This window comes from Rhodococcus sp. NPDC055024 (assembly GCF_053608585.1).
In genome coordinates this window covers 100,434-158,104 of sequence record NZ_JBSGVT010000009.1, presented here as the reverse complement: position 1 = coordinate 158,104, position 57,671 = coordinate 100,434, and the positions used below count along the sequence as shown (strand labels likewise).

At 62.1% G+C, this 57,671-nt stretch carries 58 protein-coding genes and 1 pseudogene (1 of these 59 only partly in view); 18 read left to right on the top strand and 41 right to left on the bottom strand.

The features are described 5' to 3' along the window. The 3 genes in view from lysS to ACWF6P_RS19885 are tightly spaced (at most 11 nt apart) and all read right to left on the bottom strand, a layout consistent with a single transcriptional unit that may run on beyond the window. On the bottom strand, positions 1-865 hold the 5' portion of the coding sequence (gene lysS / locus ACWF6P_RS19895; protein ID WP_452622191.1) for a lysine--tRNA ligase. 647 nt of this gene lie to the left of the window's left edge; 865 of the gene's 1,512 nt are visible here — the first part of the coding sequence; the start codon lies at positions 863-865; its stop codon lies off the left edge, out of view. 11 nt (positions 866-876) lie between these two features. Further along, positions 877-1,380, bottom strand: a complete 504-nt coding sequence (locus ACWF6P_RS19890; RefSeq protein WP_378639056.1) for an anthrone oxygenase family protein — start codon at positions 1,378-1,380, stop codon at positions 877-879. Next, complete coding sequence (locus tag ACWF6P_RS19885) at positions 1,377-2,210, bottom strand: NmrA family transcriptional regulator (RefSeq protein ID WP_452622190.1); 834 nt, start codon at positions 2,208-2,210, stop codon at positions 1,377-1,379. Before ACWF6P_RS19885 ends, ACWF6P_RS19890 begins: the two co-directional genes overlap by 4 nt. A gap of 80 nt (positions 2,211-2,290) precedes the next feature. Here ACWF6P_RS19885 and ACWF6P_RS19880 point away from each other — a divergent pair, with 80 nt between their 5' ends. Next, on the top strand, positions 2,291-3,250 hold the full coding sequence (locus tag ACWF6P_RS19880) for an AraC family transcriptional regulator (protein ID WP_378534894.1): 960 nt from the start codon (positions 2,291-2,293) through the stop codon (positions 3,248-3,250). A gap of 21 nt (positions 3,251-3,271) precedes the next feature. On the opposite strand, the gene ACWF6P_RS19875 is transcribed toward ACWF6P_RS19880, so the two are convergent. From ACWF6P_RS19875 to ACWF6P_RS19810, 14 genes are all read right to left on the bottom strand, one after another. Further along, positions 3,272-3,694 (bottom strand): rhodanese-like domain-containing protein, encoded by a 423-nt coding sequence (locus tag ACWF6P_RS19875; RefSeq protein ID WP_452622189.1) that lies wholly within the window; start codon positions 3,692-3,694, stop codon positions 3,272-3,274. Next, the gene (locus tag ACWF6P_RS19870) at positions 3,691-4,251 is read right to left on the bottom strand and encodes a cysteine dioxygenase (RefSeq protein WP_378639591.1); all 561 of its coding nucleotides are present in this window, start codon (positions 4,249-4,251) and stop codon (positions 3,691-3,693) included. The genes ACWF6P_RS19875 and ACWF6P_RS19870 overlap by 4 nt, the downstream gene beginning before the upstream one ends. Before the next feature lie 219 nt (positions 4,252-4,470). Then, on the bottom strand, positions 4,471-5,286 hold the full coding sequence (locus tag ACWF6P_RS19865; RefSeq protein ID WP_230816726.1) for a type III pantothenate kinase: 816 nt from the start codon (positions 5,284-5,286) through the stop codon (positions 4,471-4,473). A 3-nt stretch (positions 5,287-5,289) separates the two neighbouring features. Then, positions 5,290-5,736 (bottom strand): aspartate 1-decarboxylase, encoded by a 447-nt coding sequence (panD, locus tag ACWF6P_RS19860; RefSeq protein WP_003945761.1) that lies wholly within the window; start codon positions 5,734-5,736, stop codon positions 5,290-5,292. Positions 5,737-5,763: 27 nt separating this feature from the next. Next, positions 5,764-6,696: a pantoate--beta-alanine ligase gene (panC, locus tag ACWF6P_RS19855; RefSeq protein ID WP_378546243.1), complete on the bottom strand. Its 933-nt coding sequence runs from the start codon at positions 6,694-6,696 to the stop codon at positions 5,764-5,766. After that, positions 6,689-7,630 carry a Rossmann-like and DUF2520 domain-containing protein gene (locus ACWF6P_RS19850; RefSeq protein WP_452622188.1) on the bottom strand — a complete coding sequence of 314 codons (942 nt, stop codon included), beginning with the start codon at positions 7,628-7,630 and terminating at the stop codon, positions 6,689-6,691. The genes panC and ACWF6P_RS19850 overlap by 8 nt, the downstream gene beginning before the upstream one ends. 110 nt (positions 7,631-7,740) lie before the next feature. Continuing rightward, entirely contained in the window at positions 7,741-8,829 is a 1,089-nt protein-coding gene (locus ACWF6P_RS19845; protein WP_452622187.1) for a DUF6779 domain-containing protein, read from the bottom strand. Positions 8,830-8,897: 68 nt separating this feature from the next. Further along, positions 8,898-9,365, bottom strand: coding sequence for a DUF3180 domain-containing protein (locus ACWF6P_RS19840; RefSeq protein ID WP_230816814.1), 468 nt, complete (start codon positions 9,363-9,365; stop codon positions 8,898-8,900). Positions 9,366-9,382: 17 nt separating this feature from the next. Then, the gene (gene folK / locus ACWF6P_RS19835) at positions 9,383-9,886 is read right to left on the bottom strand and encodes a 2-amino-4-hydroxy-6-hydroxymethyldihydropteridine diphosphokinase (protein ID WP_452622186.1); all 504 of its coding nucleotides are present in this window, start codon (positions 9,884-9,886) and stop codon (positions 9,383-9,385) included. Then, entirely contained in the window at positions 9,883-10,248 is a 366-nt protein-coding gene (gene folB / locus ACWF6P_RS19830) for a dihydroneopterin aldolase (protein ID WP_003945780.1), read from the bottom strand. Before folB ends, folK begins: the two co-directional genes overlap by 4 nt. A gap of 1 nt (position 10,249) precedes the next feature. Then, complete coding sequence (folP, locus tag ACWF6P_RS19825; RefSeq protein WP_378448270.1) at positions 10,250-11,110, bottom strand: dihydropteroate synthase; 861 nt, start codon at positions 11,108-11,110, stop codon at positions 10,250-10,252. Positions 11,111-11,115: 5 nt separating this feature from the next. Then, positions 11,116-11,733: a GTP cyclohydrolase I FolE gene (gene folE, locus ACWF6P_RS19820; protein WP_019746783.1), complete on the bottom strand. Its 618-nt coding sequence runs from the start codon at positions 11,731-11,733 to the stop codon at positions 11,116-11,118. Positions 11,734-11,792: 59 nt separating this feature from the next. Then, a complete protein-coding gene (ftsH, locus tag ACWF6P_RS19815; RefSeq protein WP_452622185.1) occupies positions 11,793-14,342 on the bottom strand; it encodes an ATP-dependent zinc metalloprotease FtsH in 2,550 nt (849 codons plus the stop codon). A 278-nt stretch (positions 14,343-14,620) separates the two neighbouring features. Then, positions 14,621-15,268: a FadR/GntR family transcriptional regulator gene (locus tag ACWF6P_RS19810; RefSeq protein ID WP_452622184.1), complete on the bottom strand. Its 648-nt coding sequence runs from the start codon at positions 15,266-15,268 to the stop codon at positions 14,621-14,623. A 99-nt stretch (positions 15,269-15,367) separates the two neighbouring features. Here ACWF6P_RS19810 and ACWF6P_RS19805 point away from each other — a divergent pair, with 99 nt between their 5' ends. Next, positions 15,368-16,708: an SLC13 family permease gene (locus ACWF6P_RS19805; protein WP_452622183.1), complete on the top strand. Its 1,341-nt coding sequence runs from the start codon at positions 15,368-15,370 to the stop codon at positions 16,706-16,708. Between the two features lie 28 nt (positions 16,709-16,736). Beyond that, a complete protein-coding gene (locus ACWF6P_RS19800) occupies positions 16,737-18,146 on the top strand; it encodes an acyl-CoA synthetase (RefSeq protein ID WP_452622182.1) in 1,410 nt (469 codons plus the stop codon). A 32-nt stretch (positions 18,147-18,178) separates the two neighbouring features. On the opposite strand, the gene ACWF6P_RS19795 is transcribed toward ACWF6P_RS19800, so the two are convergent. The 7 genes from ACWF6P_RS19795 to dacB all read right to left on the bottom strand — a co-directional run bounded on the left by ACWF6P_RS19795 (position 18,179) and on the right by dacB (position 28,018). After that, a complete protein-coding gene (locus ACWF6P_RS19795) occupies positions 18,179-20,812 on the bottom strand; it encodes an RDD family protein (RefSeq protein WP_452622181.1) in 2,634 nt (877 codons plus the stop codon). A 46-nt stretch (positions 20,813-20,858) separates the two neighbouring features. Next, entirely contained in the window at positions 20,859-23,180 is a 2,322-nt protein-coding gene (locus tag ACWF6P_RS19790; protein ID WP_452622180.1) for an outer membrane protein assembly factor BamB family protein, read from the bottom strand. Positions 23,181-23,202: 22 nt separating this feature from the next. After that, positions 23,203-23,877 (bottom strand): DUF4190 domain-containing protein, encoded by a 675-nt coding sequence (locus ACWF6P_RS19785; protein ID WP_452622179.1) that lies wholly within the window; start codon positions 23,875-23,877, stop codon positions 23,203-23,205. 122 nt (positions 23,878-23,999) lie between these two features. Beyond that, the gene (gene hpt, locus ACWF6P_RS19780; protein ID WP_019746778.1) at positions 24,000-24,554 is read right to left on the bottom strand and encodes a hypoxanthine phosphoribosyltransferase; all 555 of its coding nucleotides are present in this window, start codon (positions 24,552-24,554) and stop codon (positions 24,000-24,002) included. Between the two features lie 3 nt (positions 24,555-24,557). Beyond that, a complete protein-coding gene (tilS, locus tag ACWF6P_RS19775) occupies positions 24,558-25,535 on the bottom strand; it encodes a tRNA lysidine(34) synthetase TilS (protein WP_452622178.1) in 978 nt (325 codons plus the stop codon). Beyond that, positions 25,536-26,609: a zinc-dependent metalloprotease gene (locus ACWF6P_RS19770; RefSeq protein ID WP_019746776.1), complete on the bottom strand. Its 1,074-nt coding sequence runs from the start codon at positions 26,607-26,609 to the stop codon at positions 25,536-25,538. Continuing rightward, positions 26,609-28,018: a D-alanyl-D-alanine carboxypeptidase/D-alanyl-D-alanine endopeptidase gene (dacB, locus tag ACWF6P_RS19765; RefSeq protein ID WP_452622177.1), complete on the bottom strand. Its 1,410-nt coding sequence runs from the start codon at positions 28,016-28,018 to the stop codon at positions 26,609-26,611. Before dacB ends, ACWF6P_RS19770 begins: the two co-directional genes overlap by 1 nt. A gap of 103 nt (positions 28,019-28,121) precedes the next feature. On the opposite strand from dacB, the gene ACWF6P_RS19760 reads away from it, so the two are divergent. After that, positions 28,122-28,613 (top strand): inorganic diphosphatase, encoded by a 492-nt coding sequence (locus ACWF6P_RS19760; RefSeq protein WP_003941181.1) that lies wholly within the window; start codon positions 28,122-28,124, stop codon positions 28,611-28,613. Between the two features lie 126 nt (positions 28,614-28,739). On the opposite strand, the gene ACWF6P_RS19755 is transcribed toward ACWF6P_RS19760, so the two are convergent. From ACWF6P_RS19755 to ACWF6P_RS19745, 3 genes are all read right to left on the bottom strand, one after another. Beyond that, positions 28,740-29,570: a crotonase/enoyl-CoA hydratase family protein gene (locus ACWF6P_RS19755; protein ID WP_007727023.1), complete on the bottom strand. Its 831-nt coding sequence runs from the start codon at positions 29,568-29,570 to the stop codon at positions 28,740-28,742. A 62-nt stretch (positions 29,571-29,632) separates the two neighbouring features. Continuing rightward, positions 29,633-29,839, bottom strand: coding sequence for a hypothetical protein (locus ACWF6P_RS19750; RefSeq protein WP_378448154.1), 207 nt, complete (start codon positions 29,837-29,839; stop codon positions 29,633-29,635). Positions 29,840-29,972: 133 nt separating this feature from the next. Further along, positions 29,973-31,502, bottom strand: coding sequence for an LCP family protein (locus tag ACWF6P_RS19745; protein WP_452622176.1), 1,530 nt, complete (start codon positions 31,500-31,502; stop codon positions 29,973-29,975). Positions 31,503-31,690: 188 nt separating this feature from the next. On the opposite strand from ACWF6P_RS19745, the gene ACWF6P_RS19740 reads away from it, so the two are divergent. Together ACWF6P_RS19740 and ACWF6P_RS19735 are read left to right on the top strand one after the other, a co-directional pair. Then, entirely contained in the window at positions 31,691-32,443 is a 753-nt protein-coding gene (locus ACWF6P_RS19740) for a polysaccharide deacetylase family protein (protein WP_452622267.1), read from the top strand. 4 nt (positions 32,444-32,447) lie between these two features. Next, positions 32,448-34,427 (top strand): amino acid permease, encoded by a 1,980-nt coding sequence (locus ACWF6P_RS19735; protein ID WP_452622175.1) that lies wholly within the window; start codon positions 32,448-32,450, stop codon positions 34,425-34,427. A 486-nt stretch (positions 34,428-34,913) separates the two neighbouring features. On the opposite strand, the gene ACWF6P_RS19730 is transcribed toward ACWF6P_RS19735, so the two are convergent. Further along, positions 34,914-35,795, bottom strand: a complete 882-nt coding sequence (locus tag ACWF6P_RS19730) for an SDR family oxidoreductase (protein WP_452622174.1) — start codon at positions 35,793-35,795, stop codon at positions 34,914-34,916. A 154-nt stretch (positions 35,796-35,949) separates the two neighbouring features. On the opposite strand from ACWF6P_RS19730, the gene ACWF6P_RS19725 reads away from it, so the two are divergent. Both ACWF6P_RS19725 and ACWF6P_RS19720 read left to right on the top strand, forming a co-directional pair. After that, positions 35,950-36,543, top strand: a complete 594-nt coding sequence (locus ACWF6P_RS19725; RefSeq protein ID WP_452622173.1) for a TetR/AcrR family transcriptional regulator — start codon at positions 35,950-35,952, stop codon at positions 36,541-36,543. 97 nt (positions 36,544-36,640) lie between these two features. Beyond that, a pseudogene (locus ACWF6P_RS19720) lies at positions 36,641-37,134 on the top strand (transposase); the annotation flags it as partial. Positions 37,135-37,742: 608 nt separating this feature from the next. On the opposite strand, the gene ACWF6P_RS19715 reads toward ACWF6P_RS19720, so the two are convergent. From ACWF6P_RS19715 to ACWF6P_RS19695, 5 genes are all read right to left on the bottom strand, one after another. Then, the gene (locus ACWF6P_RS19715) at positions 37,743-38,093 is read right to left on the bottom strand and encodes a hypothetical protein (protein WP_452622172.1); all 351 of its coding nucleotides are present in this window, start codon (positions 38,091-38,093) and stop codon (positions 37,743-37,745) included. 218 nt (positions 38,094-38,311) lie between these two features. Then, entirely contained in the window at positions 38,312-38,908 is a 597-nt protein-coding gene (locus ACWF6P_RS19710; protein WP_452622171.1) for a hypothetical protein, read from the bottom strand. Continuing rightward, a complete protein-coding gene (locus ACWF6P_RS19705) occupies positions 38,868-39,263 on the bottom strand; it encodes a hypothetical protein (protein WP_452622170.1) in 396 nt (131 codons plus the stop codon). Before ACWF6P_RS19705 ends, ACWF6P_RS19710 begins: the two co-directional genes overlap by 41 nt. A gap of 21 nt (positions 39,264-39,284) precedes the next feature. Further along, on the bottom strand, positions 39,285-40,310 hold the full coding sequence (locus tag ACWF6P_RS19700; protein ID WP_452622169.1) for a hypothetical protein: 1,026 nt from the start codon (positions 40,308-40,310) through the stop codon (positions 39,285-39,287). 109 nt (positions 40,311-40,419) lie between these two features. Next, positions 40,420-41,748 (bottom strand): hypothetical protein, encoded by a 1,329-nt coding sequence (locus ACWF6P_RS19695; RefSeq protein WP_452622168.1) that lies wholly within the window; start codon positions 41,746-41,748, stop codon positions 40,420-40,422. 799 nt (positions 41,749-42,547) lie between these two features. Here ACWF6P_RS19695 and ACWF6P_RS19690 point away from each other — a divergent pair. The 8 genes from ACWF6P_RS19690 to ACWF6P_RS19655 are packed head-to-tail and all read left to right on the top strand — an operon-like array spanning position 42,548 to position 49,894. Beyond that, entirely contained in the window at positions 42,548-43,531 is a 984-nt protein-coding gene (locus tag ACWF6P_RS19690; RefSeq protein ID WP_452622167.1) for an NAD(P)H-dependent flavin oxidoreductase, read from the top strand. A 51-nt stretch (positions 43,532-43,582) separates the two neighbouring features. Continuing rightward, entirely contained in the window at positions 43,583-44,167 is a 585-nt protein-coding gene (locus ACWF6P_RS19685) for an antibiotic biosynthesis monooxygenase (protein WP_452622166.1), read from the top strand. 25 nt (positions 44,168-44,192) lie between these two features. After that, entirely contained in the window at positions 44,193-45,587 is a 1,395-nt protein-coding gene (locus tag ACWF6P_RS19680; RefSeq protein WP_452622165.1) for an FAD-binding protein, read from the top strand. A gap of 52 nt (positions 45,588-45,639) precedes the next feature. Beyond that, entirely contained in the window at positions 45,640-46,578 is a 939-nt protein-coding gene (locus ACWF6P_RS19675) for a hypothetical protein (RefSeq protein ID WP_452622164.1), read from the top strand. Continuing rightward, the gene (locus ACWF6P_RS19670) at positions 46,575-47,315 is read left to right on the top strand and encodes a hypothetical protein (RefSeq protein WP_452622163.1); all 741 of its coding nucleotides are present in this window, start codon (positions 46,575-46,577) and stop codon (positions 47,313-47,315) included. The genes ACWF6P_RS19675 and ACWF6P_RS19670 overlap by 4 nt, the downstream gene beginning before the upstream one ends. Continuing rightward, complete coding sequence (locus ACWF6P_RS19665; protein ID WP_452622162.1) at positions 47,290-48,381, top strand: isocitrate/isopropylmalate dehydrogenase family protein; 1,092 nt, start codon at positions 47,290-47,292, stop codon at positions 48,379-48,381. Before ACWF6P_RS19670 ends, ACWF6P_RS19665 begins: the two co-directional genes overlap by 26 nt. Continuing rightward, entirely contained in the window at positions 48,378-49,067 is a 690-nt protein-coding gene (locus ACWF6P_RS19660) for an RraA family protein (RefSeq protein WP_452622161.1), read from the top strand. The genes ACWF6P_RS19665 and ACWF6P_RS19660 overlap by 4 nt, the downstream gene beginning before the upstream one ends. Next, complete coding sequence (locus ACWF6P_RS19655) at positions 49,064-49,894, top strand: DUF6282 family protein (protein ID WP_452622160.1); 831 nt, start codon at positions 49,064-49,066, stop codon at positions 49,892-49,894. The genes ACWF6P_RS19660 and ACWF6P_RS19655 overlap by 4 nt, the downstream gene beginning before the upstream one ends. Here the strand turns inward: ACWF6P_RS19655 and ACWF6P_RS19650 are convergent. Together ACWF6P_RS19650 and ACWF6P_RS19645 are read right to left on the bottom strand one after the other, a co-directional pair. After that, positions 49,866-50,849 (bottom strand): LysR family transcriptional regulator, encoded by a 984-nt coding sequence (locus ACWF6P_RS19650; RefSeq protein WP_452622266.1) that lies wholly within the window; start codon positions 50,847-50,849, stop codon positions 49,866-49,868. The genes ACWF6P_RS19655 and ACWF6P_RS19650 overlap by 29 nt on opposite strands. A 52-nt stretch (positions 50,850-50,901) precedes the next feature. After that, positions 50,902-51,249 (bottom strand): ArsR/SmtB family transcription factor, encoded by a 348-nt coding sequence (locus ACWF6P_RS19645; protein WP_452622159.1) that lies wholly within the window; start codon positions 51,247-51,249, stop codon positions 50,902-50,904. 54 nt (positions 51,250-51,303) lie between these two features. Between ACWF6P_RS19645 and ACWF6P_RS19640 the strand changes: the two genes are divergently transcribed. Both ACWF6P_RS19640 and ACWF6P_RS19635 read left to right on the top strand, forming a co-directional pair. Next, a complete protein-coding gene (locus tag ACWF6P_RS19640; RefSeq protein WP_452622158.1) occupies positions 51,304-52,617 on the top strand; it encodes an MFS transporter in 1,314 nt (437 codons plus the stop codon). Positions 52,618-52,645: 28 nt separating this feature from the next. Further along, positions 52,646-53,041 carry a PPOX class F420-dependent oxidoreductase gene (locus ACWF6P_RS19635; RefSeq protein WP_452622157.1) on the top strand — a complete coding sequence of 132 codons (396 nt, stop codon included), beginning with the start codon at positions 52,646-52,648 and terminating at the stop codon, positions 53,039-53,041. Between the two features lie 668 nt (positions 53,042-53,709). Here ACWF6P_RS19635 and ACWF6P_RS19630 read toward each other — a convergent pair. The 6 genes from ACWF6P_RS19630 to ACWF6P_RS19605 form a co-directional block, all read right to left on the bottom strand. Continuing rightward, a complete protein-coding gene (locus ACWF6P_RS19630; protein ID WP_452622156.1) occupies positions 53,710-54,555 on the bottom strand; it encodes a hypothetical protein in 846 nt (281 codons plus the stop codon). Continuing rightward, complete coding sequence (locus ACWF6P_RS19625) at positions 54,552-54,941, bottom strand: hypothetical protein (protein ID WP_452622155.1); 390 nt, start codon at positions 54,939-54,941, stop codon at positions 54,552-54,554. Before ACWF6P_RS19625 ends, ACWF6P_RS19630 begins: the two co-directional genes overlap by 4 nt. Positions 54,942-54,984: 43 nt before the next feature. Beyond that, positions 54,985-55,134, bottom strand: coding sequence for a hypothetical protein (locus ACWF6P_RS19620; RefSeq protein ID WP_378505456.1), 150 nt, complete (start codon positions 55,132-55,134; stop codon positions 54,985-54,987). 62 nt (positions 55,135-55,196) lie between these two features. Beyond that, positions 55,197-56,003: a tetratricopeptide repeat protein gene (locus tag ACWF6P_RS19615; RefSeq protein ID WP_452622154.1), complete on the bottom strand. Its 807-nt coding sequence runs from the start codon at positions 56,001-56,003 to the stop codon at positions 55,197-55,199. A 13-nt stretch (positions 56,004-56,016) separates the two neighbouring features. Next, on the bottom strand, positions 56,017-56,634 hold the full coding sequence (locus ACWF6P_RS19610; RefSeq protein WP_452622153.1) for a hypothetical protein: 618 nt from the start codon (positions 56,632-56,634) through the stop codon (positions 56,017-56,019). A gap of 349 nt (positions 56,635-56,983) precedes the next feature. Continuing rightward, the coding region (locus tag ACWF6P_RS19605; protein WP_452622152.1) for a hypothetical protein at positions 56,984-57,671 on the bottom strand (688 nt) is incomplete at its 5' end.

The window sequence follows — 57,671 nt, the reverse complement described above, 5'->3', positions numbered from 1 at the left end:
TCTTCGCGGAATCGTCGTACGTGCCGTAGGCCTCGTACGTCTCGAGCATTGCGAACTCGGGCGAGTGGGTGGAGTCGACGCCCTCGTTGCGGAAGTTGCGATTGATCTCGAAGACCTTCTCGATACCGCCGACGACGCAACGCTTGAGGAACAGTTCCGGCGCGATACGCAGGTAAAGGTCGATGTCGAGAGCGTTCGAATGCGTGACGAACGGACGGGCCGCCGCCCCGCCGTGCAGCGTCTGCAGCATCGGCGTCTCGACCTCGAGGAAGCCGCGACTCTCGAGCGCATTGCGCAGCGCACGGACAACAGCGACGCGCTTGCGGGCGTTGTCACGAGCCTCGGAGCGAACGATCAGATCCGCGTAGCGCTGACGCACCCGGGACTCTTCGCTCATCTCCTTGTGCGCAACCGGCAGGGGGCGAAGCGACTTGGATGCGATCTGCCAGGCGTCGGCCATCACGCTGAGCTCGCCGCGACGGGAGCTGATGACCTCACCGTGGATGAAGACGAAGTCGCCGAGGTCGACGTCGGACTTCCAGGCGGCCAGTGCCTCTTCGCCGACGCCGGCGAGGCTGATCATGGCCTGCAGCTGGGTGCCGTCGCCTTCCTGCAGAGTCGCGAAGCACAGCTTGCCGGTGTTGCGCATGAAGATGACGCGGCCGACGACGCCGACCAGCACACCAGTCGCCGTGTCCGGCTCGAGTTCGGGGTACTCCGCGCGGATCTGCGCGAGCGTGTGGGTGCGATCGACCGAAACCGGGTACGCCTCCTGCCCCTGCGCCAGGATCCGTTCACGCTTCTCGCGCCGGATACGGAGCTGCTCGGGGGTGTCGTCGACTGGCTGGGCTTCTACATCACTCACGGGGTACAAGACTACTGGGCCGTGTCCACCGCGTTTGTTGCTGGTAGCACCGCGGCCACCGCGAGCACGATTCCCGACAGCAAGTACAGCCCGACCCGAACGTGATTCCACATAGTCCAACCAGCTTCGTACGACGCCCATGCGGCTGTATCGGTAGCGCTGACCGAGGCAAACGCGTCGTTGCGGGGGACGTGGTAGATCGCGGTCACCGCGAAGGACGCGAGCACCCCGACACAACCGACAACAGCAAGGACCCAGCCGTCCGGCCTGGAGATCGATGCCCAGATTCCAGCGGCGATAGCGGTGAGCGCCGATCCGACCAGCGGCAGCATCAACGCACTGCGCGGCGCTTCGATGTTGATCGCCTGCATCGACGTGATCGCGGCTTGAGTATTCAACGACCGCAGGGCGGGCATCACAAAGGAAGAGAAGGCAAACAACGCACCACCGGCGACGAGCGCGCCGAGTGCAGTCACGCCGACCAGTAGCTCCAGAATGATCTCGGACTTCTTCATGACCACACCCCTGTTCGAGCGGCCTCGGCGGCAAAAGTAGAGAAATCGCGTGCTGGTCGTCCCAGGACCTCTTCGACGACGCCGGTCACACTTTGATTCCGTCCGTCGAGAACCTCGGCAAACAGGTACGTGAGCAACTCCACGACGTCACTCGGGACCCCGACTTCCGCCATATCGTCGGAAAACTGTTGGAGTCCAATTCTTTCGAATGTCACGCGGCGACCCGACGCCGTCGAGATCGCATCCACCGCTGCCGCGAAAGTGAGCAACTCCGGACCTGTCACCTCGAGGACTCGGCCGAGGAGATCGGTTCGAGTCAATGCGGCCACCGCCACGTCGGCGAGATCGTCGATGTCGATGAAGGGCTCCCCCACCTCACCGACCGGAAGTGCCAGGTGGCCTTCCCTGATCGGATCGAGCAGATACCCCTCACTGAAGTTCTGGGCAAACCAACTGGCCCGCACCACAGCCCATTCCAGACCGCTGTCGGCGAGAACGTGTTCGGCTTTCTGCGCCGCCGGTTCACCGCGCCCGGACAGGAGCACCATGCGGCGAACCCCTTCGCGATCCGCGAGATTCGCAAACTCCTCGATGTGTGTGCTCGATCCCGGAACAGCCAGATCTGGCGCATACGTCACGTATGCCACTTCGGCGCCGGACACCGCGGGCCGCCACGTCGTCTGATCGTTCCAGTCGAAACGCGACCCGGATGTTCTCGACGCGATTCGGGTACGGATTCCCACCGCCGTCAGCCTCTGCGCAACGCGCGCACCGGTCTTGCCGGTACCACCGATCACCACTGCCGATTGAATTTCACTTGTTGAAGTCATGAACTCATTCGACCGCGCGACGGCAATACGATCCATAGCCGAAGGTCGCAAAAACATACGCCAGCGTCTACCGTCGAATTATGGATGCATTGTCGATGATGCTGGCCGGGTCGCGGGCGGAAGGTGCATTTCTATTGCGCTCGTTACTCGATCCGCCGTGGTCGTTACGTATCGAGGACCACGCACCCGTCACCGTGCTGATTCTGGTTCGCGGCACCGCAGTCGTCCTCTCCGACACCGGACAGACCGAGAATCTCGGGGCCGGCGACGTGGCACTGTTGCGGGGTCCTGATCCTTATACAGTCGCCGATCAACCCGGCACCCCGGTCCACGTACTCATCGACGAGGCGCAGAACTGCGCCGCGGTCGACGGCACACCACTCGAGGACATGTCAGTGCTCGGGGTTCGCACTTGGGGCAACTCGACGAGCGGCGAGACCGTCATGCTCACGGGCACATACCGTTTGGACTCCTACGTCAGCCGCCAGATCCTCGACAGCCTGACACCCGTCGCGGTCGTGCGACGCAGTATCGAAACCGAGCCGATGACAACGCTTCTGGAGCAACAGATCGCCTCCGACGGCCCCGGGCAGGAGGTGTTGTTGGACAGGCTCCTGGACCTGGTCCTGATCTCGGCGGTCCGAACGTGGTTCGCCGAGAACCCGGATCGATCACCGCGATGGATCAAGGCCTACGAAGATCCAGTCGTCGGACATGCCTTGCGGCTCATGCACAATCGGCCGGAATACTCCTGGACAGTCGCGAGCCTGGCTCAGGAAGCCGGCAGTTCGCGAGCAGCCTTTGCTCGCCGGTTCACCAATCTCATGGGAATCGGGCCGGTTGGATACCTGACCGAGTGGCGACTGTCCGTGGCCGCGGACCTGCTGGCAGATCCCGGGCGAACAGTGTCGTCGATCGCGCGAGAAGTCGGCTACTCGAGCCCCTTTGCGCTCACGACCGCGTTCACCCGCCATCACGGATTGAGCCCGAAGATGTACCGCCAAACCCGCTGTGCGCCTTTATTAACCGCCCGCGGTTAATAAAGGCGCACAGCAAATGCCTCAATGAGCGGAAACAGACGCCAACTCGCGGGAGCAATGACGAACTCCGCTGAGCGCACCGAGCAGTCCGGCGGCCTTGATCGCCTGGTACCCGCCCACCAGATCGGTGGCCTTGTGCAGGCCGAGCTGCTGCAACGACGCTGCGGCGAGGCTCGAGGTGTAACCCTCCGAGCACACGATCACCCACTCGACGTCGTGGTCGGTGGCCAGCGCAAGGTGCGCGCTACTGGTGGGGTCGAGGCGCCATTCGAGCACGTTCCGCTCGATCGCGAGTGCGCCGGGAAGAGTTCCCTCGATGGCGCGCTGCGCCTGCGGGCGAATGTCGACGAAGATCGCGCCGCGGTGGAAGGCCTCGGTGAGCTGGAAGACGTACATACGATCGATCTGTGCGCGAGCGTCGTCGAGCATTTGGTCGATGGTCATTTGGTGCCCCCCTCGGGCAGGTCGGTCAGCTCGGTACGGGTGCGACGAAGAGTCCGGTGATCCGTCACTTCGTAGAAGGACATTGCCGTCAGCGGCGGCGAGTAGGCGTGAACACTCAGAGTCGGTGCATCAGAGCTGATTTCGACCGGAACACCGGGAGCATCCGTCGAACGTACGACATCGTGAACCCATCCGAGCGGGAACGAAGCCTGATCGCCGGCGTCGAGCTGGCGTTCCACCAGGGTGTCACCGGCCCAACGGAATTCGGTGAGAGAACCACTGAGAACGGTCAATGCGCCGAACGAGCCTGCGTGGTCGTGCAATTCGGTATTGCGTTCGGGTACCCAGCTGATGAGCCACACATCGACGTCGTCGTCCGCGTGCAGGCGGGTGGACCAACGGTCGAGCGTCGGGAAGGCGTCGGGGATGAGGTGATCGAAACGGCCGTCGAGCACGCCGTTTGCTCCCTCGTCGGTCAGTCGCAGCAAATCGGCCGGGCGAAGGCGGGTGGGCAACGAGGCACCGCTCGGGCGACGTCCGGAGGGCCCACGATTGATGCCACGACCTGCGGAAACAGTGCGATCAGCAGTAAGAGTCGGGGCCAAAACAGAGAGATCTGCAGAATATGTGGATAGCACGAGCTAGCTCCAAGGAGTGTGAATTGGTCAAGGCAGCGGTCAGCCTCGACAACACTCCTGAGCACCCATGCAGCGATTCACGAGCACCATTGTGGCACAACTTTCGCGATCGCGAAACTGCTGGAACAAAACCATCGATCAGGCGACCGGTCGTCGACCGGATCCGCGACGCGCCTGATTGCGCTCGAAGACCAACCTCAGACCTTCGAGGGTGAGGTCACGTTCGAAGTGATCGATGGTGTCGGATTCGGGGATGATCAGCGGTGCACTGTCCCCGGTTGCGATCACGGAGACGTCGTCACCACCGAATTCGGGCAGTTCGTCGCGTACGCGGTTGACCAGTCCGTCCACGAGGCCCGCAAAGCCGAATACCGCGCCGGACTGCATGCATTCGACGGTGTTCTTCCCGACCACCGAACGCGGACGCACCAATTCGACCTTGCGCAACGCAGCAGACTGCGACGCCAAGGCGTCGGTCGAGATCTCGAGCCCAGGCGCGATGCAGCCACCCAGGAACTCACCCTTGGCGGAAACGACGTCGACGCAGGTCGACGTGCCGAAGTCCACGACGATGCACGGTCCCTCGTAAAGATGGTGCGCGGCAAGGCTGTTGACGATCCGGTCGGCTCCGACTTCTTTGGGGTTGTCCACCAGCAGCGGCACACCGGTGCGCACGCCCGGCTCGACCACGACATGGGGAACATGACCCCAGTACCGCTCGAGCATGACGCGGATCTCACGCAAGACGGATGGCACCGTCGACAGCGCGGCGACACCGGCGATCTGATCGACATGAGTACCCAACAGCCCACGGAAGGTCAACGCCAACTCGTCGGCAGTCATCCGAGGGTCGGTTCGCATTCGCCAGTCCTGCAACAGCTTCGAATGCTCACCAGTTCCGGAAAACAGACCGAGAACGATGTTGGTGTTCCGCACGTCGACCGTGAGCAGCATGGATTACACCAGACTGGATTCGCGCGAGGCCTCGAGTGTCGACAGCATGCGCGGGGTGATCAGACCCGAACCCTCGGGCGCGTGAGCCGGGTCGGAACCGAGCTCGATCTGCTTGTTGTCGGCATCGACGAACACGACGCGCGGGGAGTACTCCTTGACTTCCTGCTCGTTCATCACGCCGTAGGCGATGAGAATGACCAGGTCGCCGGGCTTGACCAGATGCGCTGCTGCACCGTTGATTCCGATGACACCCGTTCCGCGCTCACCCGCGATGACGTACGTCTCGAGACGCGCGCCGTTGTCGATGTCGACGATGCACACCTGTTCGCCTTCGAGGAGGTCGGCGGCGTCCATCAGATCCTGGTCGACGGTGACAGAGCCGACGTAGTGCAGGTCGGCGTGAGTCACGGTGGCGCGGTGGATCTTCGACTTCATCATTGTGCGAAACATATCCAGGTCCTTACTCGTGAAAAGTGCTCAGTGAGACAGCAGGTCGTCGATGGCGTCGGCGGATGGGTCGGTGTCACGCTCGAGGAAGCCGGTTCCCACGGCAACACCGACATTGTCGATCAGACGGGTCGTTCCGAGCTTGGCGGCCACCAACAGTCGGCCGTCACCCCGCTCGGGAGCGGGGCCCAGATCGACGCCCCGAACCTCGAGGTAGTCGACCTCGATTTCCGGAACAGCTGCCAGGACAGCGCGTGCGGTTTCCAGAATTGCTTCCGCTCCCCCGGCCGCCGCGTGTGCGCCGGCGATCAGAGCTGCGGATAGCGCGACAGCTGCGGCGCGCTGGCTCTCGTCGAGGTAGCGATTGCGAGAGGACAACGCGAGGCCGTCGAACTCGCGGACTGTCGGAACTCCGATGATCTGTACGTCGAAGTTGAGATCCCACACCATCTGACGGATGAGCGTCAGCTGCTGATAGTCCTTCTCACCGAAGTACGCGTGATTGGGCGCCGCGATCTGCAGCAGCTTCGCCACGACCGTCAGCATTCCCGCGAAGTGAGTGGGGCGTGCGCCGCCTTCGAGTTCGCCACCCAACGGTCCGGGCACGATGGTGGTGCGCTGACCACGCGGGTACATCGTCTTGGCGCTGGGCGCGAACACCAATTCGACGCCCTCGGCGCGAAGCAGGTCGAGATCGGCATCGAGAGTGCGCGGGTATGCGTCCAGGTCTTCGCCGGCACCGAACTGCAGCGGGTTCACGAAGATGGAAACGATCACGACGGCGCCGGTGACCTTGGCCTGACGAACCAGTTCGATGTGGCCCGCGTGCAGCGCACCCATCGTCGGAACGAGCGCCACCTGGCGCCCGACTCCACGCAGTGCCCGCGAGACGCGCCGAAGCTTGTCCGGATCGTGGTGCACCGTCAGTTCGCCGCGCTTGTATCCGCCCTGCAAATCACTCACGACGGTCACCTCCCGTTTCAGTCAAGATGTCGAACAATTCGGTGGGGGCGCCCACCCGCTGGGCCGATCGCAAGGACATCGCTCGATAGCCGGCAGCGAGCTCCGGATCCAGTTCTGTCAGTACGCGCAAATGTTTGTCGACGGCAGCGGCATCGCCGCGTGCCACCGGGCCGGTCAACGCCGAGGGACCGCGTCGTAGTGCGTTGTCCAGGGCGGCCGACAACAGCGGTTGCAGGACACGCTCGGCCACTCCACCCGGATCGCCGTCTATCAACTGCTGACCGAGCAACTCGTCACCTTGCAACGACGCTCGCAGCGCCTCGACAGCGTCGACAACGAGGGTGACCAGGTGATTACTGCCGTGAGCCAGGGCAGCGTGGTAGAGCGCGCGGTTCTCCTCGCGCACTCGGACCGGCTCGCCGCCGATCTCGAGGACGAGAGACTGCGCGATCGCGTATCCGATGTCGTCGCCGGCCGTGATTCCGAAGCACGCCGACGACAGCCGCGCAGTGTCTTCGTCGTGACCGGTGAACGTCATCGCCGGATGGATAGCCAAGGGCAGTGCGCCCAGTTCGGTCAGCGGAGCGAGGATCGCAATGCCGTTGGCGCCCGACGTGTGGGCGACGAGCGTGCCCGGCTTGACGGCTTTCGTGGCCGCGAGCCCTCGGACAAGATCAGCAAGCTGGTCGTCCGGAACAGCGAGAATCAGCAGTTCGGAGCGAGCTGCGACGTCGGCGGCCGGAAGAATTTCGGTATCGGGAAGCCGCTTCACAGCGCGGGCGACCGAGGCACTGGAGACTGCGGAGCAAGCGCTGACAACATGACCGGCTCGCTCCAACGCGGCACCGACAGCTGTTCCGACCCGGCCTGCGGAGACAATTCCTACCGTCAATCGCGCAGGTGCAGGTCCATTAGTGATCCCGAAGGAAGTCACCGGATTCCTCTCGTTCGTTCCAGTCCCGCTCGGCGGGTACCAGACGTTCTGCGTCCGAGGATATCCTTCGCCCGAACCGTCATGCCATGGCCGGGCGAGTGATCTGCGACTCAGTCCTCTCGGCGACGGCGTCGACCGGAGCCTTCGGACGGGTTGGCCGAACTCAGATTTGCCATTATTTCGGCGACGGTCAATCCGTTGGAATGAGCACCACTCGCGGCATCTTCCGGGGCAGCGCGACGACGACGGCGCGGCTCGGCGTCGGGCTCAGGTTCTGTTTCCGCGACAACCTCGGGAACAACCTCGGGCACCTCTTCGACGACGGCGTCTTCGATGACGGCGTCTTCGATGTTCGGGGCCTGGGCGGGAGCCTTGATTTCTGGCTCGACCGGCTCCGGATCCTTCTCCACCGGAACATCTTTCGCCGTTCGTGTCGGCGAGGAACTCACAGAACTCACCGGAGAATTCTTCGGGGCCTGGTTCCGGGTCTGATCCTGGGGCTTCTGCGTCTCCTGCGGCTTCTGCGTCGGTATGACGCGTGGCGCAACGAAGCTGCTGTCGCGCCACGACGTCTCCGCGAACACGACGGTTGTCTCAGCAGTCACCGGATCGTCGTTGGGCGAAGCCAACCCGCCGACGTTCGGTGCCGGTTGGCTGGGCCCGCTCTGGCCGGCGCCGGGAACGTACAACCCCGACGGTGCCGGCTGGTACGCGCCGTACGAACTACCGCCAAGTTCCGGCACTCGCGTCGAATCGGTCTTGAGCGCGGTCTGTTCGGGCAGCAGCCCACCTTCGAACAGTGCTTCGAGGTTTCGGCGCAGCGCCACCAATTCGGCGCGCAGCCCGGCCAGTTCCTCCGCGTCCGCGGTCACCTCACGTCGCACGCGACCTTCGACGCTCAATTCGTACTCGCGTCGAGCGGAAATTTCACGCTCGAGCTGCAGTTCGTACACGGTCTGTAGATCGGCAACCTTGGCTTTGTCCAGTGCCGACTCACGCCGATACTTGGTCATGGCGATAGCGCCGAGGGTGGCTGCCCACAGAGCGACGACCAGACCAACCCGAAGAAGCTGAACGCTGTTGCTGAAAATCAGAAACAGCGAAGCAATGACAGCAAGTGCCAGAAGAGCAGCAATGATCATCTGGCTCGCGCTGCGCTTGCTTCGGCGCGCAGACTTCGATCGACCAGAATTTGTCATGGTTGCCAGGGTACTTGCCGAGACCGGGGTCGCCACGTACCTCGGTGGGTGATTTGCCGACCAGGCTGTCAGTGCGCCGGCTCGTCAGGTGTATCTTCCGGCGTCTTGCAACAATGTTCGAGCCACAGAGCTGCCGCTACCAGCGCAATTGCGGCGCCCAACCCCACCCACGCGCCCGGCGTGTCGGAGGCCGCGGCCTGCAGAACCGAGCGCTGTGGGATGAGATACACCAGCACTCCAACCCAGACACCCACGGTAGCTGAACCGACCAAAGCGGATGCTTTTGCCAATGCCAGCGCGCGGGCGGCAGTGATCGGATGGAGTTGTCTGAGACCGTCGCCGACCTGACGATTCTTGACGCGCGCCCGAATGACGAAAGCGAAGACGGCTTCGGCAACGGCCACGAAGTACAGCGACGCTCCCGCATAAACAGGGATGGGCGGCATCGAACCGTAGAACACGCGAATCAGAATCCAGGTGGCCACGGCCGCAACCGCGGCCAGAACCGCGAGTTCACTGATCCGGGTCGGCTTCAAACCCTTGTCTTGTTCGGTCACCGCGCAAGCACCACATCGGTAGTGCGCACACCTTCACGTTCGCTGCGATCGAGGCCGCCGAGAATTTCTGCCACCGACAACTTCCGACCGTCGACGATCAGCGTCGCATCAGGCTCGACGTCCAGCCAGGGAACGAGCACGAATGCCCGAAGATGCGCCCGCGGATGCGGAAGTGTGAGCACGGGATCGGAACTGACGACGCCGTCGCAGTCGACTACGTCCACGTCCAGGCTCCGTGGCCCCCACCGCTGTTCGCGCACCCGATCTGCGGCTTCCTCGAGAGCTTGCGAGCGGCGAAGCCATTCAGCGGCATCGGCGTCGGGATCGTCGACCACCACCACCGCATTGTAGAAATCCTGCTGCTCGACGCCACCCCACGGCGCCGTCGAGTAGACCGGTGAGACAGCAACGACGGAGCTGCCCAACCCGTCGACAACGGACTGCAGGTGAGCCACGCTGTCGCCGATGTTGGAACCGATCGACAGAACAGCGCGTGTCATGCCGACCTGGTCCGATGTGCGACGACGGCGACGTCCGCGAAGACCAGCGGAATCGGCGCCGACGGCTTGTGGACCACGACCTCGACGCTCTCGACTCGCGAATCCTTCATGACGTCGTCAGCGATCTCGGCAGCGACGGTCTCGATGAGATCGCGCGAAGGGCCGGCGACGATTGCTGCGGCGGCTTCCGCCAACTCGCCGTAGTGCAGGGTCTGGGTCAGATCGTCCGACGCCGCGGCGGGCGCCAGGTCCATCCACACCGTGATGTCGATGAAGAAGTCCTGACCGTCACGCTTCTCGTGGTCGAACACTCCGTGATTGCCGCGAACCTTCAGCCCGCGCAATTCGATTCGGTCCCCCATGTCAGGCCCTTTCTCGTCCACGGTTCCAGGCGTCGACCACGGCAATGGCGTCGAGCGAGGCTTGTGCGTCGTGCACCCGAACTCCCCAAGCACCTTCGCGCGCTGCAAGGGCGGAGACCACGGCCGTCGCAGTCTCACGGCCGGCCGGCGGGCGCGGATTGCCTTCGGGATCGCTGAGCAGAGACCCGAGGAACCGCTTACGGGAAGCGCCGACCAGGACCGGGAATCCGAGTGCGTTGAACTCGGGCAAGGCCCGCAACAGAGCCCAGTTGTGGTCGGCGTTCTTCGCGAACCCGAGGCCGGGATCGAGGATGATCGACGACGAATCAACGCCCGCCTTCAACGCCAGGTCGACCTGCGAAAGCAGTTCGTCACGGACGTCTCGGACCACGTCGTCGTAGTGATCGGCACTGCCACGATGGACGTAGTCGCGGGCCGAGCGCCAATGCATGAGGATCCAGGGCACTCCGGCGTCGGCAACCACGGACGCCATGTCGGGGTCCGCGCGACCGCCCGAGACGTCGTTGACGATCCCCGCACCCGCTTCGATCGCGGCTGCGGCGACAGAAGCACGCATCGTGTCGACGCTGACGCGGATTCCCGCAGCAACCAGTTCTTCGATCACCGGGGCAATACGATCGGCCTCGAGTTTCGGGTCCACTCGGGTGGCACCGGGACGCGTCGACTCACCGCCGATGTCGACGATGTCGACGCCAATGCGTTGCAGCTCTAGCCCACGAGAGATCGCCGCGTCACGATCGAGGAATTGGCCACCGTCGGAAAACGAATCGGCGGTGACGTTCAAAATCCCCATCACGACCATCCGGGCCGGATCGCTGTCTGCAACGGAAGCCGCGGACATCTCGCTCACTTACGAAGGATGAGGTCCAGCGCTTCGGACCGTGAGGCCGCGCTGGATTGCAGGAGCCCACGAACCGCAGACGTGGTCGTGCTGGCTCCGGGCTTGCGGATACCGCGCATCGCCATGCACAGATGCTCGGCTTCGATGACGACGATGGCGCCGCGCGGGTCGAGCTTGCGCATCAAAGCATCTGCGATCTGACTGGTCAGGCGTTCTTGAACCTGCGGACGCTTGGCGTACAGGTCGACAACACGCGCCAGCTTCGACAAACCGGTGACCTTGCCGGACTTTCCCGGGATGTAGCCAACGTGGGCGACGCCGTGGAAGGACACCAGGTGGTGCTCGCACGTCGAGAACATCGGAATGTCTCGCACGAGCACCAATTCCTGGTGACCCTCGTCGAAAGTCGTGTTCAACGCGTCGTCGGGCTCGGAGTACAGACCCGCGAAGATCTCCTTGTACGAGCGCGCCACCCGGGCCGGCGTATCGAGCAGGCCTGGGCGCTCCGGATCTTCGCCGACCGCGATCAACAATTCTCGTACGGCAGCCTCTGCCCGCGCCTGATCGAACGGGCGGCCCGTTCCGAGCGACACCAGTTCACTGGCCACATCATTCACCGACAACCGAACTCTCCTCGAGAATTGTTCACAGGTCCCCCGCCGCAGAGCCTAGTGGCGCAAGGTCAGCGAGATCCGTCCGGTCCGTCCCAGCGAACGGTGCTCGGTCCCTCGTCCTCAGCCGAATGATGCGGCGGAGGAGTTTGCGGCTGTTCCGGTGCGGGGCTCTGCCACTGGTTTTCACCCGACGGGTTTCCCCGGTTCGGATCGGCGAAAGGTCCACTGTCCGGGTACTGCACCGGGTAGTCGGGCTGTGCGGGGTAACGGCGGCCGGGGTGCTGCTGCTCCGGGTACGCCTGCTGTCCCGGATGCGGCTGACCGTACTGCCCCTGATCGGGCTGGGGCTGACCGTGTTGGGGCTGACCGTACTGGCCCTGCTGCTGGTTCGGCGGGGTCGGATTCTGTCCACCGGTGTATCCACCCGACTGCTGTCCGGGGTACGTCGGCGACTGGTTCTCACGCGGAGGCCAACCCGGTGCCGACCATCCGGCGGGCGCTCCGTAGTCGGGTGTTCCCGGTTGCGGAGTCTGCTGCGGCGCACTCGGCTGCGGGTACGAAGGCTGCGCGTAGCCGTTCGAGGGTCCCTGGTTGCCGTTGTTGGGAAGACCGCCGTTGTTGGGGGCACCACTGTTGGCTGCGCCGGCCTTGACGAGAACAGGGGCGGCAGCGGGCTCCGGCCAGGTTTCGCCACGCTCGATCGCGAGTTCGCGCGGAGTTTTCACCGGCGGACGATCCGAAGGCGTGCGACCGCCGAAATCGTTGAAAGCCGTGATGCGCGGACGCTTTTCGACGCCGGCAAGGATCTTCTCGAGGTCCTTGCGAGTCAACGTCTCACGCTCGAGCAGTTCGGTAGCGATGAGGTCGAGCGCATCGCGGTACTCGTTGAGGATTGCCCACGCTTCGGTGTGCGCTGCCTCGATGAGGTTGCGCACCTCTTCGTCGATTTCACGAGCGATCTCGTGTGAGTAGTCGGACTGCACGCCCATCGAACGGCCGAGGAACGGATCCCCGCCCTCCTGGCCGTAGCGAACCGCGCCGAGCTTGGCACTCATGCCGTATTCGGTGACCATCGCGCGGGCGATCTTTGTCGCCATGTCGATATCGGACGACGCTCCCGTGGTGGGCTCGTGGAACACCAGCTCCTCGGCGGCGCGTCCACCCATTGCCATGACGAGACGCGCGATCATCTCGGAACGCGTCATCAAACCCTTGTCGTCCTCGGGCACGGTCATCGCGTGACCGCCGGTGCGACCGCGAGCGAGGATCGTGACCTTGTAGACCGGCTCGATGTCAGGCATTGCCCAAGCAGCGAGCGTGTGACCGCCCTCGTGGTAGGCCGTGATCTTCTTCTCGTGCTCGCTGATGATGCGACTCTTACGCCGCGGTCCACCGACAACACGGTCCACCGATTCCTCGAGCGAGGCTTCGGTGATGACGGTTCCGTTTTCGCGTGCGGTGAGCAGCGCAGCCTCGTTGATGACGTTGGCGAGATCGGCACCCGACATTCCGACGGTCCGCTTGGCGAGACCTTCGAGATCGGCGTTGGGATCGATCGGCTTGCCCTGCGAGTGCACGCGCAGGATCGCGCGGCGGCCGGCGAGGTCGGGGGCGCCGACCGGAATCTGGCGATCGAAGCGTCCCGGACGCAGCAGTGCGGGGTCCAGGATGTCGGGGCGGTTGGTTGCGGCGATCAAGATGATGCCGGTGCGGTCACCGAAGCCGTCCATCTCGACGAGCAACTGGTTGAGCGTCTGCTCACGTTCGTCGTGTCCGCCGCCCAGACCTGCGCCGCGCTGACGACCGACGGCGTCGATCTCGTCGACGAAGATGATGCAGGGGCTGTTCTGCTTGGCCTGCTCGAACATGTCGCGAACACGCGAAGCACCGACACCGACGAACATCTCGACGAAGTCCGAACCGGAGATGGTGAAGAACGGGACGCCGGCTTCGCCTGCGACAGCGCGAGCGAGCAGCGTCTTACCGGTTCCGGGAGGGCCGTACAGCAGGACGCCGCGCGGAATCTTGGCGCCGAGCGCCTGGTAGCGAGCCGGGTTCTGCAGGAAGTCCTTGATCTCGTACAGCTCTTCGACAGCCTCGTCCGCACCGGCGACGTCGGCGAACGTGGTTTTCGGCATGTCCTTGGTGAGCTGCTTGGCCTTCGATTTACCGAATCCCATGACTCCGCCGCGACCGCCGCCGCCCTGCATCCGGTTCATGACGAAGAAGAAGATGCCGAACAGAATGATCATCGGCAGCACGAACAGAAGGATCGACGTCAGCCAACTCTCCTGCGTGACCGAAGTGTTGAACTTGTCCGCACCGGCGCCTTCGACCTTGTCGAAGATCTGCTCGGACGCACTCGCGGGGTACTTCGCCAGGATCTGCGTCTTACCGTCGGTGGCGTCGTTGCCGTTCTTGAGCCACAGGCGAACCTGCTGCTCACGGTCGTCGATCTGCGCCGACGCAACGTTCTTGGCGTCGAGTTGGGAGATCGCGACCGACGTGTCGACGGTCTTGAAGTCGCGGGTGTCGTTGCTGAAGTAACTGAAGGCATAGATCACCAACAGCACGACGGCTACGAGTAGCACGTTACGGAACACAGTCTTACGGTTCATACAGGTCGGCCGATGTGGCCGGTCCTTTCGAGAGTGCGGGTCTGCCAGGTCGCCTTCCGGCTGCCAACCGGACACCTGCAGGTTACCGCGATCGGCCCCATCGATGCCCGCCAGCAGCCGTGCCGCTTGGTCGGAACGGTCGTCACTGTGTTCAACGTGCGTATTGCCGATCAGGTTCCCGGGCTACGCCGCAGCACAGTTTCCCGTGAGCGAACACGCTCATAGCGGTTATCGTGCGCTTTTCGGACGCTTTGTCGGGCTGGTTTGGCCGAGGCGCCTCAGACGGTCTCGGAGAGGATTCCCGCGACAGCGTCGGCGGCGCCCGATTGGTCACCGTCGATGATGCGGTGTGCGAGCTGATCGAGTCGCGCAGACAGCCGAGCCGACGACTCGGGCACGTCCGCCTGCTGGGCGATCGTGTCGTCGAGATCAGCCAATAAGCCACCTCCGGCAAGGTGCCTGACACAACGCCACGTCTCGGCGAAGTTTCTCGCGGTCCCGTCGTCGGTCAACATCGCGACCCGCAGCGCAGCGTTGGGATTCGACGCCGCCGCCCGAGCCAGCCCGGCCATGATCGCTTCCCGCGCCGCAGTCAGTTCGTCGACGGTCCGATCCTGAAGCCGCACGCCCGAGTCCGCGGAGCGGCCCGCGCCGGGCGTCGGTGCTTCACGAATCACTGCTCCGTTGCCGTGCTGGATTTCGACTCGGCCCCGGATCTCGAGAGCAACGAGCGCCTGAGACAGCGATGCGCGGCTCACGCCGAGTTCGGCAGCCAGGCTGCGTTCGGGAGGAAGCCGATCGCCTGGCGAAAGACCTTGAGCCTCGATGAAATTCGAAATGTGCTCGGCCAACTGCTCGTACAGACGCGGACGCTTCAATCGTCCGGGCAGGCCCGAGCGCGATCCGGGCGATGACGTCGAATTCATGCCTCGGAGTGTACTTGACAAATGGAGCAGTGGCAGAGAGGCTAGGCCAATTCCAAGTGATGCAGACCACAAGCTGGTCGCGAACGGATTGAGAGTTCGATGGCAAATGTCATAGCCCTGTCAGTACTTGTCCTGGTGTTCGTCATATCCACCGTGAGGTCGGTGAACATGGGTGCGCTTGCCCTGGTGGCTGCCTTTGTCGTCGGAACACTGGTCTTCACCGTCGATACCAGCGAGATCCTCGACGGCTTCCCGGCCAGCCTCTTCGTCATCCTGGTCGGCGTCACCTACCTGTTCGCGCTGGCCAGAAACAACGGCACGGTCGACTGGATCATTCACGCGGCCGTCCGGGCGGTCAGAGGACGAGTGGCCCTCGTGCCGTGGGCGATGTTCGCGGTGTGCGCGGCCGTTACTGCCATGGGTGCGGTCAGCCCCGCTGCCGTGGCCATCATCGCGCCCGTGGCGATGGGCTTCGCCACCCGCTACCGAATCCACCCCATGCTGATGGGCTTCATGGTCGTCCAGGGCGCAACGGCGGGCAGTTTCTCCCCCATCGGAATCTTCGGTGTCATCACCAACGACGTCATGCGCCAGAACGGCCTCCCGTCGAGCCCGGCTTTGCTGTTCGTCTCGACCTTCGCGGCCGCGGCCGTTGTTGCTGCCATCGCGTACGTCTCGTTCGGCGGTCGCGCACTGATTGCGCGCGGCGCCTCCGAACGCGTGCTCGTCAACGCAGTCGGCAACGCGACTGGCGGTGGCGACACCATCACCGGTTCGGGTTCCGGTGATAGCTCGAAGGGTGGCGGCAAGTCCTCCGGTGGGACCGCTCCGCACGAGGGAGCACTCAATCTCGAGCGCCGACTCACCCTGCTCGGACTGGCGTCACTTGCACTCGGCGCCTTGGTCTTCGACCTCGACGTCGGATTCACCGCACTGACCGTCGCGGTACTTCTCACCCTGATCTTCCCGGCCTCCGCCCGCGGCGCCGTCGACAAGATCAGCTGGGGCACCGTGCTCCTCATCGGCGGAATTGTCACGTACGTCGCTCTTCTGCAGAACCAGAACACCGTCCAGTGGCTCGGGGATTCGGTTGCACACGTCGGCATTCCACTTCTCGCAGCCTTCTTGATCTGCCTGATCGGCGCGATCGTATCGGCGTTTGCATCCACCACCGGAATCCTGGGAGCACTTATCCCCTTGGCTATTCCCTTCCTCATGACCGGTCAGGTCAATGCAACCGGTCTGGTCATCGCGCTGGCAATCTCCTCGTCTCTGGTCGATTGCAGTCCGTTCTCGACCAATGGTGCTCTGGTGGTGGCGAACGCCGCTCCGGAAGAACGCGACGTGGTGTTCGGGCTGACGATGCGGTGGGGCATGACCATCATGGTGGTGACACCGATCCTCGCCTGGTTGCTGTTCGTTGTTCCCTGGTCCGTCTGAATCTTCGCTCAAAGAAAGGGAACTCGCGATGAACAGCGAATCCACACTTCTGCGCTCCCTCGACCCTCGCACATTCGACGACCACGAGGCGGCGGTCAGTTTCGGCGAAGGCTCGACCCTCTCTCGCGCCGACCTGTTGGCCGCCGCCACCGCGGTAGCCGATCAAATACATGGTGCACAGCGAGTGGCAGTACAAGCCGCCGCCGGCCTCGAGACGGTGGTCGCCGTCACCGGCGCACTGATCGCCGGTGTTGCCGTGGTCCCGATCCCACCGGACTCCGGCCCGCTCGAGCGTCAGCACATCATCGCCGATTCCAAGGCCGAACTTGTACTCGGAGAAGGACCGTCGGATTCAAGCATCCCGTTGATTCCCATCGATATTCACGCGCGATCCGCGACGTCTTATCCCGAGCCGAACGCGGCTGCTACCGCACTGATCATGTACACCTCGGGAACCACCGGAGCACCGAAAGGCGTCGTCCTCTCGCGAGCGGCGATCGCAGCAGATCTCGACGCACTTGCCCACGTGTGGGATTGGACTCCGGAGGACACACTCGTCCACGGACTGCCCCTCTTCCACGTCCACGGACTGATCCTCGGAGTGCTGGGCGCGTTGCGCGTGGGCTCGCCGCTGATTCATACCGTCAGACCGACCCCGGATTCGTATGCGGCCGCGGGCGGCTCGTTGTACTTCGGTGTTCCGACCGTCTGGTCACGCGTGTGCGGTGATCCCTCGGCGGCGGCAGCATTGCGATCTGCGCGCTTGCTCGTGTCCGGCAGTGCACCACTTCCGGTTCCGTTGTTCGAGCGGATGAAATCGCTGACGGGGTTGGCTCCCGTCGAGCGCTACGGAATGAGTGAAACCCTCATCACCGTCAGCACGACGCACGACGGTGAACGCCGCCCGGGTTGGGTCGGGCACGCCGTTCCCGGAGTCAGGACGAGGTTGCGCGGTGAGAACGGTGAATTGTCGGCGCACGACGGAGAGCAGCTAGGTCAACTGGAAGTCGCGGGAGCCGTGCTCTTCGACGAGTACCTCGGGAACCCCTCGAAGACAGCGGAATCCATGACCGAGGACAGTTGGTTCCGCACCGGTGACATCGCGGTGATCGACGAAAGCGGCTTCCACCGCATCGTCGGTCGCGAGTCGGTCGACATGATCAAGTCCGGTGGATACCGCATCGGTGCCGGCGAGGTGGAACAGGCCCTTCTCGCATACCCCGGTGTTCGCGAGGCCGCCGTCGTCGGTGTGCCGGACGACGACCTCGGCCAGCGCATAGTCGCCTTCATCGTCGGCGACGTAGCCGACTGCACCGTGGTTTCGGACTTCGTCGCCGAATCGCTGTCGATCCACAAGCGTCCTCGCCAGGTTTGTCTGGTGGACAGCTTGCCCCGCAATGCCATGGGCAAGGTGCAGAAGAAGCTGCTGACGACCTGAAGGCATGCGTGTTTCGTTCGAAGCGCGCTCGCTCACTGTCTGGTGACCACGACGACGGCGTCAGCCATCCGATCGTGAAAACCGCGTACATCCGGTGCAGAGCTGATCGAGACGATGATCGCGATCGAAATACCTACTGTTACAACAGTACCCAGGATACTGGCGATACTGCCCAACGACATCATGTTCAGCATGCCGACGAGCTCGTCACCACTACCGAGCATGGCCAACGCCGAAACAGCCGATCCGAGGTACATGGGGATCACGAATGCATTCCGTCTGAAGGATTGCGCCAGGGTCGGGCGCGCACCTCCTACCGAGCGAACGCCTATTCCGAGGGCGAGTTTGCCCAGGGTTACCCCGAATGCTGACTCTCCCCACACGAAGTACACGATCGAACCCATCCCGATCAGGAGGCCGATCAGACCCGAACTTGTCCGGTAGGCATCGAAGTCGAAACCGTTTCCGAGCGTCGCGGTGGAGATCATGCCGCCGACGACCGACACCACTGCGAGAATGGCAAAATCGATGAACCGCGCGGCAACTCGTATCCCGGCTCCGGCCGGCCGAAGACCACCAGGCCGGAGTGGAACGCCGGTCGGCGCATACCCCAGGTTCGGTTGCGGCACGGCCAGCGGCGGTGCAGCCAGTTGCACGGGGTCGCTACCGGAGCGGGATTCCGGTGCGTTCGAGGTGAAGCTCTCGGTCGCAGGTTCGGGTTCGGGTTCGGGTTCGGGTTCGGGTAGACCGAATTGCCTAGCAGCCCTTCGATCCAACGCCTCATCCACAGCAGGATCGCCCAGCGCTCCGAGCCACGTCACAAGATCGTCGTACGTCGACGGATTCGCGGCAATCGCCGGCCGCAACTCCGGCGAACTCGACGCGATCTCGAACAGCACCGCCGCCGGGGTCCGCGGATCTCCAGCCTCGAGAGCACGCCCCGAAGGCTTCACCGGCGCAGGCACCGACACGGGCACGGGCACCGGTTCAGGCTCAGGCTCAGGCTCAGGTAGACCGAATTGCCCAGCAGCCCTTCGATCCAACGCCGCATCCACAGCAGGATCACCCAACGCCTCGAGCCACGTCACAAGATCGTCGTACGTCGACGGATTCGCAGCAATCGCCGGCCGCAACTCCGGCGAACTCGACGCAATCTCGAACAGCACCGCCGCCGGAGTCCGCGGATCCGCAGCCTCGAGAGCACGCCTCGAAGGCTGAACGGGCTGTCCAAGACTCGGTACCGCAGCTGTAACCGTGGTGGCCGACGCGAACAGTTGCACCCCCGCATACAAATTCCGAACAGCCGGTGAGACTGTGAGAGCGAGAGCAAGCAGAACCACCAGCACCGCCAGAGCAAGATCGAATATCCATGCACTGTAATATATTTCGCCGTACGTGGTCGACTGTACAACTAGACGAGCAATCATCAGAACGAGCAGCGCGACACAGACTCCGAGAACAACCTCGCGCGACGGGCGAGGATCAGACGAAGAATAGCGGAGCGACAGCGCTCTGACTCCGACGACGGCAAGAATCCCGACGAGTATCGCGAGAACAGCGAGCACTAACGCATCTCCCCACGGCACGATGCCAAATTGTGTTGCTGCCATTGCGATCTGAGAGAACCCAACACCGAAGCTCCACACCGCGATCAACAGCATGCCGTTTCGTGCCGCTGCGAGCCAGACGTATCCGGGGTGCGTCCCGTCGCCGACGAACGCAACACCGAATGGAATGAATGTAATTGCGGCTGCGGCAATCAAGAACGTGATGCCGTAGTACGGACTAGCCGTGACCGTGTGGAACAGCTCGACACTTGTGCCCTCGCTGATCGAGTGGAGTAATCCGGCTGCGAGGAGAGCGATGCCGAGCGCGGCGATGGTGAGGCGCCAGGACGCAAACCGTCTGGCGAGACCGACTGCCGCAACACCCACCACGACGATCGGAACGGCCGACGACACGAAGAGAACGATCAGGCTCTCGAAAGTCTGCGGCCCGTCGTAATATCGGTAGCGACTGGCGGAGACCAGGATGTAGATCAGCGCGAGTAGCGCCGAGGCCACTGACGACCCCCAAGCCACAAACACAAGCGGCTTCACCAACGCCAACCATCGCGGCGCGGTTCGAGGGTCGATGCGAATTTCTGCTGCTCGCGGTTGAGCGGAGAGCAGGGCGCCGGCAAGCCCGAACCACGCTCCGGCGCCGACCCCGTTGCCGGTGAAGATACTCGAACTCTCACTGAATCGGAACATTCCACGAATGACGTCGTAGGCGACAAGGCCCACGACAGTGGCAATGAGCGGTCCGTTGGACGCCAGACGCAACACTCGTATCTGCCCGACATTCCAATTCGGCCCGAGCATTCCGAGTCGCGCCACGTACGGCAGTAACAGCGACGCCAGCGACAGCAGTGTCGGCAGAACCAGAAGCACCACAAGAGCACTCGAACCGACGCGGGCTATTCCGACGGTCGCACTCCACGGTAAGAAGAGCGACACGAAGAGCAGTGCCGCGGATGTCCCGTCGCGGGTGTAGTCACCGATCCGAATATCCTCGAACGCAGATCGGGTCGGTGAATAGCTCTGGGGCGGTGGATACATGCCGTGTGACTGGGGCAAACTGTTTATCGATGGTTCACCGGGTTGACGCGAGTTGTCTTCGGTCATTCGCCAAGCTCCTCAGATGTGGGAAGTGCGCCGAACGGGTCAGGCACTATCGCCGATATTTGGTGGTTCCCGACGAATCACGATCGTTACTGACGATCTTGGCGAAGCATTGATCGTTGGCGATCCGCTTCGAATCGCACCACCCGTTGGCCGCATCTGCATCCGCAAACGTCAAGCCTGCGACGGTGATCCACCAACCACGGAGATCGAAGGTCCGCCATTCGTCACTCCAGAGCAGACGTACCTCCGGATACATGAGACGAAGTTCGAGATGCTGTCGCAGGATCTGGGCAGCAGTCCAATGCACCTGAGCGCCATTGATATCCGCCGCATCGAGTCCGACCCGCTTGGAGGATATCTGGGCCACCCACCTGTTCGCGAGGTCACCGGTGACAAACGGACGATCGGCGTCGGTCTGGGCCCGGAGGGCGTCGAGACTCGCGGATTCGACGTCGCCCGTGGTCGGCTGCGCACTACGCGTGGGCCGAATCGGTGTATTGGTGTCACTTCGCGATGCCGGCCCGGATGTCAGGTTGGTATCACTCGTCCCTTCGTCCTCACACTCGACGAGTTGAGCACCTGACGCTCTCGAATTGGTCAGACTCGAAGACTCACCGAGAGTGTTCGGCAGCCTCCAGAAGCTACCGAGGTCGTACAGGAACTCGCGTTGGATCGAGTTCGTCGTGTTCGTCCCATCGGTTCGGGGAAGATAGATCGGTGCTTCGGAGAAGTCGAACACCGCCGACGCAACGCTCTGGCCGGTGTCGGTGATCGACACACGAAGCGCGTCGGTGGAGACGATGTCTCCGCCGGGACATGATGCTTTCATTTCCATTCGAACGACGAGACCCTCTGCCTGCGTGCGGTATTCAACCGGCGTCAGGGTCGGTATCCGTCCGCATTTCGTGACGTACTCGTCGCCTCCGTCTGCTTCAGGGACAGCGGGCAGTTTGCCTGGCGCTCCCGACGGTCCGCCGGTCGGTGGGTAGTAGACGAACTCGTCATTGGAGATCGAGGCGAGTCCGTCGTGGGCCTTCGACCACGACCAGTGGTTGGTGTGGGAATCGAGTGACCAACTGATGGAGCCGTCGTCGAGTTCGACGGCAAGAACCCTGCCGTCGTTGGGATGGACGAGAATTCGCTCACCGTCCGAGACCGAGAAAGAGAAGTAGTCACCGATCTTGGTCGACCACAACTGCTCCCCGGTGTCGATTCGGTAGGCGGAAAGTGTGTCCGAGTCGTTGCCCAGCACGATGTCGCCGACGATTCTGTGTAACGAGAAGCGATCACCGCCGGTGACCGACCACAACTCGGTGCCGTCACTGATGTTGTACGCGCCATGCGAACCGATGTACGGACGAGAGTTCGATGCCGAGACAAGCCACGGCGATGCCGGTCTGTCTTCGCCAACTCGAAATCTCTCGGTCCCGTCATGGTCGGACACGATGCTGGAGTATCCGTCCGACGGAAATGGCATCGCGCAGAGGACGCCGGCAAAGCCCTGACCTGGAAGGGCCTCGTAGCCACCGAGATTCGGATTCGAAAGCAGCGCGCCGTCGACCGCGCTGAGCGCCGTCGATCCGATGCTCGAGTAGTAGACGATGCCGTCCACGATCTCGAACGAATGCGAATCGCCGGATCCGACGCAGTCGGTTTCCTGTGGAGTTGTCGTTGTCCACGCCGCGTCGAGGTCGGTGGGGGTTCCGCGCGAAATCACTTGCCCGGACTGGTTGCCGCCCACGGTGAAGAGTGCACCGTCGGAAACCTCGACCAGGGTGGCTGTATCTGTGTCGACACTCGAACGAATCGTCCCCGAGTCGAGCGAGAAGGAAACGACTCGCGCTGTTCCACCAGGATTCCTGACGACACAAGGTAGGGCTGCATCGATCGCGGCGGTCGCACACGACACCGTGCCGGCGACCGGCGTTTGCCATCGAATGGATCCGCTTTCGGCGTCGACAGCAACGAGTTGGGATTGCTGACCCTGTTGTGGTCCGACCGTTGTGATCAGATTCTGTCCCAACTCGATGAATCTTGCCGTTCCATAGCTCGCACCGAGCGAATCAGGCCACAGAAATCTTCCGCCCGGCAGAACATCGTCAACGTCCAACGACCACCCTGGCGTCGGCCGAGTGGGGTAGGTGTTGACCAACTGGCCTGCCACCGGTCCGTCGGAGTCTCCCGACCGGAGAATCGTGACAACGGTGACGGTGCCCGCGGCGAGGGCTGCGAGGGCGGTAAGAGCCGTAACGGCAACAATCCATCCCCGGCCACGAGAGCGAGCGGCCGGCGGATGTCCGGTAGCCGGAGCCTGCATTGGCGGTGGCGGGGGCGGCGGGGGTGGCGGGGGTGGCGGGGGCAACGTCATCGGCTGTGACTTCCTCTGTCGATCATTCGTCCGCCAGGCAAAGCACTACGACCGGACTCTCTTTACGAACCCAATCGGCGGCGCACGCAGACGTGGACGTGCCGCGGCTGACTACTCGGTGAGTGGCGCTGCTCGAGCTGCACGAGACCGGACTGACATACGTCTCGCTTGTCCCGTCGCCCTTGTCCGCTCCGAGCCTTCGGACGATGCAGTCGCCTACCGAGGCATTTGCGATGACCGTCGCCGTGTCGCTTCCGCTGTACGTCGGCGCTACCGTCCTGGATGTGGTGGTCGAATAGGTCGGATACGTCGCACTCGACGTTTCAGATGTGTAGTAGAGAGAAGACGCGCTGTCGTAGTCGTCGAACGCACGGGTGAAGGCGTTGGCAATGAGAAACATCCACACGATCGACAACACCAGAAGTGCGGTGAAGATGTAGCCGATCACCAGACCGGCGATTGCGAGTCCTCGCCCCTGCTCACCGGTTCGCTTGATCTGCGCCAGCGAAATGTGGCCGAGCACGATTCCGACCGGCGCCAGCACGAGCGCCCCAACCAGGGCTGCAATTGCGAAACCGTTGGTGGTCGGCGGTTGGTACAGAACGCCTTGCGGTTGCGCATTCCAGTACTGCTGCTCGCCCTCGGGCGGCAGTGGCGGAGGGGGCGGCGGTGGAGGAGGCGGTGGCGGAAGAGTCACCGAATTGGCCGTCGATAGCGCATTCCGTGAATCTAGCGAGGCCTCACAGACCTGTCTGTCGTCCGTTCGGAGGATTGATGCAGAGAGGCTGAAGTGTGAAGAGTGTTAACCGGCGAGCAGGCTCAGCCGCCGTAAACCTCGGGGTCCAGGGTGCCGATGTACGGCAGATCGCGGTACCGCTCGGCGTAGTCGAGGCCGTAACCGACGACGAACTCGTTGGGGATGTCGAAGCCCACGTCGCGGACGTCGACGTCGATCTTGACCGCGTCGGGCTTGCGGAGCAATGTGACGACCTCGAGCGAAGCGGGGTTACGCGTCTTGAGGTTGCGCATCAACCAGGACAGCGTGAGACCGGAGTCGATGATGTCTTCGACGATCAGCACGTGGCGACCGGCGATGTCCTTGTCGAGGTCCTTGAGGATGCGGACGACGCCCGAAGACGAGGTCGAGGATCCGTAGGAGCTGACGGCCATGAATTCCATCTGCGACGGGATCGGCAGGGCGCGGGCGAAGTCGGTCATGAAGAAGACCGCTCCCTTGAGGACGCCGATCAGCAGGAGATCCCCTTCGGGGGCGCCTGCCGGGTAACGCTTGGCGATTTCCTCAGCCAGTTCCGCCGTTCGTGCACGGATCTGTTCTTCGGAGATCAGTACCGATGCGATGTCGCCCTCGTACACGCGTCAAACCCTTCGTCGGTCTTCGAATCCGAGGATCAGCCTGCCACGTCGCCGGGCCGCCACCAACCTCGCCTCCGGTGTTCCGCCGCCGATCGCGACGCCGCCTTGCCCCCGCCAGTCGGTCACCAGGGCGTCGACTGCGCGTAACTGTTTGTCCGTCAATGCTTTTGCGCCGCCCTGCAGCAGCCAGGCCCGCAGAGCGCGTCGACGGATTGCGGTGGGCGCTTCGGCAAGTGTGTCCACTTCCACTTCCCCGTCGACGACAACCCGCAGGAGTAGGGCCTCGGCGTACTCGTCGAGCGCCTCACCGTCCTCACGCAACTGCGTCGCGGTTCGGGCCAACGCTTCCGGAACTCCCCCGCCGAGAATTTCTTCGAGCAGCGGCAACGCCTCGTGCCGCAGACGCACGCGAGTGAACTCGGGATTGTTGTTGTGCGGGTCCTCCCACGGCGTGATTCCCAGGTCGACGCAGGCCGCCCTGGTCACCGATCGACGGATGCCGAGTAGCGGCCGTCCCCAGGGAGCGTCGAATGCCGTCATACCTTGAATCGATCGCCCACCGGACCCGCGGGAGAGTCCGAGAAGCACGGTCTCCGCCTGATCGTCGAGCGTGTGTCCGAGCAGAACCGGGAGGTCAGTTCTGGCGCCGCGCAAGGCGTTGTACCGAGCCTCACGCGCAGCGGCCTCGAGACTCCCACCTTCGGCTACGTCGACGGTCAGCACCTTCGCGGTCCGGCAACCCAGCGCAAGCGCCTGGTCTGCGGCCGAGCGTGCGACGGCATCGGAACCGTCTTGCAGGCGATGGTCCACGATCAATGCGTCGACCGATTCGGTTTCCGCCACGGCTGCTGCGGTGAGCGCCAGCGAATCGGCTCCCCCGGACAGGGCGACGATCACCCGGCGTCGTGGTTCGTATGCGACTGTCCACGCCCGCACGGCCTGTCGCAGCGCCAGTAGGGCAGGCGTCTCGGGCAGCAGCATCTAGCCGAGAACGCGCTTCACCCACGCGTCGGGGTTGTCGATCTCGTCGAGCAACGGCAGGGTTTCCGGCCCGGTCCAGATGGTGTTGAACTGCTCCATGCCGACCTTGAGAACCACCGCGTCGACGAAGGCCTTGCCACGTACGTACTGCGCCATCTTGGCGTCCATGCCGAGCAGCATCTTGATGATCCGCTGCACGGGGTTGGACTTGCGCTGCCGACGCTTGTCGAAGGCCGCGCGGATCGTTGCCACCGACGGCACCACGGCGGGGCCGACGGCGTCCATCACGTGGTCTGCATGCCCTTCGAGGAGGGTGCCGAGTACGAGCATCCGATCCAGCGCGTCACGCTGAGGTTCCGCCTGCGAAGCACGCAGCAGTCCGATGATGCCGCCCGCCGTCGCACCGTCACTGGAGTCGGGTTCCTTTCGCGAGCGCAGCTCTGCAGCAAGGCGCCCGACAACGTCGGTCATCGACTCGTCCACCGTCGCACCAAGCGTTTCGACGGATTCCTTCATGTACTCCGCGAGCCACGGCGAGGACGAGAACTGGACCCGGTGCGTGACCTCGTGCAGGCAGACCCACAACCGGAAGTCACTCGGGTTCAGCCGAAGGGACCGTTCGACGGAGACGATGTTCGGCGTGACCAGGAGCAGCGTGCCGTGCTCGCCGGTGAACGGGTCGTACTGCCCGAGGATCGCCGAAGACAAGTACGCCAGCATTGCGCCGGCCTGCAGGCCCGCCGGCTTTCCGACGATGAGATTGCCACTACCGTCGGGGTCGGCACCGGTGAGATGCGCCATCGACCGCGAGGCTGCAGTAATCCATCCAGCCCGGTCCAACACGTCAGCGGCTGGGACCGGTAGACCGTCGGCCAAACCGGTCACTTCACGAACGGGCAGTTCTGCGCGCTTGGACGCTTCGGCGAGTTCCGCCGTCGCAGTCTCGGCCGTGTAGCGAGACATCGCCGGGCCACCGCGCGCCAGTTTTATCCCGGCTTTGGCGGCAAGACTCCAGTCGACGGCACCACCGAGCGGAGCCGAGGCTTCGTCATCTTGTGGAGTCTTTTCGGCCACTATTGACACCCGCAATTCCTCAATGCTCCGGCAATCGCGTCCAGGGCAGGACGGCTCACTTCTGGCGGCCGGTCATTGGACATCAGTGCGAAGGTGAGCACTCGCCCGTTCTGATCGACCACGAACCCTGACAACGCACTGGCCGTCGAGAGAGTTCCCGTCTTGGCCCGTACCCAACCCGCACCGGTTCGGTTTCCGGACGCGTAGCGGTCGGACAAACTTCCTGTTCCGCCGGCCACCGGAAGGTAGTCCAGCAGGGGGCGCAGTTTCGGATCACCGTCACCGGCCGCAGCCGTCATGACGCGATCGAGTACCTGAGCCGGAATGAGATCGTCGACGGACAACCCGCTGGAATCGTGCAGCGAAACTCCGGTGTAGTCGAACCCGGCGGCCTGCAGGGTCTTGCCGGTCGCGTCGACGGCTCCGGTGAACGACGCTTCGATTCCGGAGGCGATCGCAACCTCACGCCCGATGGTCTCGGCGAGCACGTTGTCGGAATGTTCCATCATCTGCAGCAACCGGTCGCTCAGCGGTGCCGACTGCACGGTCGCGATCGGCTTGGCACCGGCAGGCGCGGCGCCGAGACTCACGTTGGCGGGATCGACACCGAGCGCCTGAGCGAGAACCTTGCCCGCGTCCAACGCGGGAGTTTCCGAGCGCGGTGACTCGTCTTGAGTGCCGTCGTACCGACCGCCTTCGATCATCACCGATTCGATCGGCGTGATGTAGCCCGCCGCGATGTCAGCGGGGAACCAACCGGTGGCCATGTTGTCGCCCTCGAACAAGCTCGAGTCCACCACGACACTGGTCACCGGCGTACCGGCAGCCTTGATCTGGTCGACGAGATCCGCGATGTGAGCAGCGTTGGCGTAGTACCCGCTCTGCCCCTTCGGCGTCGCCGTCAGCGTCGGGTCACCACCGCCGACCAGAACGACCTGGCCGGGGCTCGCTCCGGGCACCACCGTCGTGGACAGTCGGTGGTCGAGCGGCAACTTCAGCAGTGCCGCCGATGCGGTGAGCACCTTCGTCGTGGACGCAGGCGTCATCGGCGTCGACGGGTCTGCGCTCCACAGAATGTTTCCGGTGATCGCATCAGCGACAACTCCGGTGAACTTCCCCAGATCCGGGTTGGCCACAGCCGGGCCGATCGCCGCGGCGATTCCCGACGCACTCGGAATCGGTGCGTCCATCGGGACGGGCACTACCTGAGGTGACGGCGTCACGAGCGCAGGCTGCGGCGACGTAGTCACGGTCGCACTGCCCGCAGTGTCGTTCGACGTACCGAGTTTCACGACGACAACTCCGGCGACGGCCAGTACAACCACTGCACCGACCGCCAGAAGGATGCGGAAGTTACGCCGTCGACTCTCTTCCAACGAGCCGATCTTCTTCTTTCCTTGGCCCGCCAACGCCCCTCCGTCTGTGCTCTGCCTACTGGGTGGTCAGGCAACCTTATCCTTGACCCGATATCCTTCCGACGAATCATTACCGACACGACAGCGAGGAATCGGCGTGGAGTTCGACGTCACCATCGAGATCCCCAAGGGTCAGCGCAACAAGTACGAGGTCGACCACGTAACCGGTCGCGTCAAACTCGATCGCTACCTCTACACAGCTTTCGGCTACCCGGCCGACTACGGCTTCATCGAAAACACCCTGGGTGAGGACGGCGATCCGCTCGACGCCATGGTCCTGCTCCCCGAGTCGGTCTTCCCCGGCGTCATCGTCGAGGCTCGCGCAGTCGCGATGTTCAAGATGGTCGACGAGGCCGGCGGAGACGACAAGGTCCTCTGCGTTCCGGCCGGTGACCCCCGCTGGGATCACATCCAGGATCTGGGTGACATCTCGCAGTTCGAGCTCGACGCGATCAAGCACTTCTTCGTCCACTACAAGGACTTGGAGCCGAACAAGCACGTCGAGGCAGCCAACTGGGTCGGCCGCGCCGAGGCAGAGGCCGAGATCGAGGCTTCGATCAAGCGTCTCGCCGCCAACGGCGGTCACTGAGCTCGAGTTCTCAGGCCTTACAAAAATCCCCGCACATCGGAAGATGTGCGGGGATTTTTTGTGCTGCTTTTACTCGCCCTTGCAGTTCCTACTCACCCTTGCAGTTCCTACTCACCCTTGCAGTTTCTACTCACCCTGGAAGACCGGCGGGCGCTTCTGGAAGACGGCGGTGATGGCCTCGGTCAGATCCTGCGAAGGCAGGAACGCCGCGTTCCAGGCTGCGACGTAGCGAAGGCTGTCGTTCACGCTCGCGCTGCGGGTGTGATCGAGCACGTCCTTGATGCCGTGGACCACGAGCGGCGGGTTGAGGGCAATCTCCTTGGCGGTCGCGCGCGCCGCGGCCAGCACTGCGTCGGCATCTTCGAAAACGTCATTGACGAGACCGATCTTCTCGGCGCGCGCTGCGTCGATGTCCTTGCCGGTCAGCGCCAACTCGCGAAGGTGTCCGTCGCCGATGATCGCGGGCAGCCGCGCAAGGCTGCCCATGTCTGCGACGATCGCGACCTTGACCTCGCGGATGCTGAACTTGGCGTCGGCGCTCGCGTAGCGGATGTCCGCTGCAGTGATGAGGTCGACGCCGCCGCCGATGCACCAGCCCTGAACGGCTGCGACGACGGGCTTGCGGCAGTCTGCGACGGCATTGATGCCCGACTGCATGCGCTTGATCATGTCGTGGAACTTGGTGCGCGGACCTGCCTGAGCCTTGTCCGCGAGGACGGCACCGAATTCACCGCTCATCGCCGGCAGGTCCAGGCCGAACGAGAAGTGCTTGCCGGATCCGGCGATGACGATTGCGCGTACCTCGGGATCGGCGTCGAGGTCGGCGAAGATTTCGGGGAGTTCACTCCAGAAATCCGGCCCCATCGCGTTGCCCTTGCTCGGCCCGATCAGCGTCACCTGGGCGATGTTGTCTTCGCGCTCGACGGTGAACGCATTCCAGCTCTTCTGTTCAGTCATTACTCAAGAGTAACTAAAGCTCGGGCTCAGCCGAAGACCCTGCCCTACCGAAGACGCTGCCTTCAGCTGAAGATTCCGGCCTCGTCAAGTACGAGCACTACGAGGGTGACGGCCATCAGGGCAAACATGATCAGCATCGCCATCCTCGCCGCCCGCTCACTGGTCGGCGGGAAAACGCGCTGGGCGGGATGCTCAGCCACGTACTCGGACAAGGACATGGTCCTGGCACGTGAGCGTGTCGGATTCTGTACCGCTGCTGTTGTAGCCATGTCGGTGATCCTTTCAACTACGCAATCTCAGTCAGGTACCCCAAAGGTGAAGTACCCGACTGAGTTCGACCTCTCCAATGTAGACCCGCAGACCAAAGAAGTCAGCGTGAGTTTGGTGCGAATTACCTGAGAGTTAGTCCACACAGGGGATACCGCCATTCGCGTCGGCTCGGATGGGTGATCCCTGCGCTCCCGTATCGGGAACGGTGCCGGCCGATACCGACGGACCGGGTTGCACCGGAGCGGCCGAGAACGCGGTCTGTGCATTGTCCTCACCGATCAGTACAGACACTGATTCGGCCGCTGCCTGCTCGTTCGACACCGCGACCACACCCAACTGCTCGGCCAGCGCCTCTGCGACGGCTTTGGCGCCGACCCCATAGCTGACCACCGACTTTGCCGTCGGAGCTGCGGTGCTCACCTCCCCGACCTCGACTCCCGACGCTTTCAACTCCGACGCCAAAGCGGCACCCAACCCGTCCGTCGCGGTTCCGTTGCGGATGTCCACAACTTCGTTCCCGGTCGAGATCGCGGTGTCCATCGCAGGTGCAGACGCCGAGTCGCCTCCCGCGAAGATCCTCGACACTTCACTACGCAAACGCGCCGGATCGACCATGTTGACATCCTGGCCGTCGACGGTCTCGTAACCCTCGATGGGCAGGGTGTAGAAGTCGATGTTCCCACCCGCGAGAGCGCTTGCCTGAGAAGCGAATCGGACGGGATCCATGGCGGAATCGATCACGACGTCCTTCTTCACCACGTCGGCCAGTGCCGTCATCTTCGGAATGTTGCCGATGACGCCGGAGCCCTTCAGATTGGCAATCACTGCACTGATGAATGCCTGCTGCCGGTGCGTGCGATCCAAGTCCCCGTTGTCCAGACCGTGGCGTTGACGGACAAACGAAAGTGCCTGTGACGCATCGAGAGTCTGGACCCCGGCCGGGAAGTTGGCACCCGAGAAGTCATCCTGCACCGGATTGTTGAGGCACACCTGAACGGGGCCGATGGCCGAGACGACGTCGTAGAAGCCCATTAGGTTCACTTCGGCAAAGTGATCGATCGGAACCTTGAGCAGATTCTGCACGGTGGTCAGCGTCGAGCGCCTTCCGACTTCGCGTGCTTGTTGTTCTCGTGCAGCAGGATCCGTCACACCGTCTGCTACGAGTTTGGCGTCCGCATCAGCCTTCGCCATTCCGTAGGCTTCCTTGATCTTGGCCATTCCGTAGCCGGGTACCGCGACGTAATCGTCGCGTGGGATCGCCACCGCACTGGCCTTGCCGCCGTCGCCCGGAACATGGAGCAGGATAAGCGTGTTCGTGTTGTACCCACCCACATCGCTGTCCCCCGCATGCAACTTGTCGGTGACGAACTCAGCCGGCAGATCGCTGCCGTCCATCGCCTTGCGACTGTCGAGACCGATCAACAAGATGTTGGTATCCCCGTCGAGTGAACTGCCGGCGTCGTCACCGAGGGCGGAGAGCGCATCCGATCGGTACAGACCCGACGTCAGATCCGACTGCACGTACCACCCGATTCCGACGCCGACCAGAATCGTCGTCGACAAGGAGGCGGCCGCCAGCTTGCGCCCCACTGAGAGCGTCGACCGCTGCGGTGGACGCCTACGTCTGTGCCTGGTTGCCGAGTGTCGAGGTCGCGGTTCCACGGCCGACACGCTATCCAGCGTTCCTGAGGAGAACCTGTCGATACCGGACAGGGCTGGTCATTGGCTGAAAAAACGCTGAGAACGAAGTCCGAATTGGGCGAATCTGCTCTAGGCTCCGCCCTGTGGACCGCCGACGCTTCCTCAGTGCCCTCGCAGCAGCAACTCTGACCGGAACCGCCGCGGTGACGATGGGAACCGCTTGTTCATCACGTTCGGTCGGCACGGCTGTCGCCGCAGCCGACGAACCAGCAGATGCCGTGCCCGGCGCGGAACTCCCGCCTGCGTTGTTGCCGCCTCCACCGCCGTCCGCGCGGGTGGCGCTGCCCGCCGGCGGATCTTTGACGGCGTTACCGGGCGGCGGGGATCTGCTCGCGCTGACGGTTGACGACGGGGCCAGTTCCGAAGTCGTCCGCCTCTACACACAGTTCGCAAAAGACACCGGCATCCGTTTGACGTACTTCGTCAACGGGCAATACAACTCGTGGACCGAAAACGCCGGACTTCTCAGACCTCTTGTCGAGAGCGGACAAATTCAGCTCGGCAATCACACCTACTCGCACCCGGATCTGACGTCCGTGTCGAAGCAGCAGATCGCCGACGAGCTGACGAAGAACGGCACGTTCCTGCGCAACACTTACGGCGTGGACGCGGCGCCGTACTTTCGGCCGCCGTACGGAAGGCACAACGCGACAGTCGATTCCGTGGCCGCGAGTGTCGGATACACCATGCCCACCCTCTGGTACGGATCACTGTCGGATTCTTCGTTGATCACCGAGGAGTACATCCTGCAGATGGCGAACCAGTACTTCAATCCGGGGGCGATAGTGATCGGGCACCTCAATTACCTGCCCGTGACCCACGTGTATCCGCAACTGGTGGACATCATCCGGAGCCGGAACTTGCGAACGGTCACGCTCGACGATGTGTACCTGAAGCCGTGACGACGTGGTGACCGCCGCCGAAAACGGGGTCCCGGCCGAAAACACGGCTCCGTCTGTGAAACAACGCACCGAGGCCTGGCTGCTCGCGGACATCACCGAGGAACCCGCCGGACATCTGGGGCCACACCGGATGGCGCCGAAGAAGGAGAAGCGCCACCCGTGGTGGAAGGTGATGTGCCTGACGGGTGTCGATTACTTCTCCACTCTCGGTTACCAACCCGGTATCGCAGCACTGGCGGCCGGCACGTTGGCTCCCATCGCGACAGTCGTATTGATCCTGCTGACGCTGTTCGGTGCGCTGCCGGTCTACCGGCGTGTGGCTCGCGAGAGTCCGCACGGCGAGGGTTCGATCGCCATGCTCGAGAAGCTGCTACCCAAGTGGCGCGGCAAGATCTTCGTTCTCGTGCTTCTCGGCTTCGCGGCCACCGATTTCCTCATCACCATGACGCTCTCGGCCGCCGATGCGACGGCGCACCTCGTCGAGAATCCTTTTGCACCAACATTTCTCTCCGGACACACAGTCGCCGTCACCCTGGTTCTGCTCGCGCTACTCGCCGCGGTATTCCTCCGCGGATTCACCGAAGCAATCGGTATCGCGGTCGGATTGGTCGCCGTCTACCTCACATTGAACGTGGTGGTCATCTCCGTAGGTTTATGGCACATCGCGACCGCGCCGTCGTTGGTCACCGACTGGACGCGCGCCATGACCACCGAACACGGAAATCCCGCGATGATGATCCTGATCGCGCTGATCGTCTTCCCGAAGTTGGCGCTCGGCCTGTCCGGCTTCGAAACCGGGGTCGCGGTCATGCCGCAGATCAAGGGCGATCCGCACGACACCGAACAGAATCCACGTGGCCGCATCAGAGGTGCACGGCGCCTGCTCACCACAGCGGCGCTGATCATGAGCGGATTCCTGCTGACGTCGAGCCTGGTCACCACCATCCTGATCCCGGAGAACGAGTTCCAACCCGGAGGCGCTGCCAACGGTCGCGCGCTCGCATTCCTCGCACACGACTATCTGGGTGAGATCTTCGGAACCGTCTACGATCTCAGCACGATCCTGATCCTCTGGTTTGCCGGTGCGTCGGCAATGGCAGGGTTGCTCAACCTCGTCCCCAGGTATCTCCCCCGCTACGGCATGGCGCCGTCGTGGGCCCGCGCCGTGCGTCCGCTGGTCCTCGTGTTCAGCGTCATCGCCATCACCGTCACGATCTACTTCGACGCCGGTGTCGACGCTCAAAGTTCCGCGTACGCAACCGGTGTCCTCGTGCTCATCTCGTCGGCGACCGTCGCCGTTGCCCTGTCTGCTCGCAAACACGGACAGCGAAAACTGTTCGTGGGGTTCAGTTTTGTCGCGGTGCTATTCGTCTACACGACGATCGCGAACATCTTCGAACGCCCGGACGGTGTGAAAGTGGCGTCGTTTTTCATCGCCGCGATCATGGTGGTGTCCTTCCTTTCCCGGATCTCGCGAGCCTTCGAACTACGGGCAACCTCCGTCGAATTCGACGAGACTGCACTGCAATTCATCGCCGAGGCAGCCGAGAAGGGCTATCTCGCTGTGGTGGCGCACGACGTCGACCGCCTCGACGAGGACGAGTATCGGCAGAAGGAATCGCAGCAGCGCGCCGAAAGCAACATCCCCGAGGGTGAGTCGATCATCTTCATCGAGGTCAACGTCACGGACTCCTCCGAATTCAGCACCGACCTCCTCGTCCACGGGCGACAGCGCGGTGAGCACCGGATTCTCTGGGTCGACAGTCCTGCCGTCCCCAACACCATTGCGGCGGTTCTCCTGCGGACGAGGGACATCACCGGCGTGATTCCCGACGTCTACTTCGAGTGGACCGAGGGAAACCCGATCATGTACCTGCTCCGATTCCTTTTCATCGGTGAGGGCGAAACCGCTCCGGTGACCCGTGAGGTCCTTCGCCGCGCCGAACCCGACCAGTCCAGGCGGCCCCACGTCCACGTCGGTTGACGTGGCAACCGACGAGCAGAGGGTTGGTCCAGGCCATGCCCCAGGAAGATCGCACAGAAAGAAGTGCTGCGTGCCTATATTCAGGCGAAACTCGCGGATATCACATCTTGCGTGCGAGGCTCGCCCTGAAATCCATTGCGATGGTGCGGATCTATAGGACGATCGGCCCCCGCTGCACCCACACGTCGAAGCGACTCGCTAGCGCAGGTTCGATTCGTCTGTCACCAAGCGATAAAGGACGTATCCTGAAAACACTATTATGGAGACGACGCAGAGTACGAGCATGATGTCGAAGAAGATAGTCACGTTTCCCCTCATCGGTTCGACCGGGATCGATTCGTTGATCCCCGCGGAGGTTTCTCCGCGAAAATGTCCTGTCCCGCAGCTCCAATCGTGTGAAGGCGATAGCGCCTCACCACCCGAGGCACGGCTCAGCTCTACTCAGAGTGAGGGCTTGGCAGTGTCATGCGCTGCGCGAAGGGTCACTTACGATTCCTGATCCGCTGACACGAGGTCGCGGAAGTAGTCGGAGAGACGGTGAGTGCCAGTCCGCTCGCCCACCGACTCACGTTGGAGCCCTTCGAGGAAGAATCGAGCCAGCGACGACGGGCGCGGCCCCAGGCGATCCGCGGTCCAGATGACAGGCCGGACGAATCCGGCAGGGACCGAGACCATTCGGGGTCGCTTGTCCACCGCGGCGAACGCCAAGTCCACGATGTCGCGATACCTGTAGATGTCCGGGCCACCGACATTCCACTCACCGGACTCGTCCCCGAGTCGGTCGACACAGAAGGCTGCGAGGTCGGCGCCGTGGATCGGGTTCAGTCGCGCAGTTCCGGCGCCGAGACCGAACGCAAGGCCGCGATGGGCCATGTCGAGGAACTCGGAAGCGTCCGAGAAGTATCCCGAGGGATTGACGATCTGCGAAGCCGCCTCGCTCCGCCGCAGCGCCTCCACGAATGCCGCCTTCGACCGCATCACCATCGAGGTGCCCTCGTGGACATGCATGACATTGACAAACAGAAACGACGATACCGAGTCCTGCTCCGCCAACTGCAGCAGACGCAAATTTGCTTGAAAATCGATGTCCCAGGGGTCAGCGTGTTGCCTCGTCACACCCAACGCTGAAACCACCCGGTGCACACCGTGACACAGACCTGGAATCGTACTGCGATCGCCGATGTCTCCGATCACCCACTCGTCTACCAGGCCGCTTAGAGATGGAGCTCCGAACGCCCCCGAGCCCTCTGCCCGATCGCGTGAACGCACCAGCGCCCTCACCCGATAGCCGCGTTGACGGAGCTCACGCACCAGATACCTACCCATATACCCCGTCGCCCCGGCAACTAGTACGGTCTGCGCTTCCATGTGCACCCCTCCATTCATGTACTACCTGGTCCAAGAATACAGTACTGCGATGCGATGACTTCGACACGTCAGGGGAGGTCCTGTCGGCCCACCTGGACAATGGGAACGTCGGGTCACCTCGGATATCCGGCGACAATGAGATGGAGGAAACGTGATGGCGCGTCCCGCACGACCGTTGGACCCTGCGCGCTCTCGCGCGCTACTCGATGCCGCCGGCGTCGCATTCGCAACACACGGTTTCGAGCGGGCCTCGCTCAACTCGATCCTGGCCGAGGCGCGATTCCCGAAGAGCTCCTTCTACCACTACTTCGGGGACAAGACGACACTGTTCGAGCGCGCCGTGGAAGCCGGAATGGACGCGCTGCGCGCAGCGGTGATACCACCGAACATCGACTCACTCGATCAGCACAGCTTCTGGCCGCAGATACGTCAACTCGGTGATCAACTCCAGATCGCCGCCACCTCGGACCCACGCACCCAGATTGTCGGACGCCTGCTTCACTCCGCCGACGTCCCGCCCTCACCCACGCTCGACGCTCTTCGCCACTCGATAACGAACTGGCTCACACACGCACTCGAAAGAGGCCGCGACCTCGGCCAGATTGACCTCGACACCCCCCTGGAGCTTCAACTACACCTACTGATCGCCGTCCTCACGGAAGTCGACCGATGGGTGCTCGCCCACAACGCGAACACCGACTCCACGTCCGCGGCACTGCGCGTACTCGAACGCTTGCTCGTCGCGTGATCATGGCTCCTGAATATGTCAATCGGAACTATCAGATAAACGGTTGATTCGGTCTTGGTTCGACACGCCGAGCTGAGCTAGGCGAGAAGGATCGATCATGACCGAAACACTGGATCCCATGGCGGCCGAGGTGGATCAGAAACAGCTGGCCGAGCAACTTCTGGCACAAGCCAAGGAGCACGGTGGAGTTGATGGGCCCGAACGGGCTGCTCAATCAACTCGCCAAGAATGTCCTCGCTTTGGATGCGGAGATGACCGAGCACCTCGGCTGCGACAGGCACGACTCGGCCGACCGGGGCAGCGGCAAACTCTCGAAACGGTACCGGTCGAAAACGGTCTTCACCGAGACTGTACCGGTGGAGATCGGCGGAGATCGGTGTCCCGCGGGACATCGATTCCTCGTTCGCCCCGCAGATCGTCAAGAAGCGACAACGCCGCCTGGCCGGTATCGACGAGATCGTATTGTCCTTGTCCGCAAAAGGAATAACCACCGGGGAAGTGTCCGACCACTTCCAGGACGTCTATGGGGCAACGGTCTCGAAAGACACAGTTTTCGGGATTCCGGACAGAAGCGTTCCGTCTAGCAAGGAGGTTTCTCGGAATGTCCTTGCTTTCTTCGAAGCTTCGGAGCGTTTACCCGCGATGAACTCGGTTGGACATGGCCACCGGATACCGCGCATGACCGTAAGACCCTCGCGGATTCTCCACAGCACACCCGCCTTCGCATGTCTGAAGCAGGTAATTCAGCTATCTGACGGCCTGAACCTGGTGTTTTCGCCACCACCATGCACCGTGTGCTCGCTCAGAATCTTCGTGCCGTGCCCCCATTTTTGGGGGCACTTGGCGATGTTCGCGGACCTGCAGGTCGCACTCGCGCCATTGCCGCCGCCATTCGAACCGCAATCGCTCGAAACGAAGACGCCGATACCATCGATCAACGTATTCAGGCGGCCGAGGACGGAGGCCTCCCACTGTCGCTCTGGTAGAGCGCGACATCGCTCGGCGGGACCTGCGTGGGATTGTAATTCGTTGCAGTGCATGGCATTTACCATAGTTGGTTATCGGCAATCATTTTTCGCACTTGGATTGCAAACTCGAAGTACTCAGACGTGCCCCACCTTGCCGATCAAAGGAGCCATCGGGTGGCACGCTTGCCGATCAAAGAAGCCATCGGCTGGCGCGCTGCCCGCGATGGCGGCTCAGGCGAACCGTTCACCGACCTGTGGATCGAAGAGTCGGTAGCCGAGGGGGCGCATCGCGTCGATGACCGCATTCGCATGCTCGCTTTGGAATCCGTAGCCAATGAACTCGATCAATTGCTCACCGATGTACACATCGAACATTGGGGCGCCCTCCGCGGCAGTCCCTGGCGGGCGCAAGAACTGCCCGTCCCACGCCCAACCTGGGAGATCCTCCACAAATGCCTGCAAGATGCAATCGCGGTCTACAGCATCGACGCCGCTCACGTGCTGCTCGTCGTTTAGCCGCGCGTAGACGTGGGAGAGGTCGAGATCATCGCCTCCCGCCCAGAACGCCAGGTTGTAGCTCATGGCTCTTAGTATGCCTGCGCCTTGACCTCTGTCGAGATTTCTTTACTGACTGCCGAGCAGGTGAGCCGAATTCCGTTCCGATGCAAACCGTCTCGAATCATTTTCTGACGCATTAATTCAGGCAGTGTCGGCCTGAATATGGCAAGATCCGCGCGGTTCAGCGCTGTAGGAGCACTGGAGACAACTCTCGTAACTGGTCGATACCGGCTGTGTGGCGTTCATTCCGCGATGTTCACTGGATCGATCGGGTGCTGAATTGTCGGGTACCACGAGGCAGCGGCGACGTAGGACTCGAAGTCGCGCGCGGGTTTACCCAGCACGTGCTGGACGGTGTCGGTGACAGCCGCCGCTTCTCCGTCGCGCACCAGGCCCAGGTATCCATCGAGAACCTGGACGTCTGCTTCGGGAAGCCCCGAAGCGATCAGACCGGTGTTGAACTCCACAGGCGCGATGTCGGCGAAATTTATCTCGCGGCCGGCCGCAGCGGAGATAAGAGAGAACGCTTCGCTAAGGGAGTAGGCGCGGGGACCAGTAAGTTCGTACGTGCACCCCGCGTGGCGCGAATCGGTCAGTGCGGCAACGGCAACCTCTGCGATATCCCATGCGTCGATAAACGACTCCTTGCCCTCACCCACCGGCAGGATCAGCGATCCCGAGAGCACCGCGTCGCGGAAGAAACCCTCGTCGAAATTCTGGTAAAACGACGACGGCCGCAAAATTGTCCAATCCATCCCGGACTCCTTGACCGCTCGTTCCGAAGTCAGATAGCGCGGATCACCCACGTGATCGGCGCCGCGTCCGGAGAGCTGGACCACCCGGCGCACCTGCTAAACACCGGGCCGCGAGCACGCCGCTGCGTGGGTGCAACACGCGCAGTCCGCTTGACCTGCCAAACAGCGTTTCGGACTCCGTGGCGCTGTTCATGTTGTTCGCGAGCCATTCCGCGTCCGGCTGGACCATCGGTTCTCGCAGGCAGTAGCGGCCGCCGTTGTCTTTGACGTAGTGGGTGAAGCACTTGTTCTCGTATCCGCCGTGTTCTTTGGTGCGGGGTATCACGACAAAGCGTGTGGGAGCGGCTGTTTCGGCCATGGTGATGCGCCTTCCTGCGAGTCGGTAGAGTCGCTCCCCGGTCACCAGGTCGAGTGCTTCTATCAACTTCGCAGTCATCATCGGCCCCGGACACCTCTGATCTCAGTATCCGTCGGTACCGGCGAAGACAAGTTCAGGCGTGCCGACAACCGGCCGCCCGGGGTGTAGTTGCTGCTGTAGGGACTCGATCCCGGCAGCGTCGAGTGTTCCTCGGTGAATCTGACAGACCCAGTCGAAATCTTCTGTAGACCAGCCGATCTGATATCCGTAAGTCTTGGTTTTCCACGGCTCGTTCGATCGTGGCCGCCGGGCGATCCAACCCGCATTATCACCGAGTTCGGCGGCGAATGCGCCGGATTCGGGTTCGATCGAGTGAACGAAGCGTGGAGTCAGGTCCGTCAGCAGGGGCACCCCGATGGGTTCGGCGGTGATCTCCTCGCGGAACCAGCGTATCGATTCCTGCCGCGGTGTAGTTGGCGGTCCGCCGCGACCGGCGAGGCTCCTCGATTCGGCGTCGGTGACGACCGGACCGTCCCAGGTGAACAGGGAGGGGTCGAGGTGCTCCCCCACGGTGAGGTCGGAGTATGCGGCGCCGTCGATACCGTCGCCGGATTGTTGGGCAAGTACTGCACCGGTTTCGGCGTCGACGACAAGCCGCAGCGACGGCTTCGGCAGATTCCGGCTCTCGCGTGGGGCGAGATCCACCGACCAGCATCGACGGCCGAGGAACTCGACGTCTGTCACCGGCCCTGTCGGGCGTGAATGATGGTTGCCGACCCAATGCTCAACGCGCGGGGTGATCGCGAGGTGTCGGCCCGCGCCGGGCGAGTGCACCTGGTGGAGTTCGGTGCAGCGCGGATGGTCTGGGTCGGCGGTGAAGTCCCAAGCGGTGGTGCCGTCGCTGACGAACATCACCTGCCCGTCGAGTGACTCGATCCTCGATCGGCGCCCCCACCGATACAGATGGACGCCGGGGAGGCGAACGGGAAGAAACACAGGTTCTTCACCGTAGCTGCCGTAGTAGTAGTGAAACGGTTCGTCGGAGTTGCGGTACGGGACCACGACCCCGTGGACCGGTTGCCGCGGGCCGTCGGCCATGGTCACCAACATCTGGACCCATTCGGTCATCACTGCCTCCATCACACATTCGGGTGTCGGGCGTCTTCGCCCCAGGTAAACGCGTCTCCCACCGGTTATTTTGGTGAGCTTTCCGGCTCGATCGCCTGCGCCGCTCAGCTCAGACATGCAGGACTCCAGCGATCGCTTCGGAAGCCGCGGGGTAGGCGCGGGTGTCGGCTTGTTCCCCCAACTCTGCCGAGGCGTAGGACAGGAGATTGTCGAGACGAACACCTTGCTCGTCGTACAGATTCAGCCGAGCTGTCAACATCAGTCCGGGGTAGTCACGATGCCGGAATCGGACATGGATCCGGCCGCTCGGCCAGTGGCCGACGTACGTGGCGCTCACCTGGTCGACTTTGTCCGAGAACCGCATTCGGTCGAGACCGCGCAGGCAGTACTGCACGTACCCGTGATGGTCGAGTGGCTCGGGACCGACAGGCCAGCACCGATCGGTGATGTCGACGCCGCCGGTGATCAGCGAATGGATCCCGCCATCGACCCCGGTGGAGAGTACCGACCGGCCGACGGCAGGACGGGTAGCAGTCCTCGCAACCAACCACAGCCTCCCGCCCCCTGCGACCCCGTGCGCGACATCCATCCCGGGCAGCGTCAAGGTCGTCGCCGGCGACGAAGCCTCACCACGGTAGGCCCGTACAGTTGTGGCGCCACGCGTAATGGGGTCTTTGCCCCAGTACCAGCGCACGTTGCCATCGAATGCGCGCTTGCGGCGATGGTTTTCGTCGTACGACACATCCGCATACTCGCTGGTGTACCCGACCTGCCGATCTTCCGCGCACAGGTAGGTGTCGCGGTCGATGCGCAGCGGGGCCGGATCATGCAGAGGTATCTGCAATACCGATGAGCTGTAACGCAACTCGAACCCTGCCCGCTTTCCTCCCGTGCCGTCCACGCGCGGCACCCGTTCCCACGGATCGTGCTCGACACCGAGATAGAGCGAGGATTCGTCGAACTCGGCCGACACGATCGCCGCGGCATCCACTTCGACCCGACGCATCCCACCACCCGGCTTGCTCACCAGCAGCGCCGGTTTGCGCCTCAGCGTCCGTGGCGGAATATCCGGCGAGGGTGAGATGTCGTTGTGCCTGCGTGTAGTCGTCATACACCAGGCGCCGGCGCGTCCCGCGCCGATCAGATGGTGCCCTTCGGTGTATTCCGAACGGTCGATGCCGCCGGTACCGACGTGAACCAAAGGGCCGTCGCGGTGATTCTGTATCCACAAACCGGACTCGTCGGCAGAGATCTGTGCTGGGCCGAATCCCGGAGGGGTCGGAGAAAGATCGGTCCACGCCACCAACCCCACCAACGATTCTGTGTGCGGATCAATCAGTGCCGCAACGGGTTGACGCTCGTCGACCACCCACAGGTGAGCAGCGGCGAAGAAGACATATCGAGGGCGCAGGAACCTACGCCCGAGGTGGGCGCTCACGCGCCTTTCTGCAAAGTCATGACATGGACGGTACCAGCGAAACTGGCCGTCCACTTGCTGTCAAGCTGTTCGACCCAACTCCGGCAATCGATCTCTTCGTCGTTGGCGTGCGAAAGAGACAAAGCCGGCTGTCGATTCCTTTCTCGAGTGCATGGGCCCCTGCGGATATGAAAAGGCTCGCGGATACGAAGTTTGTCGTATGGCATCGATGATGATTGCAACATCGACTGGACGGCAGGGCGTTTCGGCATCTTCGGCCTGCGTGGAATCAGTCTCCCATCAGAAGTGGTGAGCTTTCGCGCAGGTCTCCACGTCGACGAACAATTGGGATGCTTGCCCCTTACTTCAAAGTTGCAAATTTCGGATACTTTTGGATATTCAGTTTACTTAGTCTTGTGCATTCCTTAGGTTTAAGTATCGAGAGAATTGATATCGGGACTCACTTATTTGAAATGACGAAGATCACACTATGTAGTTCGACATGCCAAGTATACGTAATGTTAACGAATGAATATGTTGACTTCTGGCAATAATTTAATGCCGATACATCTCCCCTCATCTCAAATGGCCAATTAGACCGCCAAATGCGGACAAAACGGATCTTGTCGAACATAAAAACCGCTGCTCACCTCGCTCTAGTCACCGTCTTGCCATAGTCCGATATTCAACCAAAAATCTGAATATCAGCTATCACTAATAGCGAATAGACGTTTATGGCTTTCAGAAGTACGTTCATGTCGTCACATTCCTGCAGTGAATATCCCGAAACGTACAGCGAGGATTATGCATGGTAAATAAAGTGAATAAACTTTTGGGAACGCGCTATCCGATATTGTCCGCACCGATGGGCGGAGTGGCAGGTGGTCAACTGGCCGCCGCAGTCTCGAACTCTGGTGGTGCCGGCCTCGTCGGAGTCAGCTACGGCAACGAAGAATTCATAGATTCGGAGTTGCCCATCGCCGCCCGGTCACGTGGCGTGTGGGGGGCAGGCCTGGTGATGTTCACCTTCGATAAGGCCCCTCACTTGCTCGACAGCGTCTTGTCTCACCGGCCGCCACTCGTTGCATTGTCATTTGGAAATGCCGCCCAGACCAACAAATACGTCGCAGCCATTCAACGCGAGAACCTGTTAGCCGCCGTGCAGGTTCACGACACCGACCAAGCTCAAGAAGCCGCCGCTGCCGGAGCCGACGTGATCATTGCCCAAGGATCCGAAGCAGGTGGACACCACAAAGACCGTGCAACGTTTCCGCTCATTCCGGCAGTCGCGGACGCACTCAACGGACAGATCCCACTTGTTGCAGCCGGTGGAATCGCAGACGGCCGGGGACTGGCGGCAGCACTCGCTCTCGGCGCCGACGGGGTCATGATCGGTACTCGGTTCGCCGCCGCCGCCGAAGCGCTCACAAGCCCATCCTTCACCGATTCCTTGATCAACGGACACAGTCGAGATCTCCTCGATACCCGTGCCTTCGACATCATCCGTTCAATTCCCTGGCCACCTCAGTACACCGCTCGCGCTCTCGGGAACGACTTCTCCCGCACATGGTTTGGCCATGAAGACGAACTCGCCGACCACGCCGCCACCCTCGTCGACGCGTGGTCGCAATCGGTCTCCGATGACGACGTCACACAACGACCGTTGTTCGCGGGGGAGAACATCGATCTGATCACCTCGGTTCAACCGGCCGCTCAGATCATCGAGTCGATGATCACACAGGCCTGCTCGGTTCTGGACGCGCTCGGGACGACCGAGTTCCGCAACGCACTTCCCGCTCACTGACCGGCCAAGGCCCCGAGCACCATTCAGCGACAACGAAAGAAGGCGAAACCGATGTACGTACTACAACTGACCTATCTTGCGGATTCTGACGTCCTCACCCGCAGCAAACCTGACCACATTCGATGGCTACGCGAGCAAATCAACGCCGGCTCTGTGGTCGCAGCCGGACCCAGAGACGGGGGTGGTGGCGTCGTAATCACCTCAGACCTCGACGACGAAGCTGTCGACAAACTGGTCGCCAGCGACCCGTGGACCGTCGACGGACTGGTCCGATACGACCGTATTCACTTCACCAGTACCTACAGCGCCCCCGGCGTCTTTCCCCGCCCGAACTCTGACGAGGTCACTCTCATCAACGTCGCACTCACTGACAACCCTCAAAAATCACTGGCAGCGCTCAACGACGCAGTCGACCACGTCGCCCACACCGCTACCGGCTTCCTCGGGTCACGATTGCTCAGAAGCACACAGAACGACAGCATCGTCAACTTCGCCCGATGGAACAGTCTGAACGAGTTCGAAGCGATTTTCGACGACCCCGAGTTCACTACGCGCTACGCAGCTTTCGCTGAATCCACCACGGAAGCCCGCTACCGGCTCTACCGCTCGGCACACATCATCAGCCCGCAATCCTGACATCCCCGATCAGAGAGGAACCACCGTGAACACTTCGTTCGACCTCGTCGTCATAGGGCACGGAGCCGCTGGGCTCTCCGCTGCCGTCACCTACCTCGAAAGCGCCGATGCCGACGCACACGTAGCCGTCCTCGAACGATCTACCCGCGAACAGCGCGGTGGCGCCACCCGATGGACCGGGGCGTTCCTCCGCATCGACAACGAACACAACTTCGACGACACGTACTCAGATCGGCTCACTGAAACCTCGGGAGGGCGTGCTGATCTCGACTACCTACATATCTTGCACAAGGACACACCCGCAGCTATTACATTTCTGCAGGATCGAGGAGTCGAGATCAGCTTCAATGAATTCCCGTTTCCTCACACCTTCGTCAGCGGGCAGCCGTCCATGGCCGCGCCGGCAAGCCTCATCGGAGGTGGAGCGTCCATCGTCGAATCCTTGTCCGCCCTACTCGAATCCGACAGCCGCGTTGACTTGCAGTACCAAACCGAGGCACTGTCGCTGCTGACAACGGACGGAGTCGTCACCGGCGTTCGAGTACGAACTCCACAAGGCCAACGCGACCTGACCGGTTCTGCTGTCGTCCTCGCAAACGGCGGGTTCGAGGGGAACCCGGAAATGCTCACCCGCTACATCGGCCCCCGCGCATGGGAACTACCACTCATCGCGCCCGGCATCGCCAACAACCGAGGCGACGCACTCCGGATGGCGCTCGAGGTAGGAGCTGACACAGCCGGAGCATTCGACGGCATCCACGCCGAACCCGTCGATCGTCGATCGACATCCGCCGACGCGGTTCTCTACGGATTTCCTGCAGGAATATTCGTCAATGACCACGCCGAACGCTTCATCGACGAAGGAAAAGACACATGGGACAACACATTCGAGAAAGTCGGCTACTCGATCTGGGCGCATCAGAACCAGAGCGCCTACTGGATCGGTGACGCCACCTCCGTCGACTTGCCCTGGTTCGAGCGCGCTCTCTTGAGCGACGTCCCACCGGTCACGTCGAACACGATCGAAGATTTGGCCGAGCAACTCGGTCTGGAACCCGCGGCACTCACAGCGACGATCTCGCAGTTCAACGCTGCCACCAACGATGTCACATTCGACCACACACGATTCGATGGCAAACGGACCGAAGGCCTGACAATCGACAAGTCGAACTGGGCAACCCCCATCGATACAGCGCCGTACATCGGGTTTCCTCTGACAGCCGCGTTGTGCTTCACCTATGGAGGCATCCGAACCGATCCCGATGCCCGCGTCCTTACACCGTCGGGAACGCCTATTCCCGGTTTGTTCGCAGCAGGTGAAGCAACCGGTCTGTACTACAGCGAATACCCGCCAGCAACATCGGTGCTCCGCTCGGTCGTCTTCGGCCGACGTGCTGGCGCCTCGATCTTGAACCTGTGACTACCTGACACACCATCCCGTTCGAATTCAGCCCAACGCCGAGGAGCTTGACATGCGCCTGACCAATCTTGACGTCACACTACGTGACGGCGGCTACCGCAACAGCTTCAATTTTCCCAGGCAGTACGCAATCGACCACGCAGCATTGGCCGTCGAAGCCGGATTTGACTGGGTCGAAATCGCCTACCGGAATGGATCTTTCAACCCCAACACAAGTAACGGCCTCACAGGCAGAGGCGAGGACCGATACATCGCTGACGTCACCGCCCGAATCGGCGCTGATCATGTCGCCCTGATCGCCCACCCCCACAACGTCGATGTGAAGGATCTCGAATCCGCCTACGCCGCGGGAGCCCGACTGATCCGCTTGTGCGTAAACGCGAATGACCCCTCCCTCACCTGGAACTTGCTCTCCCACGCCCGCTCTCTGGGTTTCGTCTGCGCGGCGAATCTCACCAGAGTCAGCAACCTCGCGCCGCGAACGATCGCAGAACTGGCCGGTGCTGCGGCCGCTGCGGGAGCGAACGCACTCTACCTAGCCGATTCCAACGGAGCGATGCAACCGGCAGATGTCACTCGAATGGTCACGGTTGCCGGCGATTTCAGCGGTCTTCAAATCGGATTTCACGCACACAACAACATTGGTTTGGCGCTCGCGAACGCCATCGCAGCGGTTTCGGCAGGCGCATCCTGGATCGACTCATCTGTGTTGGGCATGGGCAAAGGAGCGGGCAACCTCATCGCAGAGCAGTGGATTTCATACCTCGACAGCTGCGCACCGGAAAGCTCAGGATTCGAACTTGCAGCATTGCTCGACCTCTCCGCCCTGCTATCAGACGCGGTTCCGGAATCGGCGCCAGTCGTTCCTGCCACCGATCTACTACTCGGGCGATACAACCTGTCGATCGAACACAAAAGCAAGGTGCACGGACTGGACTCGCAAGCCAGAGTTCGTGCGGCACGTGACCTCGAACAGGCGCTCAGCGCGTGACCGCTCGTGCAGTGATCTTCGCTCCGGCACTGCCGATCTGGGACGAAGGTGCATCCGTCGAACCAATCAGAGCAGGGCTCGATCGACTCGGAATCGCCGCACACATCGTCGACACGAACTCCCTCACCGAAGAGGCCACCAGCATCGAACACTTGGCAGAGTTGTGGGCTGAACACCTTTCCGGCTTGCACTTCGATCTTGTCTGCGGAAATGCCCTCGGGGGCGCCGTCGCGACAATGTTCGCAGTACGGAACCGCCTATCGTGTCCAGTGCTCACGGTCTCCGGACCGGTGCGGACCAGCCCCAAACTCAGCGACCGGTTGACCACGATCATCAACCTCGCCGCGTCAGGGGATATCGACGCGGCCATGGTCGAATTGCACGCAAAAGTGATGCCCGCCGGTGAAGCAGCATCTCCGACTCCGCCACTGCAGCTGGCACGGCACAGCCGCCTTGTCGCAGCTCGACGAATTGCTACCGGACTGTCGATGTTGCAGACAGTCAACCTCGACGAGGCGACGCACAGATACCCGGGTCGAATCGTGAGCATCGTGGGAACACGATCCCAATTGGTCGGGGCCGAACACACTGCCGACGGGCCAACGTCCAGCACTTTATCGGTGGCCGGCGCCGGTATGCGACCACATCACCACAACCCGACCTGCATCGACGTCGCATTGACCGAGATCCGCCAACCTTTGGAGACAAGCCATGCAATTAGCAGTTCTGCCCGGTGACGGTATCGGCCCAGACGTCATCGACGCTGCGCTCCCCGTGATCGAAACCGTTGGGTTGCCCTGGACGCTCGAATACGGGGATGTCGGCTGGGAGTGCTGGCGATCGGGCGGTGACCCTGTACCTCCACAGACTTGGGAATTACTCGGTAAAACCGACACGTGCCTACTAGGGGCGATCACCAGCAAACCCGCCAGAGAAGCCGAGCAGGAACTACCCACTCGTCTTCGCGTCAATCCACCGATCTACCGATCGCCCGTCATCCAATTGAGGCAGAATCTCGGGCTCTACGCCAACGTGCGCCCCATTCGAGACCTACGAAATGACCAGTTCAATTTCGTCGTCATCCGTGAGAACACTGAAGGTCTTTACGCCGGCCTGGACTTCCGGCCGGTACCGGCGGACTTGTGGGAACACGTGCGGGCACACCCGAACGCCGCAGACTCCGGCCGCGAGGACACCGCCGCGACGATTCGGCTGCAGACGCGCACCGGTATCGAGCGATTGGTGCGTTTCGGATTCGCGTACGCGCACTCGCACGGTTTCGACCGCGTCACGGTGGCCGACAAACCGAACGTACTTCGAGCTTCGAGCACGCTTTTACGAGGCATCGTCGAATCGATTGCCGAGGAGCACCCCGAGATCGAGGTGGAGATCCTCAACGTAGATGCACTAGCCCTGTGGATGGTCACCCGCCCTGAACGTTTCGGAGTGATACTGGCGGAGAACATGTTCGGCGATATTCTGTCCGATCTTGGTGCTGGGATCATGGGCGGACTCGGGCTGGCGCCCAGCGCGAATCTCGGGAGTAGCGGCAGCTATTTCGAACCAGTGCACGGAAGTGCCCCGAAAATGGCGGGCACCGGACGCGCCAACCCGTTGGCGACCATACTGACAATCGCCGAGATCGCCGAACATCATGACTTCCCCCGTGAAGCGACAACCATCCGCAGTGCCGTTCGCGCAGTCGTGGAGCGGCGCCACTCGTCCGAGGTGACTTACGACCTCGGAGGTACCGCAACCACTACCGCGGCAGCAAACGCAGTTCTGAAGGAGATCGAAAGATGACCACTTCCAAGCCGCAAGTGTCCGCCGAACTCGTATACAGGGCAGAACAACTCGATACTGCTGCCGTGTCGGATGCTCTCGACAGCTTGGGTCTCACCGGCCACCTCAAGGCCCTGGTACCCAGGGTGCCCGGCTCCCGAACTGTCGGCCCTGCATACACAGTGACTTACCGGCCGGTTACGGAGTCCGCCAGCGGATTTCATAATGCTGCCAACTACCTTGATGATGTGCCCGCAGGTTCGGTCGTCGTCGTGGACAATTTCGCGAATACCGACTGCACGAATTGGGGAGGTCTGCTGACCTCCGTCGCTCAGCGTCAAGGGGTCAGAGGGACTGTGGTACACGGGGCTGCACGTGACATCGCCGAAATCCGCGACGCGAACTATCCGTTGTTCAGTGTCGGAGTGTCGATGGTGTCCGGAAAGAATCGCGTCGAGCTGGACTCCGTGGGGCGTGAGGTGACTGTCGGCACGGTCATCGTTCGTCCCGGGGATCTCGTTATCGCCGACGACAATGGTGTTCTCGTCATTCCAGAGGACAGAGCTCCGGAGGTCATCACACGGGCAGAAGCCGTCGAGCGAACCGAAGCAAAGATTGCGGCCGCAGTGAGTGAAGGAATCCGCCTCGATGAGGCACGATCGCGGTTCGGTTATGCCCAGCCGTGGAACGAGGACCGGGAACGGTGAGTGCACCGGCATTGGTCGATCTTCATGTCCACGCGGGGCCGGACCTCCTTCTTCGTCGACACAGCGTCATAGAAGCGGGCCGGCACGCTCAACGGATGGGGGCTTGGTTCGTCGCCAAGTCGCATCTCGGATCAACCTGCGAATCGGCATGGGAAGCACGCGAACTCGGGCTTCCAGTAAGCGGGTCGGTCGTCCTCAACGATGTGGCTGGTGGCGTCGATCCCAGAGCGGTCGAGCGAGGTGTCTTCGCTCAGGGGGAGCATTGTGACGCACGCGTGATCGTCTTTCTTCCTACCATGCGCAGCGGGCACAGCCCAGGGGTCGAAAGTTTCGCGCATAGCGGCTTCACTCGCGCGAGATGGTCGTCCGCTACCGCGTTCACCGCAGAGGGCACTGTGTCCAGGCAGACGTTCGACGTTCTCCGATGCGTGAGAGATCATGATCTGATTATTGCGACCGGGCACAGCAGTGCCGAGGAGAGTCTACGAATCATGGATGCTGCCGCGGCGATCGGTGTCGAACGAGTTTTACTCACCCACGCGACACACCCGATGTCGGGTTTCTCCCTGGACCACATCGCAGAGTTCGCGTCCAATCCGGCTATCTGGGTTGAGGTGACTGCGCTGAGCGTCTTGATGAATCGGCATCCGTACGAACGGGTTATCGAGCTTGCCGGTGTTCACCAACAGGTCGTGTTGTCGAGCGACCTCGGCCAACCGGATCGTCCCGATCTTCCTGCCGGTTGGCAGTTGGCAAGTCAGTGGTGCGCTACAGAGGTGTTCGACCGGGTCTCACGGGTCAACCCGTCTCGCTTGTTGTTTCGGTGATACGGCTGGTCATTCGCCCTGCCAGCTCGCGTGGGACGCGCGCGTAGACGGATGAACGAGAGGCAACCAATGCAAGCGTCTCTTCAATAGGGTTATCCGACAGTGGAATCCAGTGAAGTTCTCTCGAAGCGGGGAGGTCATCTCGCGAAGTCAGCATGAGGGTTGAGGGATTGGCTGCCAGCGTGTGGGTTATGACAGCCGGATGATCGTCGTCGATCGAGACTATCTCCGGGAACCATCCGCGTTGGTGCAGTTGAGAGAGCATTCCACCTCTTTCGGTGTCACTCTGGGCGGTGTCCAAGCAGAGTAGTTGCTGTGCCGACAATTCGTTCCAGGTCACCGCGTCCCGGCCGGCGAATGCATGGTTGCTGTGCACGGCGATTCCGAGAACGTCCGTCCGGAATGCTGTCACATTGATTTCCTTGTGATCGAACGGAAGTCGCACCACTCCGAGCGCTATCCGTTGTTGTTTGAGATCGGCCAGTAGATCTGATGTGGCGGTCGAATGCAATCGCACATCGAGGTGATCCTCCACCTTGTTTGCGTAGCAGCCCTGCAAAAGCCGAGTGAGGTCAGAGATTCGCGTGTAGGCAATTCCTGGGCACAATGCCAGGTGGAGAACGTGAGGGGGCGGTGAAGGCCGCGCGGCTTCGATCGCGTCACGGATTTGCAACGGAAGCGGTGCGATGCGGTTACGGAAGGCCTCGCCGGCGGCGGTCAAAACCAGCCCCCGTCCGTTCCGGGTGAACAGTTCGAAACCGATGCGGGATTCGAGTCGCTTGATCTGCTGGCTGAGAGTTGGTTGAGCGACCTGCAATAACGCTGATGCGGAAGACACCGATCCGGTATCGGCAACAGTGAGAAAGTATCGAACACTGCGAATGTTGATGTCATCGACAGTGGCGATCGGACCGAGCAATTCGGCCGTCGATGATCTGATTGGTGACGTTCGCACAACGGTCAATTCAGGTCCTCCTGTTGTTGGGCGAGCATGCGTCGAAAGTTGTTCAGCCTCTGGCTATCAGATCGAGAAGTCCCGGAAAGCGACGTTCGAGATCCTGGTACCGCACGCGACTGCGCCGCTCCATTCCGTATTGGCGTTGCCTGATCAATCCGGCTTCTCGTAGAGCCTTGAAATGGTGCGTCAGTGACGACTTCGGTCGATCGAAGCCGAACCAACTACACGGGTGGTCGTATTCGACGGAGTCGGCGAGCAAACGTCTGACAATCTCGAGGCGGATGGGGGTCGAGAGTGCGCCGAAAATTGCGGCGAGGTCGAGTTCGTCGACTGATGGCTCTTCGATGGGAGCTGGCAGGTACTTATCTGTGACTTCAGGAACCGCAATTGTGACCATAACAGCAGAATACATCCATTACTAGTTTTGTCGAACCGGTACGAATGCGAACCTATGATTGCACTAGAAACTTCGAACCAATACGACTATGGTCCTGCTAGTACGAATATTTACGTACATCGATTCCGAAGGGAAGACTCCATGACAAGCTCTGAGGTTCAGCCCTCCACCCACTCGTCGACACCCGTGCCCGGATCCATGCCTGCGGTACTGTCCGCGGCCTTCGTCGTCACGGCAGTATTCGTGCTCTCGAATTCACCGACGCCGCTCTACGTCCATTGGCAACAGAGCATCGGGTTCAGCTCGGGCATGCTCACGGTCATTTTCGGCGCATACATCCTCGGCCTACTTCTGACGCTCCTTGTTGCGGGGCAACTATCCGACCATTTCGGTCGCCCGCGCGTACTTCTGCCCGGACTCGTCGTCGCATTGGCGGCCAGTGCCCTTTTCCTCATCGCCGACAACGTCGCCATGTTGATAGTTGCGCGACTGCTCACCGGCATCTCGGTTGGCGTTATCGTCTCTGCCGGAATGGCTTCCGTCGTCGATGCAGGAGGCGACACCCTTCGCGCGACCGCCGCGCGACTCGCGTCCGTTGCCATGGTCCTCGGGGCCGGGCTCGGCCCACTGTTCGCAGGAATCATGGCTCAGTACCTTGATGAGCCTGTCACCTGGGTGTTCGGTGCGGAAGCGCTTCTCATTGTCATCGCCACTATCGCTGTCGTCCGTTCCCGCCCACTTACCAACCTCGCAGACATCGATGATCGCAGTCCGTTTCAGCTACGTCTGCCGTCGGTCCCCCGGCGTTTCCGCCGTTACGTGCTGTTCGGTATCGCGGTCTTCGGACCTGGGATTACTGCAACCTCATTCGTCCTTTCCCTCGGTCCTTCGTTGCTTGCCCGGCAGCTAGGAGTTACGAGCCCGTTGGTCGCGGGCGGAACTGCGTGCGCGATGTTCCTCGTCGCCACAGGCATTCAATTTGCCGTGGCTCGCACTCCGATCCGAACGATCTTCATCGGCGGCGCAACATCCACCGCACTGTCGATGCTCGCGCTGTACGGTGCCGTCCAATCTGACGCCGCAGCACTACTCATCGTTTCCGCACTCCTTGCCGGCGCAGGCCAAGGCCTCGGCCAACTCGGGGGGCTCACGCTGATCGGAATGCATGTTCCCCCCACATCTCGGGCACAAGGAAATGCATTGATGAACATCGGCGGCTATATCCCCGCAGGAATACTGCCCCTGGTTGCCGGTTACCTGATCGACGCCACATCCATTCCCATAGCGGTAACCGTGTTCGGCGTCGTTCTGTTCCTCGCCGCCGTCGCCGGCGGAGTCGCAGTGGCGAAATCCATCGAGACCACCTAAACGAATCGGCCAACCGAGAAGAGCGAAGATGAACCAACAAGAACTCGCAACCTTGGCATCAGATCTGACCAACGCTCCCCATATCGCCACCGTCGGCACAATCGAGCCAGACGGCTCACCCCAACTGTCCCCAGTCTGGATAACACACGACGACAACACTGTGGCATTCTCGACCGTCGAGGGGCGCCGCAAACACACCAACATAGTCCGCGATCCACGTATCAGTATCAGCATCACTGACTCTGAGAACCCGATGCGCCGCATCGAACTTCGAGGAAGTGCAATCATCGTCGACGACCCGGACGGAGACCTCATCCAACGGCTGTCACTCGCATACACCGGAAGTAATTGGACCGAAAAAGATCCCGAAGCGAGACGGGTCATCATTCGCCTCACCCCGCAGCGTTTAGTGGGCCGATCCTGACACCCCGAATCCGCGAACGAAGGCCTTGATGGGGGTTCCGTCCATTACTCGCGGCATAGCATCTACCCAAACTCGGTTGAAGTTTTAGACCTATGGAGATCAGCGGATTATTCCTCACCAGCGCAACATATTTCGTTGCAATGCTGGCGATGCATCTGCGCGTGGATCGATGTTCAGCTCGCTGCGTCGATCGCCGTAACTGTTTTCCTCCCGTCACTGCGAGTGCGCAGGCCCAGGCTGCCTCCTTCCGACCGTCGCCCTCCGGAATGGACCCCGAGGGCCAGCCCATCCACCACGCCCAGGCAAGCGTCGCGCAGCACACGAAACTCCCTGACAGCGCGATGGCTGCCGGAACAATGAGCACTCGGGGTTTGACGACGCTCACAGTCCCGGCGCCGTCGACGTGCACCCCGAGGTGCGGACGCCGCGCAAGGAAACGGAGTCCCGCCAACCGCCAGAACTGCGCCGACCCCATCGCCATCACCACGCCAAGACCGAAATAGCTGACAGCCAACGCGCCCGTCGAGTCCGTCCGCGACAAGGACACCGCGACCGCAAGCGCAAACATCACCGGGGTGCACGCCGTGAAGATCAGGGCGAACCCGACAGCACGCCAGTACACGTTCTGCGGCCACTGCGGCTCCCACATCGGACGGCACGGTTGGGGCTCAGGGGTTGTCATGCGTGCACGCTTCTGTGTCGGCGGCGCGCGCGTGATGAGCAATCTCTTCGATCAGGGTGCTCTCGGTACCTGTCCATCCGCCGCACTCGAGGTGCACGTAGCCGGTCTGGAAGGGTGAGTCGTCGGTGATGATTCCCGGCCCGAGGCGAAAGAGCGGCGAACCGGGTGAGGTGTTCTCCACGCGGGCATCGGGTTTGAGAATGATGTCGATCGCGTACTGTCCGCGTGCAGCTCGTTGCACCGTCTGTACCTCACTCCAGCGGAGGTAGCCGCGATAGGCGTGGCCGAGTTCCATCTGCATCCCGTCGTCATCGATCGACATGCGGAACGCGCCGAGGTACCGCAGCGAGATGACGGGGCTCACTGCGAGGGAGAATGCGCTCATCACCATCCACCAGTTGGTGTTGAAGGAACCGATCACCAGATCGGTTCGGCCGGTACCAGTGTCGGCGCGGCTGGCGTAGTTCAGGCCGATGCCGAGGAACAGCAATCCCAGGCCGAGCATCGCCAACCACAGCCAGCCCGCCGCAGCCCACTGCCGCGCTGCCGTGAGAATGAACGTTCCGCCGCCGCCGCCGACCACACCGGACACATCTGCCGCACTCGGACGCAGCGCCGCCACGGTCAACATGGAACCACCGGCGAGGATGCCGCACAGCGCCCCGGTGATACCGAGTGCGTACGGGACGGTGGAGGTGGCCTCGTACATCACGATCGCCCCGACGCCGACGATAACGCTCATGATCATCACGCCCAGGAAGGCGACGGAACCCCATCGCCGCTCCCACTGCGCGTACAGCGCCTCCGGGAGATCCTCGTAGGGGTCAGTCATGGCGCGGCTCCGTCGTCGGGGTGCGTGTCTCGAACCTGATGGTCGTTGCGCGTGTAACCAGGTTTGTCGTATCGGTTCACGGGCCGCTTGTTCCGGTCGATGATTCGTGTCAGCCACAGCATGTAGACGTAGTCGAATCCGTTGGGGTGCTTCTTCGTCAGGAAAGGAGTCCACAGCCACGCCATCCATACCGCGAGGAGACCACCCAACACCAGGTAGGCAAGGATCGACTGCTGCGTATCAGCGAGCCACAGGAAAACGATCGCCGCTACCCACGAAGACCAGTAGATCAATCCGGCGTGGCGACGGTGCATCACCGGCGGCGTCGAGACGATCATCGCCGTCACGGCCGCGGCACCAGCCGCCACGGCAAAGAACGTGGTCATCGCGGCAACTCGAATTGCCCTGCAATTCCGGTACGCGCGCTCATTAGAATCCGGTCTTGCCACGGTGTGGTGGGGAAAGCTCATGGGGGACATCGAAATCGACGGCGCTGTAGCGTGCACCCCGCGATTCGTCCGTCGGCGAGACGTCCGCAGGGAGGGCGGTGTAGTCGATCGGAGCCTGCTCGTCCGCCATGCCTGTCGATCCTTTCAATTCAGTACCCGTGAAGGCTGTTTCGTCGATAGCGACTAGCCCAGTCAGGGGCGGGGGTAGCCCTTCTCCTTCAGCAACTGCTGAGCCCGCTCGTACCCGGCATCAGCCGAAGCTGCAATCCAACGCCGACCCTTCTCCGTGTCCCCACTTGCCAGATACGACGCCGACAGCAGGTACATCGCTTCACCGCTACCCACTGCGGCTGACTTCTCCAACCACACCCGCGCCCGGCCGTGCACACGTGCCTTGATGAAATGCCCGCCCAAAAGGTTCGCCGCCCGGATGTGACCGGCGCTGGCGGCCTTCTCCAACCACGCGAGCCCGGTGCGTTGGTCGGTGTCGAGAAGCTGCGCACCGACTTCGGACATCGCGTCGACCTGGCCCGCCTCGGCTGCTTTTCGCACCCAGTCGAAACTTTCGTCGCGATGTCCGTCGACGCTCAGATCGCGGCCGTGCTTGTACATTGCGTCCGGATCACCTGCCTGTGCTGCGGTGCAGGTCGCCTCGGGGTCGTCGCTGACCATCATCATCGGAAGTCGAAGGATCATGTCGTGAGCGCGCGTATCTCCGGCATTGTTCGCTGCCTCGAACCACGTTCTCGCGGCGACGAAGTCATCTGCTCGCATCGAGATGAGTCCCATCCAGAACATCGAGATGGAGCTACCGGCCTCCGCTGCGCGGGTGAACCACACTGCGCCGTCGCCGAAATCGTCACGCGCACACATCACTAAGCCCACAGTAGTCATGGCGCCGACGTCGCCCGCTTCGGCGCTGCGAGTCGCAGAGTCGAGCTGCTCGTCAGTGAAAGCGGTGGTGTCCGGGAATGTCAGCTCACCGCTCAAATCGAACATGGTCGCCTCCCCGTCAGAGAATCTTGATGGTGCTGTGAAGCTGTTCGACGTCGTCGATCAGTTGCTGATCGGCCTTGTCCGATGTCGAGGTGGTCAAGACGACGATCGCCAATCCCTTACCGTCGGTGCGAGGGACTACTACGCCTGTCGACTTCGAGCGGCTCCAGACGCCTTCGAACAGTTCCTGGCGGGACTCGATGATCATGGCCTCGTATCCACCTACTGTGGTGGGCCGCGTTGACCTGTCGGCGCCCGAGGCCGGCGCGGTCATCGCATCGACTTCCATCTGCAGGAAATCGGCAGCGCTGAGACCAGGGTCCGGCGCGTTCTTCGCAGAGAATCCAGCGAAGTCCATCGATCCGAGCGCAGTAGCCGTCTTCGGCGTGTGGAGGGTGAGAATGTCGTCGATACCGGGGAGAATCATCCCTCCCGGCGTCCAGCCGTCAGGTTTGACGACAGACCATTTCGGTGGCCCGACTTCTTTTGGTTCGCTGACGAATTCGATACCTCGGTAACTCTGTGTGTCCGACTCCGAGACAGCGGAGGACACGCTTTCGTTGCTGCTGCAGCCTGCCACGGCGGCAAGGAACACTGTCGCAGTGAGCACCAACGCCGCGAGTGCTTTCTTCATCGTGGACTCCTCGTCGTGGCTGCACCACGCCGCGCATTGCGCAACGTGTAACCCGGAGTGTCGGGTTCTGGACATCCAGTCAACGATATCCTGCAAACAAGCAGCAACTGGCACTCCTTACTTGAGAGTCAGATCACAAGAATCGGAGATTCGACAACGTGAACACGTCAGCGTTCTCGGGACATACGTTGCCTCTGAAGAACCCGCTCCCCACCCTGATGGCGATCGCATTGGAACCCCTCACGAACCCCATGTCGCCCCTCAAATATCCCTCACAAGTCCGTCAATCTGCGGCCATGCGGTGAGATTCGTTCCGGCAGGGCAGCTCCCGCTTCAGCGCTACGAAGATCTATAACACCAGTCGTGAGCCTTTCGGTAGCCTGATCTCCCGTCGTTCGGTGGGCAGGCTTACCGCGGCACGGATGCTGCGGATGTCATCGGCAGTCAACGGCGCGGACAGATCGCGCTGGATGACCACGGTGCCGTCCCGATACGAAAATGCCTCCACGGTGGGCGGGAGCTGGGTTTCGTCGACGGGGAACTCTTGACCCAAATAGGTGCAGCTGCCGATCGTCGCACCGCCGGGCACGTAACTCTGAACCCGCGACTCAGCTCGCCGGTAGAGGACCGCTGTGGGGGCATCCCAGATATCAGTCAGCCCTTGAACGAGGCTCGATGCCAGTGTGATCCGAGATTCATCGGCGAAAGTGCAGATGAAACTTCCCGTCCCCGAAGTGCCCCCGAAACCGGCCACCACGTGAATATCGCCGGCATTCGAGTACAGGCTTAGGTGTTGTGGGAGCGAGAGTGGATACATTCCACCGGTGGCGTGGCGTGATCGCCGCTTCTCGATCAGTGCGGTTTCGATCGATTCTTCCGTCGGCGGCACCAGGATCTGCCGAACGTTCGAGGCGAGTATCTGCTCGACCGTCGCCTCGGGGGGGGGGGGGGGGGGGAGATCGTCGCCAACCGACTGATAGAGGTCGACACCCAAGACCGGGTCGAAGTCGCGAAGTAACAGAAGCCAAACACAAACG

Bases quoted from the DNA above. Each gene is read 5' to 3' on its own strand.
- ACWF6P_RS19635 (WP_452622157.1), top strand. From the start codon at position 52,646: ATGAACCAACAAGAACTCGCAACCTTGGCATCAGATCTGACCAACGCT.
- ACWF6P_RS19790 (WP_452622180.1), bottom strand. From the start codon at position 23,180: ATGACGTTGCCCCCGCCACCCCCGCCACCCCCGCCGCCCCCGCCACCG.
- ACWF6P_RS19615 (WP_452622154.1), bottom strand. From the start codon at position 56,003: ATGTTCGATTTGAGCGGTGAGCTGACATTCCCGGACACCACCGCTTTC.
- ACWF6P_RS19610 (WP_452622153.1), bottom strand. From the start codon at position 56,634: ATGAAGAAAGCACTCGCGGCGTTGGTGCTCACTGCGACAGTGTTCCTT.
- ACWF6P_RS19865 (WP_230816726.1), bottom strand. From the start codon at position 5,286: ATGCTGCTCACGGTCGACGTGCGGAACACCAACATCGTTCTCGGTCTG.
- folB (WP_003945780.1), bottom strand. From the start codon at position 10,248: ATGGGGGACCGAATCGAATTGCGCGGGCTGAAGGTTCGCGGCAATCAC.
- ACWF6P_RS19885 (WP_452622190.1), bottom strand. From the start codon at position 2,210: ATGACTTCAACAAGTGAAATTCAATCGGCAGTGGTGATCGGTGGTACC.
- ftsH (WP_452622185.1), bottom strand. From the start codon at position 14,342: ATGAACCGTAAGACTGTGTTCCGTAACGTGCTACTCGTAGCCGTCGTG.
- ACWF6P_RS19705 (WP_452622170.1), bottom strand. From the start codon at position 39,263: ATGATGACTGCGAAGTTGATAGAAGCACTCGACCTGGTGACCGGGGAG.
- ACWF6P_RS19800 (WP_452622182.1), top strand. From the start codon at position 16,737: ATGAACAGCGAATCCACACTTCTGCGCTCCCTCGACCCTCGCACATTC.
- folP (WP_378448270.1), bottom strand. From the start codon at position 11,110: ATGTCCGCGGCTTCCGTTGCAGACAGCGATCCGGCCCGGATGGTCGTG.
- ACWF6P_RS19810 (WP_452622184.1), bottom strand. From the start codon at position 15,268: ATGAATTCGACGTCATCGCCCGGATCGCGCTCGGGCCTGCCCGGACGA.
- folK (WP_452622186.1), bottom strand. From the start codon at position 9,886: ATGACACGCGCTGTTCTGTCGATCGGTTCCAACATCGGCGACAGCGTG.
- ACWF6P_RS19685 (WP_452622166.1), top strand. From the start codon at position 43,583: ATGTACGTACTACAACTGACCTATCTTGCGGATTCTGACGTCCTCACC.
- panD (WP_003945761.1), bottom strand. From the start codon at position 5,736: ATGTTTCGCACAATGATGAAGTCGAAGATCCACCGCGCCACCGTGACT.
- ACWF6P_RS19660 (WP_452622161.1), top strand. From the start codon at position 48,378: ATGACCACTTCCAAGCCGCAAGTGTCCGCCGAACTCGTATACAGGGCA.
- ACWF6P_RS19890 (WP_378639056.1), bottom strand. From the start codon at position 1,380: ATGAAGAAGTCCGAGATCATTCTGGAGCTACTGGTCGGCGTGACTGCA.
- ACWF6P_RS19700 (WP_452622169.1), bottom strand. From the start codon at position 40,310: ATGACCGAATGGGTCCAGATGTTGGTGACCATGGCCGACGGCCCGCGG.
- ACWF6P_RS19665 (WP_452622162.1), top strand. From the start codon at position 47,290: ATGCAATTAGCAGTTCTGCCCGGTGACGGTATCGGCCCAGACGTCATC.
- ACWF6P_RS19675 (WP_452622164.1), top strand. From the start codon at position 45,640: ATGCGCCTGACCAATCTTGACGTCACACTACGTGACGGCGGCTACCGC.
- ACWF6P_RS19715 (WP_452622172.1), bottom strand. From the start codon at position 38,093: ATGAGCTACAACCTGGCGTTCTGGGCGGGAGGCGATGATCTCGACCTC.
- ACWF6P_RS19805 (WP_452622183.1), top strand. From the start codon at position 15,368: ATGGCAAATGTCATAGCCCTGTCAGTACTTGTCCTGGTGTTCGTCATA.
- ACWF6P_RS19755 (WP_007727023.1), bottom strand. From the start codon at position 29,570: ATGACTGAACAGAAGAGCTGGAATGCGTTCACCGTCGAGCGCGAAGAC.
- ACWF6P_RS19740 (WP_452622267.1), top strand. From the start codon at position 31,691: ATGGGAACCGCTTGTTCATCACGTTCGGTCGGCACGGCTGTCGCCGCA.
- ACWF6P_RS19845 (WP_452622187.1), bottom strand. From the start codon at position 8,829: ATGACAAATTCTGGTCGATCGAAGTCTGCGCGCCGAAGCAAGCGCAGC.
- ACWF6P_RS19795 (WP_452622181.1), bottom strand. From the start codon at position 20,812: ATGACCGAAGACAACTCGCGTCAACCCGGTGAACCATCGATAAACAGT.
- ACWF6P_RS19880 (WP_378534894.1), top strand. From the start codon at position 2,291: ATGGATGCATTGTCGATGATGCTGGCCGGGTCGCGGGCGGAAGGTGCA.
- ACWF6P_RS19620 (WP_378505456.1), bottom strand. From the start codon at position 55,134: ATGGCGGACGAGCAGGCTCCGATCGACTACACCGCCCTCCCTGCGGAC.
- ACWF6P_RS19750 (WP_378448154.1), bottom strand. From the start codon at position 29,839: ATGGCTACAACAGCAGCGGTACAGAATCCGACACGCTCACGTGCCAGG.
- ACWF6P_RS19725 (WP_452622173.1), top strand. From the start codon at position 35,950: ATGGCGCGTCCCGCACGACCGTTGGACCCTGCGCGCTCTCGCGCGCTA.
- ACWF6P_RS19640 (WP_452622158.1), top strand. From the start codon at position 51,304: ATGATTGCACTAGAAACTTCGAACCAATACGACTATGGTCCTGCTAGT.
- ACWF6P_RS19625 (WP_452622155.1), bottom strand. From the start codon at position 54,941: ATGACCACGTTCTTTGCCGTGGCGGCTGGTGCCGCGGCCGTGACGGCG.
- ACWF6P_RS19875 (WP_452622189.1), bottom strand. From the start codon at position 3,694: ATGACCATCGACCAAATGCTCGACGACGCTCGCGCACAGATCGATCGT.
- tilS (WP_452622178.1), bottom strand. From the start codon at position 25,535: ATGCTGCTGCCCGAGACGCCTGCCCTACTGGCGCTGCGACAGGCCGTG.
- ACWF6P_RS19730 (WP_452622174.1), bottom strand. From the start codon at position 35,795: ATGGAAGCGCAGACCGTACTAGTTGCCGGGGCGACGGGGTATATGGGT.
- ACWF6P_RS19645 (WP_452622159.1), bottom strand. From the start codon at position 51,249: ATGGTCACAATTGCGGTTCCTGAAGTCACAGATAAGTACCTGCCAGCT.
- ACWF6P_RS19630 (WP_452622156.1), bottom strand. From the start codon at position 54,555: ATGACTGACCCCTACGAGGATCTCCCGGAGGCGCTGTACGCGCAGTGG.